The following is a 57671-nucleotide window of genomic DNA, read 5'->3' as shown; positions in this document are numbered from 1 at the left end:
GCAACAGTAAAACCGTCGAAATAAAACAGGTTTTTTCTCGAAAAAAAGAGTCTGTACATCATTTAATTGATTTTGAAAAGATTGTAACTGATTTCTCCGAACTACAATCCGCTGATTTGCATATCATTGCAGTATCAGACAATGTCATTGCTGAAGTTTCAGAACAATTACCGTTTAATAATCAATTGGTAGTTCATACTTCAGGAACATCTTCAATCGAACTTTTAAATGAGAAAAATCGTCGTGGTGTTTTTTATCCTCTTCAGACATTTTCTAAGAATAAAAATATTGATTATTCAATAATTCCTTTTTGTTTAGAAGCAGAAAACACAGCGGATTTCAAACTTTTAGAAACAGTTGCTAAAAGTATTTCTATAGCAGTTTATTCTATTAGTTCAGAACAGCGAAAAGCACTTCATGTTGCTGCTGTTTTTGTGAGTAACTTCACCAATCATTTATATCATTTAGGTCAAGAAATTTGCGAAGAGAATCAACTTCCATTTGCAATTTTAAAACCTTTGATTCAGGAAACTGCAGATAAAATAAATACACTTGATCCTGTTGATTCACAGACAGGACCTGCCATTCGTCACGATTCTAATACAACCGATGCACATTTGGCTTTTTTACAAGATCAAAACAAAAAAAACATCTATAAAATCTTAACACAATCTATACAAGATAATGGCAAAAAGTTATAAAGAAATAATGAATGACATCACAACATTTGTTTTTGATGTAGACGGCGTACTAACAGACAGTTCTGTTTTTGTAACCAACGAAGGCGAAATGTTAAGAACAATGAATATTCGTGACGGTTATGCTCTGAAAGCAGCAATTGAAAGTGGTTACAACGTTTGTATTATTTCTGGCGGAAGTAATGAAGGGGTTCGAATTCGTCTTAATAATTTAGGCGTTAAAGACATTCATTTAGGAACTCCTGACAAAGTAAAAACATTTAAAGAATACACTGAAAAACATAATATAAAACACGAAAATGTGTTATATATGGGAGATGATATTCCAGATTTTCATGTAATGAAATTAGTAGGTCTTCCAACATGCCCACAGGATTCTACTCCTGAAATTAAAAATATCTGCCGCTACATTTCGCATGTAAAAGGTGGTCGTGGCGCTGCAAGAGATGTTATCGAACAAGTGATGAAGGTACAAGGAAAATGGATGGAATATTTTAACGGACAACACGATTAAGTTTTCAGTCTCAGTGGCGGTCACAGTCACAGTTTTCAGTTAGATAAAAACCTTTGTTCCTCTGAACCTTTGTAGCTTTTAAAAATGAAATATCTTAAACTTATTCGATATAAGAATTTATTAATGCTTGCATTTATGCAGCTTCTTTTTCGTTATGCTTTTCTAAAACAGCAAAACATTCCTTTGGCTTTGTCTGATTGGCAATATCTCTTGTTAGTTTTAAGTACAGTTTTACTGGCAGCAGCAGGTTATGTTATTAATAACATTAATGATGTAGCAACCGACAGTATAAACAAACCACAAGATGTTGTTGTTGGTAAAGGAATAACAGAAACGGCAGCTTACAATATTTATATCGCCTTGAATATTTCGGGAGTCGGAATAGGTTTTATTTTATCTAATATTATTTTAAAGCCAAGTTTTGCTTCGGTTTTTATTTTAATTGCTTCTCTCCTCTATTTTTACGCTACTTCCTTAAAACAAATCATGATTTTAGGAAATTTCGTTGTAGCACTACTATTGGCTGTAAGCGTTTTAATTATCGGGGTTTTTGATTTGTTTCCTGTAACTACTGTCGAAAATAAAGCACAAATGGCGAGTCTTTTTTCTATTTTAGTTGACTATGCCTTATTTGCTTTTATGATTAATTTTATTCGTGAAATAGTTAAAGATATCGAAGATGTAAATGGTGATTATAATCAAGGAATGAATACTTTACCAATTGCAATTGGAATTAATAGAGCGGCTAAAATTGCTTTAGGATTTGCCGTAATTCCGTTTATATTATCAGCATTGTATGTCAATACTTATTTCATGGAAAATAAGCTTTACATAGCTGTCTTTTATGCTTCTGCAACTGTTTTGGCACCTCTTTTATATTTTATTGTCAAGATATTCGATGCCAAATCACAAAAAGATTTTCATCATTTGAGCACGATTTTAAAATTAATTTTATTGTTCGGAATTTTATCAATTCTGGTTATCTCCTTAAATATCAAATACAATGCTTAAAGAAAAACTAAAAAAATATAAAATTATCCTCGCTTCTGGTTCACCAAGAAGACAGCAGTTTTTTAAGGATTTAGATCTAGATTTTGAAATTCGTTTAAAAGACGTAGAAGAAATTTATCCGCCAGAATTAAAAGCCGTAGAAATTACTGATTTCCTTGCCGAACTAAAAGCCAATGCATTTGAAGGAGAATTAAAAGAAAACGAAATTCTCGTTACAAGTGACACCATAGTTTGGCATCAGAACAAAGCTTTAGGAAAACCAAAAAGTGCTGAAGAAGCTTTTGCTATGATTAAATCAATGTCTAACACTACTCACGAAGTTATTACCTCAGTTTGCTTTAAAACCACAGAATCTTCTACTCTATTGCATGATATTACGAAAGTAACTTTCAACGATTTATCAGACGAAGCTATTTTATATTACATCGAAAACTACAAACCTTACGATAAAGCTGGTGCTTATGGCATTCAGGAATGGTTTGGTTTTATGGCAGTTGCAAAAGTTGAAGGCTCTTATACCAATGTTATGGGACTTCCAACAGCCAAAGTCTACGATTTTTTGACTACTTTAGTGTAAAAAATTAATTTATGTTTTCTTTTAAAGAGTATAGCCGCGAGATAATCGCTACAATTATCCTTATTGCAATTTTAATCGTTTTACGAATGATAATCGCAAAATTGGTAAAACAATTTGCAGCAACAAGTCAATTATTTGAACACAGAACCAATTTGGTAATAAAGTATATCAATATTCTGATGAATATATTGGTGACGACAACCCTAATTTTGATTTGGGGAGTTAAGACTGATGATATTTTTCTAACGGTCTCTTCTATTGCAACTGTTATTGGGGTGGCCATGTTTGCACAATGGTCTATCTTAAGCAATATTACTGCGGGAATGGTTTTATTCTTCTCCTTTCCTTTTAGAATTGGTGATACTATTAAGATTCACGACAAAGACTTTCCTATTGAAGCCGAAATTGAAGACATCAATACTTTTCATGTAAGCTTGAAAACCAAAGAGGGAGAGAAAATAGTTTTCCCAAACAATTTATTACTGCAAAAAGGAATCTCAATAATTCCTGCCAAATATGAAGAAAGAGAGTTTTTTGACTAAAATCTGAATGGGAATTTTATAACGGGCAGAAAAAAAGCTAGAACAGAAAAAGACAAATAAAGTGTAATATTTGTTTAATAAATCTAGCTAAAACCTCATAAAAAATGACTCGGCCCGTAACTTTACCTTTTTACGCAAAACTCGCATTTATTCTTATTACTTTAATTTGTTTTGCTTTTATCTTTTGTACAGGAAAAGATATTTTCACACCAGTTTTACTAGCATTCTTATTTGCTGTTTTACTGCTTCCAATTTATGTCTTCTTTAATACTCGACTAAAATTCCCCCGACATCTAGCGGCTATCGTTTGTCTCGTAATTTTTCTCTCTGTTATTGTCGGAATTTTGGTTTTTATATCCTATCAAGTCACTTATATGGCGAATGATTTTGATACTATAAAGAAAAATGCCAATTCTTTTATTCTTGAAATTCATAAATTTATACAAGACAATTTCCAGGTAAGTATTGGTGATCAGAAAAAATATCTGGATTCTATGACAAAGGATTCTGTCAAAACAGGTCAGGCAAAATTAGGCTCTTTTATTATATCGATTAGCGATGTTCTTTTAGACAGTATGATTATAATTGTTTACACTTTCTTGTTTTTAATTTATAAAGAACATTTTAAACTGTTTTTAGCAAAATTAGTCAAGAAAGAAAATCATTCGGTATTGATGGATATTTTATCGCAAGTCAAAGTTTCAATCAACAATTACATAGTAAGTTTGATTATCGAAATGGTTGTCGTTTCTGTTTTAACAGGCTTGGGGCTATGGATTATCGGAATCAAATATTTTATTTTGTTGGGATTAATTACAGGAATTTTAAACTTAATACCTTATATCGGAATTACAATTGCTGGAATTATTACTGTTTTGGCATCCTTAACCGGATCTGCAGAAATGTCAATCATTTTAGGAATATTGATTGTAAATATTATTGTTCAGTTTATAGATAATAATTTGCTCGTGCCTTTAATCATCAATTCTAAAGTAGAAATTAATGCTTTTGTTTCTATTATGGGAATTATAGTCGGTGGTGCTGCAGCAGGAATTTCAGGAATGTTTTTAGCAATTCCGCTTTTGGCTATTTTAAAAATCATTTTCGACCGAATTGATTCTCTCTCTCCTTGGGGGTATTTAATGGGCAATCATGTTCCCAGAAAATTTGCTTGGAGAAAAAGAAAAGTTACAACAGAAAATTAAAAAGAGCGTTATTTTCTAAAACCTCGTGTTTAATCCTTATATTCATAAACAATAAAATTATTAGAAGAAAACTACCGAATGTTATTAAACAAAAAAATACTGTTTTTTATTTTACTTTGCTTTTGTTTACAAGGCATAAACGCTCAGGTAGATAACACAAAAAAAGAACCTAAAACAAAAAAAGACAGTACAGAAATCTATAATAGAATTCGTAATTATTCTAAAAAAAATAAGTTTACGCAGACCATGCATAAATTGTTTTTCAGGTCTAAAAAACCAAAGAAGAAACAAGAATTACTGGTGCCCATAGATTCTACTCATTACGATGGGAAAATTATTCGTAACATAAATATTATCACTTTAGATCCTTTTGGGCATTCTGTTGCTGATACTACACAGGTGCCTAAAAATTGGGGAGAAAGAATGGGAAACAGGCTTCATTTAAAAACCAAAAAAATTGCGATAAAGAACTTGTTGCTATTTAAGAAAAACTCGCCTTATGATACGTATAAAGTTCTAGAAACAGAACGTTTAATTCGTGCACAGCGCTATGTTACTGCTGTTAGAATATCTAATCAATCTGTTGGAGCAGCAAGAGATTCTGTAGATATTACCATTCGAGTTTTGGATTCTTGGAGTACAATTCCGAGATTCTCTATTTCCAGTAATCAGGTTTCTCTTGGATTTAAAGAAAAAGATTTTTTTGGTTCAGGACAACAGTTAGAATATCGTTTTACTAATCGTTTTGACGATGGTCGTAATGCTAATGAAGCAACTTATACTATTCCAAACATAAAAAACACTTACATAAGTACGGTTCTTCATTATAAAATGGACTTGGATAATAATTATATAAAAAGTGTGGATATAGAGCGTGATTTCTATTCTCCTTTAACCAAATGGGCCGGTGGTGTTTATGTTGATGAATTTTTCAGAAAAGACACACTTCGCGCACCCGATTTTTCTTATGATTATCAACCTGTTAAATATACTTCTCAAGATGTTTGGGCTGGACGTGCTTTTAAAGTATTTGAAGACGAACATGAAGCTATTACCAATCTGGTCACAACTGCCCGATTTTTAAATGTTAATTACAGCGAATCTCCAACAGCGCTTTATGATCCAGATCATTTTTATTCTGATGAAAAATTAATTCTTAGTGGTATCGGACTCAATACACGAAAATTTATTAAAGACAGTTATATCTTCCGAAATGGTCAGACAGAAGACGTTCCGATTGGTCGCATTTATGGAGTTACATTTGGGTATCAATATAAAAATACATTTTGGAGACCTTATGTTGGGGCACAATTTTCTTTTGGAAATTATTACAGACTTGGTTTTCTAAGTATGAATTTTGAAGCAGGAACTTATTTTCATCAATCTAAAACTTATAGAACTGCATTATTATTTGAGTCTAATTATTTTACAAAATTATACAGTATCGGGAATTGGAAATTAAGACAATTCGTAAATCCTAAACTGGTTATTGGTATCAACCGCGATGATGTCATTGGAGATCAGCTAAATATTAATGGGTTGAACGGTTTGGCTGGAGTTAATTCAGCCTTATACGGAACCAGTAAGGCTGTTCTGTCACTTCAGACACAAACTTATTCTCCACATGCTTTATGGGGTTTTCGTTTAAATCCATTTTTTAATTATTCAATTGCAGTTTTAGGAAGTCCAGATGTTGCTATGACCAAGAGCAAGCCCTACTCTAAAATAACTTTGGGTTTACTTGTAAGCAATGATTATCTTGTTTTTAGCTCCTTTCAGCTTTCTATTTCCTATTACCCTAGTATTCCTTACCAAGGAGACAATGTATTTAAAACAAATACTTTTGAAACTACAGACTATGGATTACAAAGTTTTGAACTTGCGAAACCAAGAGTCGTAAATTATAAATAATTTTTTCTCTTTTTTTAGAAAACCTCATTTCACAACAACACCGCTTATAACCAGCATTTTACAGGTTAAACAAATCTAAAAAAAATTCGACGAAATGCATTTTTTGCTCGACAAAATACATCTTCATTTTTTTTGGCACAGTATATGAATATCCCTAAACAAGAATAACATTAAAAAAATGAAAAAGATGAAAACGATAAAATTAGCAATCGCCGGATTATTTCTACTGGTTGCAAACGCCACGCAAGCCCAAGTATCGATAAACGTTAATATAGGAAATCCGCCAGCATGGGGACCTGCAGGATATAGCGAAATGGAATATTATTATCTTCCAGATATTGAAGCATATTACGATGTACGTGCCGCACAATTTATCTATTATGGAAGAGGTAAATGGGTAAGAACAACATATTTACCAAGACAATATAGAAACTATGATTTGTACGGAGGTTACAAAGTTGTTTTAACAGACTACCACGGTAGAACACCTTATACTTACTTTGATCGTCATAGAGTTAAATACTACAAAGGATACCACGGAGCACCTCAAAGACCATATAAACCAAGACCTGTTTACGGTTATAATGATCGTAGAGATTACAAACGTTATGACAAACATGATAAACACCATGATAAACATGACAGACACGACGATCACCGTCATGACGACCGCGATCACGGACGTGGAAGAAGATAAGCTAAAACTTTAATTTTCAATATATAAAGGGTATCAATAAAATGATACTCTTTTTTTTGCTTTTTTCACTTTGAAATTTTAATTGAAAATTGTAACTTCATCATAAATCACTATTAAACAAGCGTTTAAACTAAGTATTTTTAAATATTAACCTTTGTTTAATGTGATATTGATATATATTTGCACAAATTTTCAAACTCAAATCTAATTTTATGAAAAAGAATGTTTATTTGATTTCATTTTTAGCGATGTCACTATTAATAGCATGTGACAACAATGACGACAACAGAAACAACCAATCGTCAGACGCCATTACCATTACTTCAGATCAAGATGCTTTAAACAAAAGGCTTGATTATACAAATTCTGGAGTAATTTCAGTAGAGAATGCTTCTCAGGCAGGTAAAACTGCAGAAAGCACAGTAACGAACTTTCCACTTGTTCAAATTGCAGAAGTAAAACCTCCAGTTGATGCTAATGGAAGAACATTACAAGCAAGTCATGTTACAGTTAACGGAAACTATGCTTACGTATCTTATATCACTAGAGGTGACGTATATTCTGGAGCTGTTGATGTTATTGATGTTTCAGATCCTTACAAACCAAAATTGGTTACATCGGCTTTAATTCCGAATACAGATATTACTTCTATTACTTATGCAAACGGAAACTTACTTTTAGGAGCAGCAAAAGATGTTGATAAAGATCCTTTATTAAAAAATAATCCTGCTGTAGCTTACATTATGCCTTTAAGTTCTGGTCTTCTTACAGATAAAACAACAGCCAATTATTTAGAAAGCAGAGTTACAACAGATGTTGCAGCTAATACTTCTGACTATTTTGCTGTAACTGGAGATAACGGAAGTTTATTTAAAATTAATGCTTCAACAAAAGCTGTAACAAGTAAAGCAGCAATGGCAGATTTACGTTCGATTGCTTTAACTTCTGATAAAGTTGTGACTTTAAGTGGAACAAAAGGAGTTAATATTTACAATCTTTCTACTCTTGCTTTACAAAAAAGTTTTTCAACATCAGTAGATGTGAGCGGAGCGAAAAGAACAATGGATATCGACGGAACAAAACTTTTAGTTTCTGAAGGTCCAAACGGTCTTGGAGTTTATGATATTAATAGTGGCGTAAAATTACAGACTATTACTATACCAGCTGCTGCAGAAGATAACGTTACCAATGCAGTTTCTGTAAACGATGGTTATGCATTTCTTGCAAATGGTGCTTTAGGATTAAATGTTTACCAATCTGGAACTCAACTTAGTTTATTAGGATCTGTTGGAATTGCAGGTTCTTCAAACTATGTTAAATCAAGTGGAAATTACATTTATGTTGCAAGTGGAACCGGTGGTTTGAAAATTATCAAAATGGAAAAACCAAGCACTACATTTGCAAGTTGTCTAACTTATGGTTTGTATAACCAAGGGAAAGATTTGATCTTGAATTCAAATGATGTTAAATCTTACCAAGGAGCAACGGCAATTAATTCTGCAATTGTGAATTCTGGAGCTGTTTTAACTCATTGTGGTTCTATCGCAGTTTTAAGTAATTTGACTTTAAACAGTGGTGGTACATTTAATATGAGAGGAAGTTTATCTCAAGGTAAATTCCTTCAGACCAATCCAACGGTACTTACAATCAACAGCAATGCAAAATTGGTTGTTGAAGGTTCAGTTGTAATCTGGGGAGATTTATTATTAAACAGCGGTGCTAAAATTGAATTCGTTGGCAGCACGTCTTCAATTACAATCTACGGAAAAGTTACAAAAGGATCTGGCGTAACTATTACTGGAAATTATGTAGATACAGAAAATAAATTGAAATAAGATTTCAAACTCAAAATACGAAAAAGCCGTTAGAACATTTCTAACGGCTTTTTTTTGCGCTCCTTTCTGTTTTAAGGTACAATTATTGTGCGTTAACATTTCATTTAAATAATCTTCCATAAAATAATTAGTATTTTTGAAACAATTCTAAAAACATCTAACTCTTACCATGCGAAAAATACAGGTTCACATCTTTCTTTTGTTTTTTTTAGGTTTTCAGATTTCGTTTGCGCAACAGCCACAAAAACCAAATTCAGTTGAAATTTATAATCAAATTAAAAAATTAAACTTTTTAGGTTCAGTATTATATATTGCTGCTCACCCTGATGATGAAAACACGAGAATGATTTCGTATCTCGCTAATGATATGAATGCCAGAACAGGTTATTTATCTTTAACCCGAGGTGATGGAGGACAAAATTTAATTGGATCGCAATTACGTGAATTGTTAGGAGTTATTAGAACTCAGGAATTAATTGAAGCCAGAAAAATAGATGGCGGAGAACAGTTTTTCTCACGCGCTAATGATTTTGGTTTTTCAAAAAATCCGGATGAGACTCTAGATATTTGGGATAAGAATAAAGTTCTCGCAGATGTAGTTTGGACTATCAGAAAATTTCAACCGGATATTATCATCAATAGATTTGATCATCGTTCTCCAGGAACTACTCATGGACACCATACATCATCAGCAATGTTAAGTGTTGAAAGTTTCAAATTAACTAATGATCCTAAAGTTTATCCTGAACAGTTAAAATATATAACTCCTTGGCAGGTAAAAAGACAGTTTTTTAATCCGTCCTGGTGGTTTTATGGAAGTCAGGAAAAATTTGATGCAGCCAATAAATCTAAATTCACAAAATTAGAAACAGGCGTTTATTATACTGGAATCGGAAAATCTAATCAGGAAATTGCTGCTTTAAGCCGAAGCCGTCATCAATCGCAAGGTTTTGGAAGTACAGGAGTTCGTGGTGATGAAACAGAATATCTGGAACTTATTAATGGTGAAACTCCTAAAGAAAAAGACAATCTATTTGATGGAATTGATACCAGCTGGAACCGTGTTAAAAATGGAAAACCAATTGGAGATTTGATTTCGTCAATTATTTCAAAGTATAATTTCAGTAATCCATCTGCCAGTATCCCAGATTTAGTTAAAGCTTATGCAATGATTGAAGCTTTAGAAGATACGCATTGGAAAACTCTTAAATCTGCGGCAATTAAAAATATCATTGCATCTTGCTCTGGTTTATATTTAGAAGCCGTTTCAAATGAACAGGAAGCAACTCCTGGAAGCACTATAAAACTAACTCTTGAAGCAATCAACAGATGTTCTGTAGATATGGAATTAGTGAGCATTACAACTTTACCAGACAATAAAACTACAACTCAAAATAGTGTTTTAAAGAACAATAGTGATCAAAAAATCAACCTTCAATTACAGCTTCCAGCTGATATAGAATACACGCAACCTTATTGGTTGAAAGAAAAAGCAACTGTTGGAATGTATACCGTTTCTAATCAGGAAAACATTGGTATCCCGGATATTATTAGAAATACTAAAGTCATTTTTAATGTAAAAATAAACGGTGTAGAAATTCCGTTTGAACGAACTGTCGTTTACAAATATAATGATGGCGTAAAAGGCGAAATGTATAATTTCCTTGATATCGTTCCAGAAGTAACAACTTCTGTTTTAGAAAGAGTTTTGATTTTTAGAGATACTAAAAGCAAAATGGTTCCTGTAAAAGTTCGCGCCGGAAAAGACGGTGTAAAAGGAAATTTAGAATTAGAATTACCAAAAAGTTGGAACGTTTCTCCAAAAGAAATTCCTTTTGCATTGGATAAAAAAGGAAACGAACAGATTTTTTATTTTGAAGTAACACCTCCTGTTAATCCAGAAGAAGTGATTGCAAAAAGCGTTGCTATTGTTGATGGTAAACGTTTTGATAAAGATCAGACTATTATTGATTTCAGTCACATTACCAAACAAATGGTTTTGAAATCTGCAGAATCAAAATGTATCCGAATTAATTTAAAAACTTCCGGAGATGCTATTGCTTACATAATGGGTGCAGGTGACGAAGTTCCAGAAAGTTTACAACAAATGGGATATAAAGTTTCTATTTTAAAACCAGAAGAAATTACACCTGAAAGATTAGATTCTTTTAGTACCGTTATTACTGGAATCCGTGCTTACAATACCGTAAGTGCTTTAGCCAACAAACAAAGTATTTTATTCAATTTTGTGAAAAGCGGTAAAAATATGATTGTGCAATACAATACAAATGGTAAACTGGTAACCGATAAAATTGCGCCGTATCCATTAAAATTATCAAACGATCGTGTGACAGAAGAAAATGCTAAAATTACTTTCTTAGCACCCAATCATCCTGTTTTAAACACGCCAAATAAAATCAGCAGCAAAGATTTTGAAGGCTGGACGCAGGAACAAGGCTTGTATTATCCAAACGAATATGATCCTGCCTTCACTCCTATTATTTCTTCACATGATAAAGGAGAATCGGCTAAAGATGGCGCGTTATTAGTCGCTCCATATGGAAAAGGATATTATATTTACACTGGTTTAAGTTTCTTTAGAGAATTACCAGAAGGAGTTTCTGGTGCTTACCGATTGTTATCGAATATAATTTCGTTGAAACAACCACTTGAAGCTCCTAAACAAGATATAAAGCAATAAAACATGGAAGCTAAAAAACAAAAAAAATGGAAAAAAAGCTACACTTACGTATTGGTAGCTAATGCAATTTATATTGCTATTTTTTTCTTAATCATGCAATTATACTCATAACTTATGCAGCTATTTGACTGGATCGTACTTATTGTAACCTTATTATTTATTGTTGGATACGGCTCATGGAAAACCAGAGGAAGCAAGAACGTTGAAGATTTCATTTTAGGAAATAACGAAACACCTTGGTATACTGTTGGTCTTTCTGTGATGGCAACTCAAGCGAGTGCGATTACATTTTTGTCGACTCCAGGACAGGCTTATCATGACGGAATGGGATTTGTACAATTCTATTTTGGACTTCCAATTGCGATGATTGTCATTTGTTTGACTTTTATTCCGCTTTATCATAAAAGTAAAGTTTATACGGCTTACGAATTTTTAGAAAAAAGATTTGACGTTAAAACTCGCTCACTTGCTGCCATTTTGTTCTTAGTCCAAAGAGGTCTTGGAACTGGATTAACGATTTACGCACCAGCCATTATTTTATCAGCTCTTTTGGGATGGAACTTAACTATAATGAACATCATCATTGGAGTTATGGTTATTATCTATACCTTTTCTGGAGGAACAAAAGCGGTAAACGTAACACAGAAACAACAGATGTTCGTGATTATGTCGGGAATGTTTATTACGTTTTTCTTGATTTTACATTATCTTCCAAACGATATGACTTTTAACAGTGCACTTCATATTGCAGGTGCAAATGACAAAATGAATATCGTTGATTTCTCTTTTGATCCAGAGGAAAAATATACCATTTGGAGCGGAATTACAGGAGGTTTCTTTCTGGCACTCGCCTATTTTGGTACAGATCAATCTCAGGTTGGACGTTATTTATCTGGAAAATCGGTTCGTGAAAGTCAGATGGGATTGATTATGAATGGACTTCTAAAAGTTCCGATGCAATTCTTTATACTTTTAACCGGTGTAATGGTTTTTGTATTTTTTCAGTTTAATCCTGTTCCTTTAAATTTCAATCCGAATAATAAAACTACAATTGAAAAATCGGCATATAAAGAAGAATATAAAGTTTTGGAGAATAAATTGGAAAAGCTTTCTGAAGACAAAAAAGTAATCAATTTATTGTATATCGATCAGTTGAATCAGGATTATGACAATCCGATTCTGCGTAAAGAATTGGTTGCATTGTCAAATAAAGAAAAAGATCTTCGTGATAAAGCGAAAGAAATTATTTCAAGAGCAGATAGCAATGCTGAAACGAACGATAAAGATTATGTGTTTTTTCACTTTATTTTAAATTATTTGCCAAAAGGCCTTATCGGATTATTGTTAGCTGTAATTCTATCGGCTGCTATGTCTTCGACCGCTTCAGGTTTAACAGCATTGGCTTCAACTACCGCAATTGATATTTACAAACGAAATCAGAAAGAAGAAAAATCAGAAAAACATTATCTGAATGTAACTAAGTTTTTCACGCTTTTTTGGGGAGTTGTAGCGATTCTTTTTGCTTGCGTCGGAACATTGTTTGAAAACTTAATTCAGCTTGTAAACATTATTGGTTCTATTTTTTATGGAACTGTTTTGGGGATATTTCTTGTCGCTTTTTATTCTAAAAAAGTTCAGGCAAAACCAATGTTTATTAGCGCCATCATTAGCCAGTTAACTATTTTTGTGATCTACTATTTTATGGTTTACAATCAGGAAAAATTAGGTTATTTATGGCTGAATTTCATTGGAGCAATGTTAACTATTGTACTGGCAATCATATTGCAATTTTTATTCTTTAGAGGAGACAAGAATGATAATGAATTAATATTGGATTAGCATGATTTGACTATAATTGAAAGCAATTTCATTAACTAAAAAAAATCTGTAACCAAATAAACCTAATGCCCTAGCCCTGATGGAAGCGGCATCCTTTTGTGCCGGGGTTCGGCACAAAAGATATAGCGGACAGCAGGAATTAGCTCCTGAAAAAAATATTTAAAACTATAATTTCTGAAACCAATACTTCTCTGTTAAAATTGTAAGTAAAAAGTATTATTTTAGTAAACTGTAAAACTTTTTTTTACGATTTACTTCCAAAAACTAAATTAATTTTAAACAGGAGAAATTAATGAAAATTTCAGATGATTTAGAAAAACTACTGCCTTTTGGCTACTTGTTTCTTATTTTGATGGGAATTTTGAAGGATAGTATTTACTATTATCAGTTAGGTATTAACATTTTAAAATATTCTACAATCACAGATGTTTTAATGAGTCCGATTGCTGAGTTTACTTCAAATCCGATAATTCTGTTTACTATTATTTCATTGTTTCTTACGCATATTAAACTTCCAAAATTTTTAGCAAAACATCACGGTAATAAACTTCTACAGAAAATGTTTGAGTTAAAACCGACAACAGAATTAACAGAAAAAGAGACTAAGAGCTACTATAATAGTGTTGCAATAAAATCACTGGCAGTCATTTTGTTATCCTTTTTCCTTGGATATGGTATGGCAGGTGGTTATTATATGAAAAATAAACTTTTTGAAAATGAAATAAAATACGAATCTAAAGTCAATTTTAACGATGATAAATCGGAACAGATTTATTTGATAAGTGCCAATAGCTTGTATTATTTTTATTTTACAAAAGGAAATGATGCCATTCAAATTGCGCCTTTGGGAAGCGTGAAAAACATAGAATTGGCAAGAGTAAAGAAGTTTTTCTAAAATAACTTGTATTTACATTTTTAAAATTATTGAAGATGAAAGATTTAAAAAAATACAGCAATAAAACCAAAGCCGCATTTATACTATTAATTGTAATGCTGCTAATTTTATTGGGGAATTTTAATACGCTTCAGAATTCTAAGAATGTAAATGACAATATTAATGCGATTTACAAAGATCGTTTGGTGGTGGCGCATTATATTTTTCAGTATTCCAAACAACTTCATTTTATAAAAGCAGAGGCAGAAAAACTGGATTTGAATGATAAGATTAAAAAAGATGAAATTATTCACACCTTAGATATCATTCACAATATTGATGACTTATATGCTAAAACGGTTTTAACGAACACAGAAAAACAATATTTTGATATATTTTTAAGTTCGTGCAAAGAAATCAACAATCAGGTTGAAAATAAAAACTGGGATAAAATCGCTTATTCTAGTACACAAGCCTTAAAAACATTAGAATCCTTATCTCAGATTCAGATCAAAGAAGGAAAGTCTAAACTTGCTGCGGCCAATGCGATGTATAATAAAAATAATAGTATCGGACAGTTTCAAATTGCTCTTCTTATTATTCTTGGTGGAATTACTTTTTATCTTTTAATAAAGAAAATCAAGAAAACCATAAAGATTCCAGAACCACCAAGCATGAACTAAATTGATTTAAGATTTAACCGCAAAGACACAAAGAATTACGCAAAGTTCGCAAAATTTATACACAAAGCTTTGCGAACTTTGCGCTTTTACCACGTCATTATAGATTAAAAAAACTTAGCTTTTGGGTAAAAAAAAAATTCCAAAACTCGAAAGCTTTGGAATTTGGAATTTATATTATTGAAATTTTATAATTCGAAGAATTATTATCTGCTCCACTCAGCGATACTGTCTTTATTTAATTTTACGTAATCAGCGTTGTTTGCTGCTTCTGCAGATGCTAAAGAAGCTTTTGCTGTTTCGATTGCTCCTTTTTTATCACCTTGTTTCGCCTGAATTTGCGATTTCAATCTTGTTACATAATAAGGTTTGTCTGAACTCATATCTAACGCTTTGTCTACATAAGTTCTTGCAGTTTCTACATTTCCGTTTGATTGAAATAAATATTGAGATGCAGCAAAATAATCATTCCAAGTCGGACCAGCTAGTGCTTTATCAATACTTGCTATAGCTGTTTTAGCTGTTGGAACTTCAAATTTTAAAGCAACATGAGAGTTTTCCCAAGCCATTTCTAAATATCCGAAATTTGGATCTAAACTATTAATTCCGATTGTAAAAGTTTCAACTGGAGTTGGTAATGCATCTTCTTTTACAGTTGTTTTTAAAGCTACGTAAGCATCGCTCCAATTTTCTGGTAATCCCCAGTTATCTGTAGAAAGGTAAAAAATAACATCCCAGCTTTCAATTCTTGGAACTGTATAAATAGCGTATTTACCTTTTTTTAATGTTTTTCCGTCAATAACAACATCGTCTCCAAAATTGATAATTGTATTTTCGTTAGCTCCTGTTCTCCATAATTTTCCAAATGGAACTAAATTTCCGAAAACAGCCCTTCCTCTTGCTCCTGGGCGTGAGTATGTAACTTCAACATCCGTTAAACCTACAGTTTGTTTAATATATCCTTTTGGACTTGCTTGTGGTGTTTTTACTTGTGCTTCTGACACTAATGGGCTTAAGATCAGGGCTAATGCAATAAGTATTTTTTTCATTATTCAGTTTTTTTATTTTATTCAAATTTACAAATTCAATTTCCGAACAAATGTTAAATTTTATATAATTCAAGCTTTAAGCTGTGATATTTTTTGAGCGTCTAATTCATTAAAATGATCTATAACCAAGTCAGCTTCACTATAATCCTGCATATTTGAATGTTCGCTTCTGTAACCAACGCAGAAAATCCCTGCGCCTTTAGCTGCTTTAATTCCATTGGTACTATCTTCAATTATAATGCATTCTTCTTTTGGCGCAACTGACAAAGAAGCGGCATGAATAAATATTGCCGGATTTGGTTTCGATTGCGGAAAATCCTCTCCACTTACAATGTCAGTAAAATATTGATGTAAATTAAATCGTGTAAAAACGCGGTCAATTGTAACTTTTGATGCTGAAGAAGCGAGAATTAATTGTATTCCATTGTTGTACAAATCTTTAATTAAATCTTCAACTCCATCCAAAAGATATAAATCTTCTTTGGTATCAAAAGCATCATTAAAAATAGTACGTTTTCTTTGAATTAAATCTTCTACTTCCTGCTCAACAGAGGGAAAATAGTTTTTTATAGACTGAAAGGTATTTTTGGTTGAAAAACCTGTAAATGAAGTATACATTTCTTCAGGTACTTCGATATTTAATTCTGAAAATTGTAAATAATAGGCATAACGATGAACTGGCTCTGTATCTACAATTACGCCGTCCATATCAAAAATTACTGTTTTAATCATTTTTTTAGGTGCTAAGGTTCTGAGGAACTAAGGTTCTAAGGTTTTTATTTAACTTCCACTACAGCTGAGACTGAGACTGAAAACTGTGACTTAATTATTCCTCTTTAGAAATTAGATAACGAATAACCGTTTCTGCTGCATGAAGACCGAATAATCCTGGCATATAGCTGTTTGTTCCGTAAAAAGACTTTTTAAAGTTTTTTCCATCTGTAAGTTTTAAACTTTTTTCGTTTTGAATTTCAGATGAAAAAACCACTTTTAGTTTATTGATTTTTACTGCTTTCAAACGCTTGCGAATTGTTTTTGAAAAATAACAGTTGATTGTTTTAGAAATATCTGCAACCTTTACTTTAGAAGCCAACATTTTTCCGCCAGCGCCCATACTGCTTATAATCTTAACTCTTTTTCGTTTTGCTGCAATAATCAAATTTAATTTTGGAGTAATACTGTCAATGCAATCTAAGACATAATCAAATTCTGGAGAAACAATCTCGAAAGCACGTTCTGGAGAAAGGAATTCCTGTACTCTGGTAAGATTTAATTCTGGATTAATATCCATTAAGCGGTCTCCAACAATTTTGATTTTTGGTTCTCCAACTGTTGAATGTAAAGCTGGTAATTGACGATTAATGTTTGTAATATCTACAACATCTCCATCAACAATTGTCATGTTTCCTACTCCTGCTCTTGCTAAAAATTCAGCTGCAAAAGATCCAACTCCTCCTAGCCCAACGACTAAAACATTTGATTTTTGTAAATTTTCTAATCCTTCTTTAGTAAACAAAAGCTCAGCTCTTTCTGTCCATTCTGCCATATATTCTTATTTTGTTATTTTTTGTTTCAGGTTTCAAGTTTTGAAATTATTGACTTAATACTACTTCAAAACTACTTATTAAATACACTTTTACAATTACTTGAAATAATGCTTTCTAATTCTTTTAAATTTAAATCTTTATACTTTGAAGCTAATTCATAAACTTGTTGAATTGTTTCTTCCATTGTATCGGTTTCGAGAAAAAATTGATCATTTGGAACATCTCGAAAAACACTTTCTAAATCTGGATTTTTCAATAAATATTTTCCAAAAGAAAGATAGAATCCTTCTTTAATTAATTGCTCAGCTATTTGCCTGTTTTTTGAAAAACCATGAATAATCATTGGAACTGTGATTTTCTTCTTTTTCTTGATTTCGATAACTTCTTGAAAAGCAGCGACACAATGTATCACAACTGGTTTACTGAATTTTTCAGCTAATTCTAATTGCTTTTCAAAAACTGAAGTTTGTAAATCTAACGGAACTTCAATTCGTTTATCCAAACCACATTCACCAATTGCCAAACAACTCTCCGTTTGCAATTTCTCTTCTATGATTTTCAAATCAGTTTCAAGTCGATTTTCATCGATATACCAAGGATGAATTCCAATAGAATAAAAAGGAATTTTGGCATCAAAATCTTTAGGATATTGATTCACTAATTCCAAAACGTCAGATTGGTTGGTGAAATTATGGGTATGAAGATTAAAATATTCCATTAATGAAAGTTTTTTACTCCTGCTTTAATTTCAATATTCAAATCATTTTCAGAAGGTACAAGCGGGCAAGAATACTTGTAATTATAAGCACAATATGGATTATAAGCCTGATTGAAATCAATTACTATTATATTTCCTTTAGGAATTTCCAAATCGATATAACGACCACCGCCGTAGCTTTGTTTTCCGCTTGTTAAATCTGTAAAAGGTAGAAAAAGATGATTTTTATATTTTTCCTGTACAATAAGTTCCAAACTTTGGTAAACGGCAAGTTTAAAGTCTTTTCCGTTTATTTTAAAGTTTAAAGTTCCATATTTAATGTACTTTGAAGTATAATTTCCTGACGTTTTCATTTCAAAAACTTTTCCTCCTTTTGCCTTTACCAAAGTAGCATTTACAAAATAAGTTTCAGAAATAGGAAAAAAATCTAAGCTTTTAAAAGTTTTTAAATCTTTTGCTAACAGTGGACTTGTCTTAGGATCAGCATATTCTGAGTTGATTTTCTTTTGGAATTTTTGAGCATCGATTTTACTAAACTTTTTTTGTGCAAAACCAAAACTAAAAACCAACAATAAAACCAATGAGCTTATAGTTTTCATTTTAGAAATTTTATGCAAAAATAGTTCAAAAGTAACAAAACAACAACCACTTAACGAGACAAAGTTTCCTAACTTTGTGACGATAATTTATCATACACAATGCTTAAAAACGCTTTTACCAACTACATTAACAATTTTAGAGGGTTTACAAGAGAAATTTGGATTCTGGCCACTATAACATTTATCAATCGCGCCGGAACGATGGTACTTCCTTTCTTATCCAAATATTTAAAAGAAGATCTTCACTTTACTTACAATCAGGTTGGATGGATTATGGTTGCGTTTGGTTTTGGTTCTATGTTAGGTTCTTGGTTGGGCGGTAAACTTTCAGACAAAATTGGGTTTTACAAAATCATGATTTTCAGTTTGTTTACAAGTGGTGTTTCTTTGTTCTTTGTTCAATATATTACTACTTTTTGGGCGCTCTGTGTTGCTATGTTTATTTTAATGACGATCGCGGACATGTTTAGACCCGCCATGTTTGTCTCGTTGGGAGCTTATGCAAAACCAGAAAACAGAACTCGTGCTTTGACTTTAGTTCGTCTTGCAGTTAACTTAGGCTTTGCAGCTGGTCCCGCTCTTGGAGGATTAATTATTATGGGAATGGGATATTCTGGTCTTTTCTGGGTTGACGGGGCTTCTTGTATTGTCTCTATTTCTATTTTTGCCTTACTGGTAAAAGAAAAGAAAAAAGCAGATCACGGTGACAAAACTGAAAGTGCAGCAGATACAAAATCTGTTTTTCATGATAAAATTTTCTGGGTTTTCTTGTTTGTGAGTTTTATTACAGCGATGATTTTCTTTCAGCTTTTTACTACTCTACCTTTATATCATAATGAAAAATTCGGTTTAAGTGAGTTCCAGACAGGATTGTTAATGACACTCAACGGACTTTTGATTTTCTCTCTTGAAATGCCAACTGTTGGATTTCTGGAAAGAAAAGCTTTTCCGAAAATCAGAATTATTATTATAGGTTCTTTTTTAATGGCATCTAGTTTCTTTTTACTTCTAATTAATTTCTGGGCTGGAATATTAGTTGTCAGTATGGTTTGCATTTCTATTGGTGAAGTACTAACCTTTCCTTTTTCTAATGCCTTTGCTTTAAGCAGAGCACCTCGCGGACAAGAAGGGCGCTATATGGCTTTGTATACAATGAGTTTTAGTTTGGCTCATATTATTAGTTCTAAACTTGGATTTGAAATAATTACCCGCCTGGGTTATCAAATTAACTGGCTTTTTATGGCTTGCATTGGTATTATTGCTACTGGTTGCTGTGTCTGGATTAAAAATGCTTTGCTAACAGAGAAAACCTCCTAAGAAAAACTTTAACTTCTTAATTTACTATTATTCAATTTATTACAATTAAATTTGAATGGCTTTTTTGCACTCAAAACTCAATTCAAACTTATTTTTTAGTTAAATAACTACTTTTATAGTTGTGTAACTAAAAAAATAGTTGTAGGTTTGAATTAAAATTAGAGGAGATGCAGAAGTTAACCAACAAAGAAGAAGAAATTATGATGATTTTATGGAAGCTGAAAAAAGCTTTTGTAAAAGAAATCCAGGCAGAAATAACGGAAGATCAACCACATTACAATACGCTATCTACTATTGTTCGTAATTTGGAAGAGAAAGGTTATGTAGGACACAACGCCTTTGGAAATACACATCAATATTTTCCAGTTGTAAAAATTGAAGATTACAGAAAAGGATTTATGAAAACCGCTATTGATAACTACTTTAATAGTTCTTATAAAAGTATGGTTTCATTTTTTGCTAAGGAAGAAAAAATTTCAGCAGATGAATTGCGCGAAATTTTATCAATGATCGAAAATAAAGAAGAAGAAAAATAACTTTCTATGGAAGCAATTTTCATTTATATCGCCAAATCAAGTAGCTTAATGCTTTTGTTTTATTGTACGTATTACTTTTTGCTACGTAAAGAAACTTTTTTTAACAGCAATAGATGGTTTTTACTCTTTGGCTTAATTATTTCGACCATTCTTCCATTAATAAGCTATACTAAAGTAGTGTGGATCAATGCTACTCAATCATTAAATGGTATAGTTCAAAGTCCTTTACCAGAAATAGTAGAAAAAGAAACTTTAGATTTAAATTGGAGTTATATACTCTTTGGACTTTATGCTTTTGGTTTTATTGTTTTCATTGTAAAATTTGCTATTGACTTTTACAGTTTAAACACTATCATTAAAGGAAAAAAAATAAAACAACAAGCCGATTTTAAATTCATCGATATCAACGAAAATATCGCTCCTTTCTCCTATTTCGAATATATTGTTTACAACTCATCACTGTACACGTCTTCTGAATTGGAGAATATTATTGAACATGAAAAAGTACACAGCGATCAAAATCATACTGTTGATGTTTTGGTTTCAAGAGCTTTCAGTATTATTTTTTGGTTCAATCCACTTGTTTGGCTTTATAAAAAAGCAATAACACAAAATCTCGAATTTATTGCTGACAGCGAAGCCGCTAAAAAACTTTTAGATAAAAAAGCGTATCAATACACGCTTTTAAAAATAACAACGCACGAAAATTGTGTTGCAATCACCAATCATTTTTATCAATCATTAATCAAAAAACGAATCGTCATGTTAAACAAAAATCAATCAAAAAAGAGAAATTCTTGGAAGTACTATGTAGTAATTCCAGCACTTGCAGCTTTTGTTTTATTATTTCAAGTTGAAGTAATTGCAAAAGAGAAACCACAAATTATAAAAGAAAATGATTCAAACATTGAATCTATGGATGTTTATAAGATTAGAAAAAATTCTACTGACACAGAATTGAATGAGATCAAAAATAATTTACAGAAATACCACAAAGTAAAATTTGAATTTTCTGAAGTAAAAAGAAATGATTCCAACCAATTAACAGCAATCACAGTTGATGTAAAGAGAGGAAAACAACGTGCAAAATCTGTTCAGAATTCAGATAATAAAGCTATTAATGAATTTGGAGTAATTATTATAACTTATAAGAACGGAGATAAAAAAATCGGAATTCAGACTGTAAATGAATCTCAAAACAAAGAACCAAAAACCGGAATTAGCAATAAACTAAAAACTAAAACAGAAACCAATGTTAACACTGATTTTAATACTAGTACAAAAACTAATAACACTACTAACACCAATGTTAGCACTGTTGTAACGACAAATACAGATAACAATGTTACTACAATAACAACATCTGAAGACGGTCCAAAAATCGTTATTTCTAATTCTAGTAAAATTAAAATTAACGACGAAAAACTAATCATTGTAGATGGAACAGTAATGCCTGCTCATTTTGATCTTAATGATCTTAAGTCAAGCGATATCAAAACAATGTCTGTTTACAAAGGTGTTGACGCAATTGCTAAATATGGAGACGAAGGTAAAAATGGTGTAATAGTAATAGAAACTCGTAAATAAGGTTTTCTAATTTAAATAAGTAAAAATGCAAAAACTAACCAATAAAGAAGAAGAAATCATGCATATTTTATGGAAGCTTAAAAAAGCTTTTGTAAAAGAAATACAAGCAGAGATTTTAGAAGATCAGCCACATTACAATACATTATCTACCATTGTTCGTAATCTGGAAGAGAAAGGTTATGTTGCACATAATGCTTTTGGAAATACACATCAGTATTATCCAGCCGTAAGTATCGAAGATTATCGTAAAGGTTTTATGAGTACAGCGATAGACAACTATTTTAATAGTTCTTATAAAAGCATGGTTTCACTTTTTGCCAAGGAAGAAAAAATTTCTGCCGACGAATTACGTGAAATCTTAGACATGATCGAAAATCCAAAAGAAGGTAAATAATCAAAAAGTATGGAAGCAATTTTCATTTTTATTCTAAAGTCAGGCGGATTATTAACTATGTTCTATTTTGCCTACATTATTTTGTTGCGCAAAGAAACTTTCTTCACTAGTAGCCGATGGTTCTTGTTAGCAGGATTAATTACTTCAGTTGTACTTCCTTTTGTGGTCTATACAAAAGTAATCTGGATCACTCCTGCTCCATTGCAGGTACCAGAAATTGTAAAAACAGAGGTTAAAAATATTCCAACTTACAATCAGTATGTTGTTTCTTATCAGCCTGTAAACACATTGCAATATGAACCTCAAATAAAGGAAGAGGAAAATTTTGAAATTAATTGGAGTTTCGTTTTAATGTCCATTTACGGAATCGGATTCGCTGCTTTCATGATTAAGTTTAGTTTGGATTTTTACAGTTTAAACTCCGTATTGAAAGGAAAAAAAATTGAACAACAAGCTGATTTTAAATTTATTGATGTAAATGAAAACATTGCTCCTTTTTCTTATTTCGGTTATATAGTGTACAACTCATCACTTTACACTTCAGCGGAATTAGAAAATATTCTGGAACACGAAAAAGTACACAGTGACCAGAATCACACTGTAGATGTTTTGATTTCGAGAATTTTTTGTATTCTATTTTGGTTCAATCCAATTGTATGGCTTTATAAAAAAGCTATTTTGCAAAACCTTGAATTTATTGCTGATAGCGAAGCTTCTAAAAAAATCGCTGATAAAAAAGCGTATCAGTACACCCTTTTAAAAATAACAACACATGAGACTTGTGTTGCAATCACCAATCACTTTTATCAATCATTAATCAAAAAACGAATTGTCATGTTAAACAAAAATCAATCAAACAAAAGGAATTACTGGAAATATTGCGCTGTAGTTCCTGCTCTAGGTGCCTTTATTCTTTTATTCCAAATAAAAACAATTGCACAAGAGAAAAAACAAGATCTGGCTATTACACAAAAAGACACTGTTAAAGATGGCAGCGAAGTTATCAAAATCACAAAAAACACTACAGATCAGGAATTAAAAGCAATTAGTACAAAATTGAAGACAGATCATAATGTTGATCTAGAAATTTCAGATGTTAAAAGAAATTCGGATAAAGAATTAACAGCTATTCAAATTCAGACAAAATCGGAATCGGGCAAAAAACAAACCATTAAAATCGATGGAAACAAAGCGATAAAAGATTGTGATTTTGTAGTAGAAAGCGATGTAAATGGAGTAAAAACTATAAATATTGTTAATGTTACAAGACCTGTAATGATTAAAAACGACAGAGTTCTAGTTCGTAATTTTGGTGATTCTGATGTCGCACCTCCAACTCCACCGACACCGCCAGTTTTCCCTTCTGGAGCACTGCCTGCAGCTCCGGCAGTAGACATGTCAAAAATGCCTAAACCTCCAGTTGCTCCAAAAAATCCAATGGATAAAGTCGCTATGAAGAAGTTTGAAAAAGAAATGGCGGAATTTGAAAAGAAAATGGAAAATTTTCAGCCAAACATAGATGCGATGTCTGCTTATGGTGATGCTGTCAGCGAAATTATGTCCAAACGCGAAGCAATTTTCGAAAAAGAAATGGCGAAGTACGAAATTGCTATGGAACAGTTTAATGCAAAAATGGAAAAATTCAACTTTGACTTCAAATTTAAATTTGGAGATGATTCTAAAGAGTATGAAAACGACATGAAGCAATACGAGCAAGATATGAAACAGTATGAGATAGACATGAAACAACATGAAAAAGATATGAAGCAGCACGCAAAAGACATGAAACAGCATGCGAAAGATATGAAACAACATGAAAAAGACATGAAAGCTATGGAAAAAGAAAATAGAAAAGCTTAATATACTTTTGTTATAATTTTAAAACCAGTGCCATAAACACTGGTTTTTCTATTAAAAATAAGTTCTAACTTTCAAATCTTATAAAATGAGAAATATTCTATTACTCTTTTTATTGTGTTACTACCTTCATGGAAATGCACAGCAAAACAAAACCGAAAAAAATGTTTATATAGCAATGGATAAAACAGCTTCGGTTTTAATGCAAAAATCAAAAACAAACTCTATTTCGATAGGAGTTATTAAAAATGGTAAAACCTATACCCGCCATTACGGCGAAATAGATAAAGGAAAAGAAAATATCGCCACCAACAACACCGTTTTTGAAGTAGCTTCTATTACAAAACTTTTTACTGGTTTGCTTACCACTCAGGCAGTTTTGGAAGAAAAATTACATCTGGATGATGATATTAGAAAATACATAACAGGTTCATATCCAAATTTAGAATATAACGGAACACCAATTACAATTAAAGATTTGGTTTCTTTCAGGACAGGATTTGACAGAGATCTTCCAGATACAACCGAATTAAGAAAAAATCGTAATGACAGTAGTTACGTGGCTTTTAAAAAGTTAGATGAGTCATATACAAGAGAAAATTTCTTTCAAGATTTAAAAACGATTAAATTAGACACCTTACCTGGAACTAAATTCAAATACAGTAACGGAAGTCTCAATTTGACAGCACATATTTTAGAAAACGTTTACAATAAAAGCTATGAAGCTCTTTTAAAAGAAAATATATTTTCCAAGCTGGAAATGAAATCAACTGGAATAAATTTAGATCCAAATGTTGTTGCTGCAAATGGTTATAACTTGAAAGGAATTTTAATGCCTAAGATTTCTGATAATCTTTGGGGAGCTGCCGGACGTTTAAAATCTACTTTAGGTGACTTGACCAAATTTATTAATTATGAATTAAATAATAAGAATAAAATTGTTCAGGAATCACAACGAAATCTCTTAAATAGTCCCACAACTTGGAATGGTTATTTTTGGGATTACATTCAAGTAGATGAGAATGGTAAAAATTGCTGGAAACATGGAGGAGCTTTTGGTACTCAAAACATGCTTGTCATTTATCCTGAACGCCAACTCGGACTTTCTATTATTGTAAATATAAGTGATGAGAATACAGGAAATGCTTTAGGTGAAGCAATCATAAAACTTTCTAACGAACTACTTAGTGAAAACAAAAAAGAAACTGGAATATACGGTTATAAAATCAGTAACGATACTATTATTTTCACTTATGTACATGACAAAGCTCTAAATCCTGATTTAATTACAAGTGTATCTATTGCTGGTTCATTTAATAATTGGAATCCAAATGATGGGAATTTTCAAATGAGCAAAAAGAATAAAAATACATTTGAACTAGTAGTTCCGAAATCTCATTTTGAAAAAGGTAAAACGCACCTATTCAAATTTGTGATTAATAAAACAGGATGGATGGAAGCTCCAAAAAATGCTATTAATAGAGAAATAGACGGTGACCAGAATCTAATGCTTAAAATCTAATAATCAGCTTTATACCTTATAACACTTTGTTTTTAACACAAAGTCTTTTTTTATATCTTTGCGCAAACAAATCTACTATGTACAAATTACTGGCTAAACTAAATAAGATACTGTTACCAAGTTTTACCAAACAAGGTTTAGATATTTCTAAAGCTAAAAAATGGCAAATGGCAATTATTGGTTATCGTGCTTATGTAACAAAAAGAGCATTAGGCAATTAATTACTGCGCATATATTTATTACCTGTAGAGAAAATCTTTTTTCTACGCCCTCGTTCATGAAAAATAAAGAAATTACTTTCCCTCCTGTTCCAGCAGTTTTACTGGCAATTATTAGTGTTCAATGTGGAGCTGCAATTGCAAAAACACTTTTTCCGGTAATTGGAGCCGCTGGTACAGCTTCTATGCGTATTGGTGTTTCCGCTTTAATTTTATTATTAGCTTACAGACCAAACTTTAAAAAAATCACATTCGATCAATGGAAAATTGTAATTCCTTACGGTTTGTGTTTAGGTGTGATGAATTTGATATTTTATTTAGCAATTGAGAGAATTCCGATTGGTTTGGCTGTTACTCTTGAATTTGTTGGACCTTTATTACTTGCCATCACTGGTTCTAAGCGTTTTATAGACTATTGCTGGGTTTTACTAGCTGCTACCGGGATAATTTTAATTGCTCCATGGACTAATGATCGTTTAGATTCTTTAGGTATCCTATTCGCACTTTTAGCAGGAGCGTTTTGGGCTGGATATATTGTTTTAGGAGGTAAGGTTTCAAAAATAATGAACGGAGGTGAAGCGGTTTCTACAGGAATGTTATTTGCTGCAATTCTAATTCTGCCGTTCGGATTCTCCGAAAACGGTTTAACAAATCTGACTCCAAAATTTTTCGGAATGGGAGTTGCTCTAGCGCTTTTATCCAGTGCAATTCCTTTTACTTTAGAAATGAAAGCTCTAGGTCAGCTTCCTCCGCGTACTTTTAGTATTTTAATGAGTTTAGAACCTGCTGCAGCATCTGTTTGCGCTTTTATTTTTCTACAAGAGAATTTAAATATATATGAAATTTTAGCTGTTTTCTGCGTTGTTACAGCATCTGTCGGAAGTACATTAACTGCAAAAAAATAAAAAAGCCCAGTAAAAATTTACTGGGCTTTATTGATCGTGGACTTTGTTTAGTAGCTCTAATTATTTCTTTGGTAATAATACAGCATCAATTACATGTATCACACCATTTGACTGATTAACGTCTGCAATTGTTACTTTAGCTTTATTTCCGTTTTCATCAGATATATATAAATCTTTCCCTTTCATCCAAGCTGTTAGCGTACCACCAACAACTGTTTTAATACTTGCTTTTCCTTTACCGTCTTTAATTGCTTTAGCTATATCAGCTGAACTCCATTTACCTGCTGCAACGTGATAAGTCAAAATTCCTTGTAATTTCTTTTTATTTTCTGGTTTTAATAAAGTTTCAACAGTTCCTTTTGGTAATTTGTCAAAAGCTTCATTTGTTGGTGCAAAAACTGTAAACGGGCCTTTTCCTTTTAAAGTTTCAACCAAATCTGCCGCTTTTACTGCAGCCACCAAAGTAGTGTGGTCTTTTGAATTAACGGCATTTTCAATAATATTTTTATTCGGATACATGGCTGCTCCACCAACCATAACTGTTTTTTGTGCATTTGATGTAAAGGCAAATCCTAAAGCTAAAACTGCAAGGGCTAAAAATTTTCTAGTTTTCATAATTTTATTAATTTTTAAGTTATAAGCTCATTTACGCAGATAAATTTGTTTTGGTTTTTAAAGAATATAAATTTTCTTGAAATAAAATCATTTACATAGTGATAACACCAATAAACACAAGACTTATTATGTAGTAATATTTTTGTAAAAATTTTAAGAATAATTAATTATTGATACAAGTTTATTGTTAACTTTAAAATCAAAATCTTATTCTTATGAAAAATCTACCTCAAAAAGTAAGAAGTAAAAAACTAAGTTCAAGAGTTGATTTAACCGCAATGGTCAGCGTTTCTTTTCTACTGATTATATTTTTTATGGTCGTTGGGGAATTGAAAAAGCCTAAAATTATGGATTTAACGCTACCATATTATGACCCAAAATGGGATAATATTGCATTTTGTGGCGCTGGAACTGAACATCGTTTAATAACCGTTTTATTAGATGATAAAGATCAAATAATATCCTACTCAGGATTTTTGTTTGATACGATAGTGAAGCCAAAAAAACTTAGTTATGGAAAAAACGGAATTCAGAAAGAGCTTCTAGATAAAAAGAAAACAATTTCAGAGTATGGAGCTGCAATGGGAAGATCAAAGTACAATCCAATTGTAATTATAAAGCCTAGTAAAAAGAGTAATTTCAAAAATTTGGTAGACATTCTAAATGAAATGACAATAGCAGGAATCGATACGTATGCTATCATCAATGATTTTAGCCCAGAAGAATCTAAATTACTAGCATCTAATAAATAAACTGATATTGATGAAAAAACTGCCTCATAAAATCCGAAGTAAAAAACTTAGTTCACGAGTTGATTTAACCGCTATGGTTAGTGTTTCTTTTTTGTTGATTATATTTTTTATGTTAGTTGGCGAATTGTATAAGCCTAAGTTTTTAGATTTAAGTAATGGTAGCGATTGCTGTGATTGTCCCTACCAACACTACGGAGAAAATAGAACATTTACAATTATTCTAGGACAAGATAACCAATTAATATATTATGCAGGAATATTAGCAATTCCTAAAATAGAACCACAATTAACTGAATATGGAAAAGAAGGCATTCGTAAAAAAATAGCTGCTTACAACAATGCTACATTAAAGTATTCTGAGCAACTAGGTAAACCTGGAAGAGGCATTTCTGTTATTATAAAACCAACGAAAAAATCCAATTACGGAAATCTTGTGGACATCTTGGATGAGTTAGAAATAGCAAATATTGATTCTTATGCTATTGTTCCTGAATTTACTCCAGAGGAAACAAAGTTGCTGACTTTAAATAAAAATTAGCACCGCTCAAACTGGCAAACAAGAAACAAAACAAAGTCCCACAGCAATGTGGGACTTTCTATTTAAATCTTAATAAATTTCATACTAGAATTACCTCTATCAGATTTTACTTTAATAAAATAATTACCTTTTTCAAGTCTGGAAACATCAATGTTTGAAATCGTCTTTGCATCAGGAACCGCAATTATCAATTGTCCCAAAATATCATAAATCTCAAATGATTTTATCTCTATATCCTGAGTTTTGGAAATATTCAAAACTTGGTCAGACGGATTTGGATATAAAATAAAATATTTAGAGAAATCAAAATCAGATATAGATAGTGTCGTTTTAAATATCGAAGTAGCTTCGTTTGTCAGAATAGGGAAATTATAATCAAAATAAATATTTGCATCATTAGTGAATGAATCTCCAACTTTTAATGTTGGTTTTGTCTTTATTTTAAAAGCAATATAACCATCATTATTAGAGTCGTCAAAAGGAAGTTTTATATTTTCAAAAATAAACTCCACTTTGTTTCCTTCTGAAATTTTTGTTACAAAAGAATGGCTCGAACTCGTTGGAATTAAAGTAGAAATATCAAATTTATTCAAATCAATCATATCTTTTACCACTATATTTTGTGCCATATAATTTCCAGTGTTTTCAAATCGAATCATATAATGCACGTACTCGCCTATTAAATCTGGAGTAATAACTGAACCTTCTAAACAAGTTTTATCATTTGGATCATAAGAATTGAGGGCAGTTTGCCTAAATAAAAAACTATTATCATTTGGTTTCTCATCTATTTTATCTGAAAGTATACTAGCTGTAAATTCTAGAAGATCACCTTGTTGTACTGCTGGAGAATGAGTTGGCGAATTTACCTTTAAGGTTACTGTAATTTCACGACTTTCAAATGGTTTTAGATTCTCAAATAACCAAGACAAAGTATTATTATTTTTCTCGCTAAAAGCAACATTTGAAGACTGGTAGTTTAGAACATTACTATAATACTCTAAATTAACTTTTCCTGATTGTATTTGGTTTCCTTTATTTTTAAAAACAATTTTATAAGCTGCGTCAAAGCCAGGTCTAGCAATATTAATAGGCAAAATTGTTATTTCTAAATCTGAATGATTTCCTAGTGGACTGATACAAAAATTCTGTGTGAATGGACTTGTATCCGCTGGAAAATTCACATTTCCTATTGAGGGAAATATTTCAAAAAAATCCGGATTTTCTATATTGGCTTTAATTTGATAAGATCCATTTGCCACAGGAATAGTAAAATTACCAGAGTATTTTGTCGTTGCATTTGTAACATCAGATAAGTTTATAATGGAATAATCTAGATTTGTAAATTTATAATCATCATTATCACATCCGTTATTATCATTATCAAATATTGAATTTCCTTTTATTACATAAGCGTCTTTCGGTGATACAAACGAACAATATGAATTTACTTCAATTTTACTTGAAATTCCGTTTTGATATATTATCATTTGAATTTGTGAGTTTAACCGATCTTCCGCACAAATATATTTTAATTTTTTACAGCCTGTAAATCCTAAATTTATTCCGCTATCACAATAAGTACTACACCAATCATTTCCATTTTTAATAAACAAACTTGTTAGTTCGAGATTACGACCTAATCTCAATTTTTTTAGATTTATTAGATTGGAGACGTCTAAAGAAGTTAAGTTGTTATAAGAGCACTCTAAATCAGTAAGCTTTAACAAATTTGTTATTTTAAAAGTCTCAGTAGTAAGTTCATTATAAGAGCAGTCTATTTTTTTTAGATTAGGAGTTTCCAGGAAATCCAAACCTCTAATTGCATTGTCTGAGCAATATAACTCCTCTAAAGAATCTAAACCATCAAATACAAGTTCAGATAAAGTTGCGTTACCATTACAATATATAGTTTTTAAACTCTTTAATTTTTTAAAAGATATTTTTTTTATTTCATTAGAATAATCTAGCGTAAAAGTTTCTAAATTATTTAACCCTTCAATATCTATTTTGTATAATGAATGACTGTAGCTGCAGCTTAAATTTTTAAGTTTTAAATTCTTTGTGACATCTAAAGTTAATAAGTCATAATTACTATTCAAATTAAGACTTTCAAGATCAGTCAAACTTGTCAAATCTAGGGATACAAAACTATTGTTTTGAGCATATAATACTTTTAATTTATTAAGTCCACTAACATTTAATTTATTCCCGTTGTTACTATAACAATTAAAACTAGTTAAATTTAACAGGGAACTGATATCAATGTTTTTTACCGAATGATATGAAATATTCAAAACCGAAAGATTAGTAAAGCTCTCTATTCCTTCTAAGCTATCAAGGTATGAGAAAGGAGAATTTAAATTACTTAAATTTAACTCTTTAACTTTTAAAGCTTCAGAAATCTGGATTTCACGATCATTATTTGAATCAATTAAAAATGGATTACCATTAAGATCTTTAGCAACATATTGATTTGTTCTGTCGTTTATTCCGGATAATAAAATCCCTTTTAAAGTATTATTACCTTTAAAATCAACAATTTGAGCATACGAAAAATTTAAAAACGAAACGAATAGGATTATAAAGTAGAGTTTCTTCATATTGGGGAGATTTTCGTTAACAAAAATAAATCTTTTAAAGAATAACACAACTTTTTTTGTTAAAATAACTAAGTCAAAAAAATAGGCAAAAAAAAAGTCCCACATTACTGTGGGACTTTCTATTTATAAAAAAGCTAAGAATTATTTTTTCTCAGTTTTTTCCATTTTAGCTTTTAAAGCAGCTAATACATCATTGTTGTCACCTAAAGTCGCAGCTGGTGCGTTAGTAGATGCAGATGTAGTAGTTTCAGCAGCAGCTTTCACGTTTTTCTCTTCTTCTTCTCTGAAGATAGCAGTGTGAGAAGCAACAACTCTTTTGAATTCTTTGTTGAATTCAATTACTTTGAAATCAGCTGTATCACCTTTTTTCAATTTCTTTCCGTCTTCTTTTTCAAGGTGACGAGTAGGAATGAAAGCAACGATATCATCTCCGAATTCTACAGTAGCTCCTTTGTCAACGATTTCAGAAATCTCACCGTTGTGGATAGTTCCTACAGCGAAAGAATCTTCGTATTGATCCCAAGGATTAGCAGTAGTTTGTTTGTGACCTAAAGATAATTTACGTCCTTCAACATCTAATTCTAATACAACAACATCAAGTTTTTCACCAACATTTACAAACTCAGATGGGTGTTTAATTTTCTTAGTCCAAGATAAGTCAGAGATGTAGATTAATCCATCAATTCCTTCTTCTAATTCTACGAAAATACCAAAGTTTGTGAAGTTTCTAACGATACCTGTATGTTTAGAACCTACTGGGTATTTAGAAGTAATGTCAGTCCATGGATCTTGAGTCAATTGTTTGATACCTAATGACATCTTACGATCGTCTCTGTCAAGAGTTAAGATAACTGCTTCAACAACATCTCCAACTTTCACGAAGTCCTGAGCAGAACGTAAGTGAGTTGACCATGACATTTCAGAAACGTGGATTAAACCTTCAACACCTTCAGCAACTTCGATGAAAGCACCGTAATCAGCGATTACAACTACTTTACCTTTCACTTTATCACCAACAGTTAAGTTAGCATCTAAAGCATCCCATGGGTGAGCGTTTAATTGTTTCAATCCTAATTGAATTCTTGTTTTCTCATCATCGAAATCAAGGATTACAACGTTTAATTTTTGGTCTAATTCAAGAACTTCACTTGGGTGGTTGATTCTACTCCAAGAAAGGTCTGTAATGTGAATTAATCCGTCAACACCACCTAAGTCAATGAACACACCATAAGAAGTAATGTTTTTAACAACACCTTCTAATACTTGTCCTTTTTGTAATTGACCGATGATCTCTTTTTTCTGTACTTCAATATCAGCTTCGATAAGAGCTTTATGAGATACAACAACGTTTTTGAATTCGTGGTTGATTTTTACCACTTTGAATTCCATCATTTTGTTTACATATACATCGTAGTCTCTAATTGGCTTAACGTCAATTTGAGATCCAGGTAAGAACGCTTCGATTCCGAATACGTCAACAATCATACCTCCTTTAGTTCTACATTTAACAAAACCGTTAACGATTTCTCCAGTTTCATTAGCTGCAATAACTCTATCCCAAGATTTGATAGTACGTGCTTTTCTGTGAGATAATACTAATTGACCTGTTTTGTCCTCACGGATGTCGATTAATACTTCAACTTTGTCACCTACTTTTAAATTTGGGTTGTAACGAAATTCGTTTAAAGAAATAACACCTTCAGATTTAGCATTGATATCAACGATAACGTCTCTATCTGTAATTCTAACTACAACTCCTTCAACTACTTCTTCTTGATCTGTAGCGATGAAAGTTTTAGATACTAGTTCTTCAAACTCTTGTAAGTTTTTTTCATCTACTGCATCGATTCCTTCTTGGAAGTTATGCCAGTTAAAATTTGCTAAAAACTCTTCTTGTGATTTTAATTGTTCAGACATGCTGATAAAAAAATTTGTATTCTGTTTTTCTCGAGTTTCTCTATGCGATAGAAAATACAGAAGTTGTTTTACATAAATGGTTGATTCCTAATGGAAACTCTTCTCTGCCAAAAGGACTGCAAAATTAATACATTTTTCTGAATTAACAAAACAAAACCGATATGATTATCAGTATATTAATAAGAAGCAGAAGATTTGAGGTTTTTTAAGACGTTTAGTCCCGCTATTCGTTGCAATCTTTTATGGCGAACCCCGCCATAAAAGGATTTTCACTTCTATCGGGGCTATATTAGAAGTTTTTGTTTTTATAAGACATTAGATACGACGGATGTAAAAAATGAAACCAGACAGATTTTTAAAACCTGTCTGGTTTCTTACATGCAACTATCTTTGTCAAAGTTTTAAACTGTGACAAAAAAACTTAAAAATTCTTTATCTGAGTTGAATCTTCACTTATCTTGAAATAAATTTCAGACTTTGAGAATCTCATATTTTCAAAAAACAAGTGCAAAGATGGAAATTCGCCAAACATCTGTTTTACACCTATTTCGAATTCAAGATAACAATACGATGAATCAAAAGCATTACTTTCTCCTGACCAAAGTAAATTTAGTGTCTGGAAACGAATCTCAGGAATTTTATTTAATATCTTTTGAGGAACATCTATACTTTTTTCGTTAAAAGTTATTCGAAGCAAATTCCATTTTTTTCCTTTTGTTACAATTGTTACAACTTCGCCAGTTTCGTAAAACAATTTTGCTCCTAAAATCTTTTGTTTGCCACTAATAACTTCGTCGCAAAACTTTTCAAGCTTTGAATCATTAGAATTAAAACGAATAGCTTTTTTGCTACTTAAAACAAATACAAAACTTTTTGGCCTTTCGATTCTGTCTTTGTGTGCGTGAATAACGCCAAAACTCATAAACAATAAAATTGCAAGAATATTTTTTATTTTTTTAATCATAAGAAGATATTGAAAATTAAAAGTCATTTTAAAAACATGTCGAGTCTACTATAACAATTGCTATCAAAGTAAAACTTTGACAAAGATTTACGAAACCTGCAAACTCTGATTTTCAATTTTTACATTAAAACTTATTTCAGCTTTTAATGCTTTAAAAACTTTTATGATCGTATCTATTGTTGCGCTATTAGCGCTACTTTCTAATTTTGAAATTTGTGATTTCTTTACCCCAACTAATTCACCTAATTGATTTTGGGTCAGATTTCTTTCTTTCCTAGCAGTTTTAATCATTCTACCTAACAACTCCATACTAAGTTCATATTCATACTGATCTCTTTCAGTAGTTCCAATTTTTCCAATAACTTCATCTTTCATTTCAGAAAGCGAATACATCTTTATTTCTTTCTTTGTCATAACTAATCTATTTTATTTTCAAAATATTTCATTCTAATTTTATTAGCTTTTTCAATTTCACTTCCAGCCACTTTATCAACCTTTTTTATGAAGCCATGAGTCGCAATAACCAAAGTCTGCTTGTTATTAGTTTTATCCCAAAAGGCCAAAAGTCTAATTTGAATTTTAGCATATCTAATTCTAAATTCCCAAATATTAGCGCTAAGTTTCTTAAACAATCTCGGATCTTGTTTCTTTTCAGCCAAATCAATATTATACAAAATCTTTTCGCTAATTTTTTTATCTAGCTTTAATATAAATTCTCGCGCTTCTTCTAAAAATCTAGTTTCAAAATATTTCATTCAATTTATACATAACAAAAATACCACAAAAGTTTCTATTTATAGAAACTTTTGTGGTATTTTAAATTTTAGTTTATTTTACTTCTTCAACCTGCTAACATCGAAAAAGATGTAATATTATTTTAATGACTTAAATTCTCAATCTCCTTTGGATCATGTTTGTGCTTAAACAAAACAGCAAAAGCAATTGCAATTATCAAAGCATAAGCCGCAAAAGACAACCAGATCGTATGCCAGTCTTTCATCAAAACTGGATTTGTAAAAATACCTTCAGTAGAAATCGAATTTCCTTGGCTTTTTACAAATTCTACCATTTTTTCATTAGTAGCGTCAGTTTGTAAAAATCCAGCTAATTCAGTTGTATTGGCGAATGATTTTGTAAAGAAACGATCAATAGCCCAACCAGAAGTCAAACTTCCTAAAACCGCTCCTACTCCATTGGTCATCATCATAAACAAACCTTGCGCAGAAGAACGAATTTTAGAATCGGTATTGCTTTCTACAAATAAAGAACCTGAAATATTAAAGAAATCAAATGCCATTCCGTAAACGATACAAGACAAAATAATCATCCATAAACCTCCTATTGGATCTCCAAAAGCAAATAATCCAAAACGAAGAACCCAAGCCAGCATACTAATCAACATCACTTGTTTAATTCCGAAACGTCTTAAGAAAAATGGAATTGCTAAAATAAACAACGTTTCAGAAACCTGAGAAATCGACATGATAATTGTCGAATACTGAATTACAAATGAATCTGCGTATTTTGGAAAATGTTTGAATTCATCCAGAAACACATCCCCATAAGCATTTGTCAATTGAAGCGCTCCTCCTAAAAACATAGAAAAAACAAAAAACAAAGCCATTTTATAATTAGCAAATAACTTAAAAGACTCTAAACCAAAAGTCTCAATCCAAGTTGCATTTTCTTTAATCAAACGCTGTGGTTCACATTTTGGCAACGTAAAAGCGTAAACTCCAAGGATCAATGCACCAATTCCAGCAATATAAAATTGATATTCTGTTGCTTTACTTCCACTTAAATTCGTGATCCACATGGCAACAATAAAACCAATTGTTCCCCACACACGAATTGGAGGAAAATCTTTTACAATATTTTTATTATTTAGTTTTAAAGAAGTATAAGAAATAGAATTACTTAATGCAATTGTTGGCATATAACAGCACATTGCTAACAGCATGACAATAATAAAAGTATCAGGAGTTGTAACTTGCGCTATTGTAAACAAAACTACGGCATACAAAATATGAAGAATTCCGTAAAGCTTTTCAGCATTAACCCATCTGTCAGCTATAATTCCTGTAAGCGTAGGCATAAAAAGAGATGCAATTCCCATGGTTCCGAAAACTAATCCAAATTGAGTTCCTTCCCAGTTTTTAGTACCAAACCAATAATTCCCAATTGTTATAAGCCATGCTCCCCAAACAAAAAATTGAAGAAAGCTCATTAAAATCAATCTGTTTTTAATACCCATATATTAAAATTTGTCTTTTAGTAAAAATGAAGCCGTAAAACTACCATTAAAAATAATATCTGCAAAAAATTAAACTGTTTTAACAACATCATTTACTAATTCTAGAACTGCTGCAAACTGCTCTTCTTTATTTAAGTAAGAATTATCTATTTCTATCGCATCGTCGGCGATAACCAAAGGAGAATCTTCTCTGCTGGTATCGAGATTATCTCTTTCAACTACATTTTGAAGAACTTCTTCATAAGTTACGTCATCACCTTTTTGCTTTAATTCGTCAAAACGTCTTTGTGCGCGAGTTTCAGCACTTGCCGTCATAAATATTTTAAGCTCAGCATTAGGAAAAACAACAGTACCAATATCTCTTCCATCCATTACAATTGCCTTATTTGTCCCCATTTCCTGTTGTTGTTCTACTAATTTAGCACGAACTTCAGAAACAGCAGCCACTTTGCTTACAAAACTAGAAACTTCAAGAGTTCTAATCTGCTTTTCTACGTTTTCACCATTTAAATACATTTCTGCAAAGCCTAAATCAGCATTAAATCTAAATTCAAGCTGAATATTAGATAATGCGTCAACTAAAGCATCTTTATCAAAAGAATCAGCTGTAATAAATTTGTGCTGCATGGCAAAGTAAGCAACCGCACGATACATTGCTCCAGTGTCTACATAAACATAATGAAGCTCTTTTGCTAATTGTTTTGCAAGAGTACTTTTACCAGTTGATGAAAATCCGTCGATTGCAATTGTAATTTTTTTCAATTTGTATTTTTTAAATTTTTATTCCTTTATTAATCGCTCTATAAAAACGTAATAAACTACTGCAAATGTAGCCATCTTTCTTTTTAAATGGAATACTGAAAAATATTAAACTTTTTCTTATAGCTAATATTTAATTCTCAATCAATCCAAAAAAAATCCTTTTACAATCGTTATCCGATTACAAAAGGTTTCTAATAGTTAGTTTTCCACTAATAATAATTCTTCTTAATTATTGAAAATTTAAAATCAGACCAAAAAGGCTGGTATTAGCTGCTAATGTATATCTCGAGTAAGAATAATTAAATTTCAATTTATTCAACTTTAAACCAAAACCTAATGAAACTCCCGAAAAATTACGCTGTTCCTCGACCCTTAATTCTTCTCCTCTTCTAAAATTATACCCTAAACGCAAATTAAATGCTCGTTTTGGAAAAAGTTCAACACCAAAAGCCACGTGTCTTAATGCGTTATTTACAAAAGAAACTTTCTCTTGACTTGTTGAACCATCAATATTGGTTTCTCCACGAACAGGATTTGAAAAAGAAATATTCCATTGCTGTAAATTCTCTAAAGTAAGATGCCAGCGAATGGGTACATGCTCTAATTCCTGAGAAATTCCAGCAACGATTTCAAACGGTAAATTTTCTTTTATTCCTGAGTAAGTAGTAAATTGAGTTCCCATATTTCGGAAAACCAAAGCAAAATTTATATCGTTTTTTTCATCTAAATATAAAAGTCCTAAATCGACAGCACCACCTATAGAATTATAGCTTTCTAAAGAAGATGTAATTAATTTAGCATTTGTACCGATATAAAAATTTGTAAAGGGAACGTTGTACGAATATCCTAATGTAAGTGCACCTTCGCTTCCTGTGAAATTGGAAGTCGCCTGACCATTTTCGTCATAACCTTCAAAAGATCCATAGTTTACATAACTTACACCTGCATAAAATGTCTGCAAATGTCTATCGTAAGTATAAGCGTATGATGCGGTACCGTATGAAGCTTCACCGTAATAACTCCCATAATTCATCGCCAAATGATTATCCATATCTGCATTTATAAGTGCAGGATTAGACATCGCCTGATTAACATCTTCGTCATATATAGTGATAACATCTCCTCCTAAAGCAGCTTGTCTTGGTGAAGTGGTTAGGTTTAAAAATTGATAGGTGTAGCGTCCTCCAACTTGTCCGAACGAAGCCGAACAAATGAGTAGTAAAAAAAATAAAACGATCTGTTTTAACATGTTTATGGAACGCACCTTTGTGGGAATAACGCAAAGGCAAAGATAAAATTATATCACCTTAAAAATAGATTCCAATAAAAAAATTCCAAATTCCAAATCTGAAATTCAGAATGGGATTTGGAATTTAAATATTTAAACTTTAATTGCTGTTTATTTCAACAATTTTGCATTCTTAACACTTTGATCTGTTAATGCTATAGTCAGAACTTCACTCATTTCTTTTACATAATGAAAAGAAAGCCCTTCTAGATATTCAGCTTTAATTTCATCAATATCGCTTTTGTTTTCATGACATAGAATAATCTCTTTAATTCCTGCTCTTTTTGCAGCTAAGATCTTTTCTTTAATTCCGCCAACTGGTAAAACTTTTCCACGAAGCGTAATTTCTCCTGTCATTGCAAGGCTCTTTTTAACCTTCTTTTGAGTTAGAAGAGAAACTAAAGACGTTAACATTGCAATACCGGCACTTGGTCCGTCTTTTGGTGTTGCTCCTTCTGGAACGTGAAGATGAATGTTATATTTCTGGAAAATTTCGGTACTTAAACCTAATTTCTTCGCATTTGCTTTAATGTATTCTAAGGCAATAGTCGCCGATTCCTTCATTACAGTTCCAAGATTTCCTGTAATCGTCAAAGCGCCTTTTCCTTCAGAAATCAAAGATTCAATAAATAAAATATCACCACCAACACTTGTCCAAGCTAAACCTGTTACAACTCCCGCAACATCGTTATTTTCGTATTTATCGCGTTCTAATCTCGGAACTCCTAAAATAGTAACAATATCTTCGTCTGTTACTTTTTTGTTGTACTCCTCCTCCATTGCAACAGATTTTGCCGCATTACGGATCACTTGAGCAATTTTAGTTTCTAAATTACGAACACCAGATTCTCTTGTATAGCCTTCAACAATTTTCTCTAATTGTTTTTTACCAATAGTTAAATCTTTTGCCGTTAAACCGTGAGCCTCTAATTGTTTTGGGAATAAATGTCTTTTGGCAATTTCTACTTTTTCTTCAATCGTATAACCAGACATTTTGATTACTTCCATTCTGTCTCTCAATGCAGGCTGAATAGCAGCCATATTATTTGACGTGGCAATAAACATCACTTTAGATAAATCATATCCCATTTCAAGGAAATTATCATAGAAAGCACTGTTTTGTTCTGGATCTAAAACTTCCAATAAAGCAGAAGATGGATCACCGCTATTTCCACTTGACAATTTGTCAATTTCATCCAAAATAAATACCGGATTTGAAGTACCTGCCTTTTTTAGGCTTTGAATAATTCTTCCTGGCATAGCTCCAATATACGTTTTTCTATGTCCGCGAATCTCTGCTTCATCACGTAAACCACCTAATGAAATACGAACATACTCACGTCCTAAAGCTTCTGCAACAGAACGTCCGATTGAAGTTTTACCAACACCTGGAGGCCCTGTTAAACATATAATTGGTGATTTCATGTCATTTCGCAATTTTAAAACTGCTAAATGCTCAATCATTCTTTTCTTTACTTCTTCTAATCCGAAGTGATCTTTATCTAAAACTTTCTGTGCAAATTTTAAATCGAATTTATCTTTAGAATATTCGCCCCAAGGCAATTCTAAAAACAACTCTAAATAATTACGCTGAATACCGAAATCTGGTGACTGCGGATTCATACGGCGCATTTTAGATAATTCTTTTTCGAAATGTTTCTGCGTTTTTTCGTCCCATTTTTTGGTTTTCGCCTTCAGTCCCATTTCGTCCATTTCCTCTTCTTGCGAAACGCCTCCCAATTCTTCTTGGATGGTTTTCATTTGCTGGTGAAGGAAATATTCTCTTTGCTGTTGATCTAAATCAAAACGAACTTTTGACTGAATATCGTTCTTCAATTCTAGTTTTTGAAGTTCGACATTCATATAACGTAGCGTTTCTAAAGCGCGTTCTTTTAAGCCATTTATCGATAAAAGACCTTGTTTTTCTTTTACAGATAAATTCATATTAGAAGAAACAAAATTGATTAAAAATGATTGGCTTTCAATGTTTTTAATAGCAAATGTTGCCTCAGAAGGAATATTTGGACTTTCTTTAATAATTTGAATTGCTAATTCTTTAACAGAATCTAAAATAGCAGTGAATTCAGAATCATTTTCATCCGGACGTTCTTCTGCAACTTCTTTTATAGTAGCTGTCATGTAAGGCTCTTCAGCAACAACTTCGTCAATTTCGAAACGTTTTTTACCTTGAAGAATAACCGTTACATTTCCGTCAGGCATTTTCAAAACACGCAAAATACGGGCTACTGTTCCTATTTTATGAATATCATCTTTTGACGGATCTTCATCTTCTTCATTAATTTGGGAAACTACACCAATGATTTTTCCTCCAGCATTGGCATCATTAATCAGTTTTATAGATTTATCTCTTCCTGCAGAAATAGGAATAACTACTCCTGGAAACAAAACAGTATTACGTAAAGGTAAAATTGGCAGAGAAACAGGAAGTTCTTCATTATTCATTTCCTCCTCGTCCTCTGGTGTTAACAAAGGAATTAATTCTGCTTCTGAATCGAATTCTTGAAGTGACAGATTGTCAATAGTAAGTATTTTATGATTTGACATGATAATATATAAGTCGTTTTGTCATTATTTTTTTGTGCTGTCTGTAAAACAGGTATTGCTTTGTGAAGTTATACTTGAAAATACACTTTATTTTTCAATTACAAGACAGGCCATAAAATTAGACAATCATTATGCCAAATGCAAAAGAAGTCAGTCCTAAAATTAGATTTGGACTATCATTCTTTAAAATTTGAAAAAAAATAAAATTAATTTTATCAAAAGTGTAACAAACAAAAAAATGTAAAGTCCTTTATAAAAACCAAAAGCCATTACTTGAGCATAGACAACCAAAATATCGAAGAATTAATTGCGCTTTGTAAAAAGAATAATCAAAAAGCGCAGTTTGAAATTTACAATCGCTATTGCAAGGCGATGTATAATGTTGCTTATCGTATTGTAAAAGATGAACATTTTGCACAAGACGTCATGCAGGAAGGATTCTTAAAGGCTTTTACCAAAATCAATGACTATAAACAAGAAGTGGCTTTTGGAGCATGGTTAAAAAAAATAATCATCAATTATAGCATCGATTTTTACAAAAAAAACAACTCTTTCCAGGTAGAAGACATAAGTAAACAGCTTTATAAAATTGAAGAAAATGACGGAATTATTTCTGAGAATATCGATTTAAACAATCTAAAAGTAAAACAAGTTCTTGATACTATTCTACAGTTAAAAGACAGCTACAGAATGGTTCTAACGCTTTTTTACATTGAAGGTTATGATCAAGAGGAAATCTGCGAAATATTAAACATTTCGTATGCCAATTGTAGAACAACTTTGAGCAGAGCAAAAGATAGTTTACGAAGAAAATTGGAAGAAATATAAAATGAATTGGAATTATGAAAAATGAAAAAGACAACTTAGACGAATTATTCAACAGATTTGAAAACCAATGGGATATTCAGGAGTTAAATTCGGATCATCAAATGGAGTTTCTGCAAAAACTAAATAAAAAAGAGCCAAAGAAAAAGTATTGGTTCGTAACGGCTATTGCCGCATCGATTGTACTGATGCTTGGAATATCTGTTTTTTACAAAAATGAAAAACCAAAAGAATTCAAATTTGCTTCTAAAGAAACTAAAAGAACTGATTCTATTTTCAACATTCTAATTGACAACGAACTAGTTAAATTGAAAGAAAAAAGTTCACCAGAAAACGAACAAATAATTAATGATGCATTAAATCAAATGAAAACATTTGATGCTGATTACCAAAAAATCATTAACGAATTGCAGAAAAATGGTGAAAACAAACAGATTATTTACGCAATGATAAGCAATCTGCAGACCCGAATTTCTTTTTTACAAACTGTTCTACAACGAATTGAAGACAACGAAAAATTTAAAAACACATCTGATGAAAAAACATTATAACATACTAATCTTATTGCTTTTGATTCCTTTTATGGGATTTTCAAATGACGATAGTTTTATCACCAAACAAAAAAACATTAAAAAAACCTATATCGTCAATTCTAATGCAGGAATTGATATTAATAATAAATACGGAAACATCTTGGTTACGACCTGGGATGAGGATAAAATAGATCTCGATATTACTATAAAAGTTGACGGACCGAATGAAAATTGGGTAAACGAAAGACTAAACAGTATTGATATCGACATTACAGCTCTTAAGGGAATGGTTTCTGCTATAACCAAACTTGGTACTTCTTCTCTAAAAAGCAAAGGAAGTCACAATAGTTTTGAAATTAACTATGTGATCAAAATCCCTAAAAATGGATCTATCAAACTAATTAATAAATATGGCAACATAAACATCCCCAATTCAGAATCTTCGACTGATATTGATTGTAAATATGGAAAAGTAACTTTAGGAAAACTAAATGGAAGTAATAATCAAATTTCAATTGCTTATTGTCAAAATTCAAGTATCGATTATGTAAAATCTGGAAACATAGATGCTCGTTATTCTGGTATTAAAATTAACGATTCTGGAAATTTAAATTTGAATGCTAATTATACTGATGTAAATCTTGGTGATGGTCAAAACATCAAATCAGATTGTAATTACGGAACTCTTAAATTCCAAAAGATCAATTCTTTGAATGGTTCTGGGAATTATTTAACGCTTATAATTGGTGAAATTTCAAGTAACTTTAGTTATGATACTAATTACAGTAAAATAAATATTGGAACTATGAATGAAAAAGCTGGAAATATAAATATTAACTCAGGCTACACAGATATTTCCATCGGATATCTTCCTAATTATGCTTTTGATTTTGATATTTCAGCCAAATACTCCAATATCAAACATGATAATACTTTAGAAATTTCTACTTCAGAAACCAAAAGCAACAGCAAAAGAATCGCTGGTTTTTATAAGAAAAAAGGTCTCAACAAAATTAATATCAATTCAAACTACGGAAATATTTCGTTGACAAAAAATTAATCATCTAAAAATCAAAACAATGAAAAAATCAATTTTTATTTTAGCATTTAGCGCACTTCTTATGACTGGAAATGCCAACGCACAGTCAAAAATAAACGGAAACGGTAAAGTTACAACAGAAACCAGAACCACTGGAGATTACGACGGTATCAAAATTGCTGGATTCTTTGATGTAGATCTAGTTTCAGGAAAAGAAGGAAAAATTACAATCAAAGGAGAAGAAAATTTATTAGCTGCAATTAAAGTAGAAGTTGACGGAAATGACTTAAAAATCTATGTAGAAAAAGGAACTCAAATTCGTACCAGTTCTGGAAATAAAATTGAAGTAACTATTCCGTTTGAAAAGATTTCAGAATTAAGTTTAGCTGGTTCGGGTTCAATTCATTCTAAAGATAGTATCAAAAACGATACTTTCACCATTAACCTTGCTGGTTCAGGTAATTTCAATTTACCTGTTGATGCCAATAATTTAGCTCTAAACGTAAGTGGTTCAGGAAAAATCAATTTAAAAGGAACGGCGAATAATTTTTCTACAAAACTTTCAGGCTCTGGAAACATTGATGCTACTGACTTAAAGTCTAAAATAGTTGAAGCGCATGTATCTGGATCTGGAAATAGTAAAGTAACGTGCAATGAAAGCATTACAGCAAGAGTTGCGGGCTCAGGAAATATCAAATATTTCGGAAATCCTGAGAAAAAAGACGCAAAAGTAGCGGGATCAGGAACGATTACTAAAGGTTAATTATAAAAATATCACGAATTTCAAAAATCATCATCAATCAAATAATTCCTGTAATTCGTGATATTGTTATTATTTAAGACGTTTCGACTAGTTTGAAACGTCTTTTTTATGAACTCTTCTTAAAAGAAAAATGGCTGTGACGAAAAAGATTCCTAAAATTACAATTGCAGCACGTGGACTTCCAGTAATTTGATCGATGATTCCGTAAACGCACATACCAATTACAATTCCAATTTTTTCAGCAACGTCATAAAAACTGAAAAACGATGCTGTATCTTCTGTTTCAGGTAATAATTTTGAATAGGTCGAACGTGATAATGCCTGAATACCGCCCATTACAAATCCAGCAACCGTTGCCATTACGTAAAAATGCATTGGTAAAGTAATGAAAAATGCAAGAGCACAAAATACTGCCCAAATCGCATTTATAAAAATCAAAGTAGGTACGTTACCAAATTTTTCAGAAGCTCTAGACGTCAAAACCGCACCAACTACAGCTACCAACTGAATTATTAAGATACAAACAATTAAACCAATCGTACTTTCTTCTTTAGAAGACCATTGAATTTCTTGAGCACCAAAATAAGTTGCTACAAGCATTACAGTCTGAACCGCCATACTAGAAACGAAAAATCCACCCAAATAACGCTTTAAAGGGATATTTTCCTTTAATAGCGCCCAAACTTTTTTCAATTCTTTAAAGCCATTGAATACTACAGATTTTGTTAATTTCTGTCCAGACTCTTTACTCCCTTTTGGTAAATAATAATAAGTGTATTGACTAAAAAGAATCCACCAAACTCCTACCATTACAAAAGAATAACGCATTGCTTTCATTGCAGCTTCTCCATCCGTTCCTGAAATACCAAAAAGTTTTGGTTTCATTATCATGGCTAAATTTAGAATCAACAAAATAACGCTTCCAATGTATCCTAAAGAATATCCTTTTGCACTAATTCTGTCTTGCTGCTCTTCAAAAGCAATATCTGGAAGGTAGGAATTGTAAAAAACTAAACTTCCCCAATATCCAAGCAATCCTAAAAAGTAAAATAATAATCCAACATAGATACTATCTAAATCAAACCAATATAATCCCATACAAGACAAAGCACCTAGGTAACAGAAAAACTTCATGAAAGATTTCTTGTTTCCAACGTAATCTGCAATTCCAGATAAAAGTGGAGAAATAAACGAAACCACCATAAAAGCAAAAGCGGTAATAAAACTTATTAAAGCGGAGTTTTTAAGATGCATTCCGAAAACATCAATATAATGATCGCGATCACTAAACAAGGCTTCATAAAAAATTGGAAATACTGCCGAAGCAATGGTTAAAGTATAAACCGAGTTTGCCCAGTCATAAAATGCCCAAGCATTTAAAAGTTTCTTATCGCCTTTTTGTAGGTTTTTCATAGAAATGGTTTTGTTAACAGGCTACGAATTTATCTAATTTTTATCATAATCAAATAGAAATTCTAGAATTCGTACATTATTAAATCATGAATTTGAACTAAAAACAAAAAAAGCTATTCATAAACTGAATAGCCTTTTAGAAATATAATATCTTATCTTTTGTCTTATTTTATTGTTCCTACTTTAAGCGCAATTGCTCTTGCCTCTGGAATTAAAGCTTTAATGTTGGCAATTCTAGTTGCATCTGAAGGGTGCGTACTCATAAATTCTGGTGTTCCAGAACCTCCTGATTTTGCAGACATTCTTGACCAAAATGAAACAGCATCATCTGGATTATATCCTGCGATTGCCATCAAAGTCAATCCAATTTTATCTGCTTCAGTTTCGTTACTTCTACTAAAAGGAAGCATTACTCCTACTTCAGTTCCCATTCCGTAAGCTTGAGAAAAAATTGCTCTCGTTTGAGCAGTTTTATTAGTGGTTGCAGCATCTAAAACGGCTCCTCCAATTGATTGCAATTGTGCTGCACTCATTCTTTGAGCACCGTGATTAGCTAAAGCGTGCGAAACTTCGTGTCCCATAACAGTAGCAAGACCAGATTCGTTTTGTGTAACAGGCAAAATTCCTGAGTAAACGACAATTTTTCCTCCTGGCAAACACCAAGCATTAACTTCTTTATTGTCTACTAATTTATATTCCCAACGATAGTCTTTTAAATACTGTGATTGTCCTAAGTATGTTAAATATTTTTCGGCAGCAAGCTTAATCTTATATCCAACACCTTCAACAAGTTTCGCATCTGACGTTCCTGTTATAACTTTGTTTTCAGACAAAAAAGTACTGTATTGCTGAAATGAAGTTGGAAACAATTCACTGTTTGAAACAAAATTCAAGTTTTGTTTTCCTGTAATTGGGTTTGTTGCACAGGATAAAACAAGACCACTGAAAATTCCTAAAAACAAATATTTTTTCATAATTCGAGCTATTTTCTAACAAAAATACGATTAAAAAAAATAAAATATTTTACACAATAAGCCAAAAAAATATCAAAATTTAACTATTCTCCCACAATGTGAAGTTCATTAAACTCTTTATCAACTATTAAGAAATGATTTTGCTCAAAATTAATTTTATCAAATTCAATTTTTTCGTTGTCGATTTCGATTTCTGTCACTTTAAAAGGAAGTCCAATTAAATTAATTTTATACTTGCTATACGGTGTAACGTATTTTCCTTCCTTGTGCAATTGAATAATTAATTCTTTTTCTTTTCCAATTGTTCTTAACGATAAATAGCTATAACGTCCTTTTTTATAATCGTAACCATCTTGAGCATCTTCATAAACAGCCGATTGTTCTTTACCATTTTTATAATAAACTTCAAGAGTTAATTCATCAAATTCTAATTCTCCTACATATTGTTGTACAGGATATTTTGGAATAATAGCTCCTGCTTTTACAAAAACCGGAATCTCATCAAATTTAGTATCAATCCAGATTTCTCGTCCTCCAATAAATAATTCATTTGTCCAATAGTTATACCATTCACCACGTGGTATATACATACGTCTACCTACAGCATTAGGTTCAAGGATTGGACAAACTAAAATCTGATTTCCGAAGATGAATTCGTCATTGCGATAATGCGTTTGTGTATCATCTTGATCGTAATAAACCAAAGGTTTTAGCATAGGAACTCCTTCTTCAATATACTGCCAAAACATAGTGTATAAATAAGGCAACAATTGATAACGAAGACTAACAAATTTTCGGGTAATATTAATTACTTCTTCATCAAAAGCCCACGGTTCTTGATTTCCGTGATCTCCAGATGAATGCGTCCTACAAAACGGATGAAAAACACCTAACTGAATCCAACGTGCATACAACTCGCCGGTTGGCTGTTCCGCAAATCCTCCAATATCAGAACCTGTAAATCCCATTCCTGAAATTGACAATCTCTGTACCTGAATATTGGCAATCCATAAATGTTCCCAAGTTGCCACATTATCACCTGTCCAAGAAGAAGTATAGCGTTGTGCTCCAGAATAAGCTGATCTCGTAATAACGAAAGGGCGTTTTGGATAAGCAAAACGTTTGACACCATGATAGGTTGCTCTCGCCATTTGCGTTCCATAAATATTATGGGCTTTTCTATGGCTACAAGGATTTCCATCATAAACGTGACGAACATCCATTGGGAAAGTTTTATTTGGAACTTCCATTACAGCAGGTTCGTTCATATCATTCCAAACTCCTTTTACTCCAATATCCGCAATTAATTCTTTAAATAATCCAGCCCACCATTCTCTTACTAATGGATTTGTATAATCTGGAAAATTACATTCACCAGGCCAAACTTTCCCTTTCATGTAAGGTCCATCGGCTCTTTTACAGAAATAATCTTTTTCTAATGCTTCTTGATATACCCAGTAATCTTTGTCAATTTTGATTCCTGGATCTATGATGACGATTGTTTTAAAACCATCTTCTGCTAGTTCAGAAACCATTCTTTTTGGATCAGGAAAATAGCTTTTGTTCCAAGTAAAACATCTAAATCCTTCCATATAATCAATGTCGAGATAAATAGCATCACATGGAATCTGAAGTTCTCTAAATTTTGAAGTGATTTCTTTGACTTTACTTTCAGGATAATAACTCCATTTACATTGATGATAGCCTAAAACCCATAATGGCGGTAATTCAGGCTTTCCAGTTAAATCAGTATAACTCGTAACAACATCTTGCATTTGAGGTCCGTAGAAGAAATAATAATTCATCTCGCCTCCTTCTGCCCAAAAGCTGGTAATATTTCTTCTTTCTTGACAAAAGTCAAAGAAAGTCCTAAACGTATTATCAAAGAAAATACCGTAAGCTTGTTTATTATGGAGTCCAATATAAAAAGGGACAACCTTATATAATGGTTCTTGGTCTTTTTGATAAGCATATTGATCTGTGGCAAAATTTTCAACTCTCTTGCCTTTAAGATTCATTTGAGTTGCTTTATCTCCAAGACCATAATAACATTCTCCATCTTTAGAGAATTTACTCATTTTTACGATATTTCCACCATATTCATAACTTTCTTCCCAATGAAAACCTAGTTCATCTTCAAGAATTAAAAAATCATTTAAATCGAAAATTGTCAGACGAAGATCTGCTTTCTGGATTTTACATTTTACTTTGCTGGTACGTATTTCAAAATGAGTTTCTTCTTCAGTAAGTTCTAAAAAATTGTATCCGTGAAGTTGTGTTTTATCAATAGCATACGAAAAATCATTACTGAAATAGCCTTTTGTTGTATAACGAAATCGTATTAAACTATCACGAAGAATAGTAACTTTTAAAATTACATTATTGACAGTATTGAAAAAAATTGAATCTCCTTCATGTGTATAAGAGATAATTTTCGATGGATATAAATTGCCTTTGTATTCTAATGATGTGTTTGTAATCATATCTCCGTGAATTAATTTATAACTTTTGTCTTTCTTTCAAACATACAAAAAAAGATCATAAAGCCCTATGAATAAAAGGTTTATTAACGAAAACGTTTTTCCTGTTTGAGTTTATAATTAGAAAACAAAAAATAAACAATATGATAATTTTCAGCGGCTAAAATGACAAATTAATAACTTCTAAAAATGTTTCTAAGATTTTTTCTAACTAAAAGAATATACCGTTACGCTTAATGGTGGCAAAATAAGTTCTGCCGAAAATTCTCTACCGTCATAAGAAATTGATTCGATTTTTATTGCTTTTGAATTTCTGATATCACTTCCTCCATAAACGGAAGCATCACTATTGAAAATTTCGTTTAATTTGCCTTTTTTCGGAATTCCAATTCTATAATTTTCTCGTACCACTTGCGTGAAATTACATACCACAATTACATTTTCGTCTGGGTTATTTCCTTTTCGGATATACGATAAAACCGCATTTTGATGATCTGAATAATTAATCCATTCAAAACCTTCTCCTGTAAATTGTTTCTCATACAATGCAGGATACGTTTTATATAATTGATTCAAATCTGTAATTAACCTTTTTATACCCGAATGAAAATCATATTGAAGTAAATGCCAATCTAAACTTTGTTCAAAATTCCATTCATTGGTTTGCCCAAACTCGGCTCCCATAAACAATAATTTTGTTCCAGGATGCGTAAGCATATAACCATATAATAATCTCAGGTTCGCAAAGCGTTGCCATTCATCGCCTGGCATTTTGTAAATAAGAGATTGTTTTCCATAAACTACTTCGTCATGAGAAAACGGAAGCATAAAGTTTTCCGTAAATGCATACGTCATCGAAAAAGTCAAATCATTTTGATGGTATTTTCTGTAAACTGTTTCTTTTTGAAAATACTTTAAAGTATCATGCATCCAGCCCATCATCCATTTCATTCCAAAGCCTAATCCTCCAAAAGAAGTTGGCCTAGAAACCATTGGAAACGAAGTACTTTCTTCTGCAATAGTTTGAACTCCATCGAAATTAGAATAGATTACTTCATTAAATTCTTTAAGAAAACTAATACTGTCTAAATTTTCTCTTCCGCCAAAAATATTAGCTTCCCATTCTCCATCTTTTCTAGAATAATCAAGATACAGCATCGAAGCAACAGCATCAACTCGTAATCCATCTATATGATAATTCTGAAGCCAGAAAACAGCATTACTTATCAAAAAAGCTCTTACTTCATTTCTTCCATAATTAAAAACCAAACTTTTCCAATCTGGATGGTAACCTTTTCTACGATCTGGATGTTCGTATAGATGAGAACCATCAAAGAAACCTAAACCATGTGCATCATCTGGAAAATGTGATGGAACCCAGTCTAAAATGACTCCAATTCCTTCTTGATGCAGTCTATCAACTAAAACCATAAAATCCTGCGGTTTCCCGAAACGAGAAGTTGGTGCAAAATAGCCAGTCAATTGATAACCCCAAGAAGGATCATAAGGATATTCCATTACAGGCATAAATTCAACATGAGTAAAACCAGTTTCTTTTACGTATTTTACCAAATCATCAGCCAATTCAAGATAACTTAAGAAACGGTTATGATCAGCTCGTTTCCAAGAACCTATATGCACTTCGTAAACTGAATACGGTTTATCAAGCGCATTTTTTTCCTTGCGATTCTGCATCCAGTTTTCATCTTTCCATTTATAGTCCAAATCCCAAACAACTGAAGCTGTATGCGGTGGTTTTTCACAATATAAAGCAAAAGGATCTGCTTTTTCTGTTACTACTCCATTAATATTCGATTGAATTTTATATTTATAAAGCGCTCCTTTTGAAATATCTGGAATAAATCCTTCCCAAATTCCTGAAGAATCCCAACGAACATTTAAATTATGCTCGCCTGAAGTCCAATAATTAAAATCACCAACAACCGACACAGAATGAGCCGTAGGAGCCCAAACTGCAAAATAAACGCCTTTTATTCCATCAACTTCAATTAGATGTGCTCCTAGTTTTTCATACAGTTTAAAGTGTTTCCCAGCTTTAAATAAATCTATATCAAAGTCCGTAAATAGTGAATGTGCGATTACTTTAGTCATGTGTCGTTTTTAAGGCAATTGGAATTTGGAATTTGTTTTTTAAATTTTATTCTATTCTAAAGTTATCAGCAAGTGTTACTCCTTTTTTTATAACAACAATTCCATCTTTTATGCTGTATAATTCATTGGTAAAATTATCCAAATGTTTTCCCCCGCTAATATGAACATTGTTTCCAATACGAACATTTTTATCAATTAAAGCATTTTGTATGAAACAATTTTCTCCAATACCAACATGAATTTTGCTTATACTGCTTTCATGATTTAATTCATCCAAATCTTGATAAAAATCGTTCCCCATTACATAACAATTTTCCAAAACAGTTCCTTCACCAATTCTAGAACGAATTCCGATTACAGAACTTTTAATTTCTTTGGCATTAATAATACATCCTTCAGAAATTAAAGACTGATTAATAATAGAGTTTCTAAATTTTGATGGTGGAAGTAATCGAGGTCTTGTGAAAATTTTATTTTCGTTATCAAATAAATTAAACTCTGGGATATCAGCTGTTAAACCAATATTCGCTTCAAAGAATGATTCAATATTTCCAATATCAGTCCAGTATCCTTCGTATTGATAACTTAATATCTTGTGTTTTCCAACGGCTTGCGGAATAATTTCTTTACCAAAATCTTTAGTTTCCTGATTCGCCATTAATTCCTGCAACAATGATTTATTAAAAATATAAATTCCCATTGAAGCCAAGTATTTTTTACCTTTTTCCTGCATTTGTTCGCTCACCTCCGATTCCCATTCAGGCAATAAAGAAGCATGCGGTTTTTCGATAAAAGCATGAATATTATTTTCATGATCTGTTTTAAGAATCCCAAATTCTGGAGCATCTTTAGCATTTACTGGTAAAGTTGCAATAGAAATTTCGGCATCAGCTGCAATATGCGCCTCCAGCATTTCGTTAAAATCCATTTGATACAATTGATCTCCTGAAAGAATTAAGGCATGATCGAAATCATGTTTCAAAAAATGTGACATACATTGTCTAACAGCATCTGCAGTACCCTGAAACCAAGTTGGATTATCAGGAGTTTGTTCTGCCGCCAAAATATCGACAAACGATTGGCTTAAAATACTAAAATTGAAAGTATTTTTGATATGAGCATTTAAAGATGCAGAGTTAAACTGTGTCAAAACAAATATTTTGAATATATCTGAATTGATACAATTAGAAATTGGAATATCAACCAAACGATATTTTCCTCCAATTGGAACAGCCGGTTTTGATCTTGTTTCTGTTAATGGGAATAAACGTGATCCCTGTCCTCCTCCTAAAATAATAGCAACTACATTTTTCTTTTTAAATTTCATTTTTCTCAATTATTAGGTTGTATATTTCGATATATTCTTGGCAAACTCTCTCCCAGGAATGGTCTGCCGTCATTCCTCTTTGAACTACTTTATTGAAATTTATTTTATCCTCATATAATTTAACTGCACGATTTATAGAATAGCAGATATCCCCAACAGATGCTTGATCATGGCATACTCCATTTCCGTCATCTCCAAAATCAATGACGGTATCCCTTAAACCTCCTGTTCTTCTAACAACTGGAATTGTTCCATATCGCATAGCATACATCTGATTGAGACCACAGGGTTCTACTCGTGAGGGCATCAAAATATAATCTGAACCTGCATAAATCAAATGTGCAAGTTCTTCATTATAACCTATAAAAACATTATAGTTGCCCTTGTAGTCGTTTCTTAATTGTACTAATTGCGATTCTATTTCAGCTTTTCCTGAACCTAAAATTAGAATATTGATGTCTTCAAAATGTTCTGACAATGCTAATGCAGAAGCTTGCGGTAACAAATCACCTCCCTTTTCTTCAAACAAACGTCCTATAAAACTAAACAAAGGTTTTGATGGATCAAGATCAAACTGCTCGCACAATTTTTCTTTGTTTTTCTGTTTCCCTACTTCAAAATTTTCTATCGAATAATTTTCTGCAATCGTTGAATCTTTTGAAGGATTCCACACTTCAAAATCAATTCCGTTTAAAATTCCTCTCGATTTATTTCTAACTGAATTAAACAACGATTCTAAACCATTTGCATTGTAATTAATTTCATTTAAATAACTTGGAGAAACGGTCGTTACAGCATTGGCGCATTTTACTCCAACTGCTAAAGAATTTATAGAATTGTTCCATTCCAAAAAACCTACATGTTTTAAATCAAACTCTGGTAGATAATATAATTTATCAAATCCAAACCATCCCTGATACAAACCATTATGAATAGTTATAACTGTTTTTACCTCTTTTAAAGTTTCATACTTGTAAGCAAATTGAAGAAGAAACGGAATTAGCCCCGTATGATGATCATGACAATTAATAATATCTGGAATTTGATTTCTTGCAATTATCCAATCTAATGTAACTATTTGAAAAGACAAAAATCGCTCAATATCATCCTCATAACCATAAACATTTGGACGATTAAACAATTCATTAATCTCAATAAGATACAACTCATAACCAAGTTTATCAGTGCTTTCTTTTAAGACACTAAACGGAAAATCAAAGTTTCCAAGTTTAACTGTTCCCCAATGTACGCACTCAAAACTATTTTCATCTTTAAATTTTGTATCATAACAAGGAACTACAACTCTTACCTCATGTCCTGCATTGGTTTGATATTTGGGTAAAGCACCTACAACGTCAGCTAAACCACCTACTTTAGCCATAGGATAACATTCGGCACTAATATGAAATATCTCCATTTCAAAAATTAATTTGTGATTATTTTTCAAGAAACAATCATTAATATGCTACTTTTATCTTTCTTTAAATTTAGCAAAAAAACGGGCAGAGTACTGCTTACAAATAAGTTTTATTGAAATGGCAAAAAAGGCAATTAATCCTACTAGATCCTTAAAAATTCCACAGTTTATTATAATATCTGCGAAAGTTTGTGCATTTGTGTCCAAAAATCTGGCAACAAAATTTGCTGCAAGAATCTTTACAACACCAATAAAACATAAAGTTCCTAAACGTGAATTTGAGATGAATAGTAAAAGCTCACAAAAAAATATTCACGTTCCTGCTATAAACAAAAACATTGTAATTTATAAATACGGACAAAGTGACAAGAAAATTCTATTGGTTCACGGATGGTCTGGCCGAGGAACGCAACTATTCAAAATAGCAGATGAGTTATTACAAAATGGTTACTCTACAATTAGTTTTGACGCCCCTGCTCATGGAAAATCAGAAGGGAAGACTACTATAATGTCTGAATTCATTGCTTCTATATTAGAAATTGAAAAGCAATTTGGACCATTTGAAATTGCAATCGGACATTCACTTGGCGGAATGTCTGTTTTAAATGCAGTAAAAGATGGTTTAAAAGTTAACAAAGCAATTATCATTGGAAGTGGAGATGTTGTACAAGATATTTTAGATGAATTTGTACTGAAACTAAAATTAAAAAAGGAATTTAGCGACCGTTTAAAAATATATTTTGAAGATCAATATCAAGTCAAAATGGATGATTTTTCCGCTTACAGAGCAGCTCAAAAGATTAATATTCCAGTTTTAGTAATTCACGATAATGATGATCCAGAAGTTTCTGTAAAAGCAGGAATACATATTCATGAAAATCTTAAAAATGGCTCTTTATTTTTAACGGATGGATTGGGACATCGAAAAATACTTGGTAATCAAAATGTTATCAAAAAAATTCTAGAATTCATTAAAATCAAGTAACTTTATAGATAAGCACTTCATTACCAACATTAAAGAATTTTAAAAATGGATTTATTTGGTGAAACAGAAAATTGGGAAATTAAATTAAAACCCATTCTAAAAAAATACAAAGGCAAAAAACATCCTTTAGATTATCAAAACACTTATCAACTTTTGATTATGGTAGTTTTATCTGCTCAGGATTCTGATGCTAATATTAATTCTATTTCTCCTGTTTTATTTGAAAAATATCCAACTCTAAATAGTTTATCTAAAACTGATATAGATACTTTTTTACCTTATATATCTAAAGTTAGAAATTATGGAACTAAAGCTCAATGGCTTCTGGAGATTGCAAGCACGATAAAAGAAGATAAAGATATTCCATTAACTATGTCTGGATTGACAGCATTAAAAGGAATTGGTAGAAAATCTGCAAATGTAATTTTAAGAGAAACAGGAAAACCAGCTGAAGGAATTATTGCTGATCTACATGTAATAAGAGTTGCGCCAAGAATTGGAATAATTAAAGAATCGAAAGACGGAAATAAAGTAGAAAAAGATTTAATGCAAGTTTTGCCCAAAAATATTTGGTCAGAAATAGGAATGGCTATTTCATTTTTAGGACGTGAAATATGCAGACCAAAACCAAAATGTCCTGAATGCCTTTTAACCGATATTTGTCTGTATTACAACAGCGAAATGTTAAAAAACTAACTACTTTCTTCTTGTATCAATTAAATAAATGATCTTCCAAGAATCTTTTTCTTTAAACAATGTAAAGGCATTTACTCCTGTATGGCTTAATTTATCATTTAAATAAAACTCATACGGAGTCCAAACATGAGCCATTGATCCATCAATCTGAATATTGTAACTTAATATTTTTTCTTGAAACTTTAATGTTAAAGGAATAGACACTATAGATTTATAGAATTCTCTTATATTTTCGGTAGATAATTTATTACCTTTTATTTTGCTTTCGCTAATAGATTGCAGAATAATTTGATCTAGACAAACTGATTTCATCTTTACTGAATCCCTTTGATGAAATCCTTCAAAGAATATCTCAATACTCTTTTGAACTTCTTGCTTTTGTGCATTACAAATCAATCCAAAAAATATAAAAAACAATATATAATGAATTTTCATACTACTAACTTTAAAAGTTAAACTCCGAATTGAGTAAAATGATGATCTAAATGTTTAGCAAACATATTATTCCATTCTTTAGAAGTTAATTTTCCGAAAGAAAGAGATTCTTTTCCTTCAAATTCATTTTCTCCTAATTCCTGTGTTTTGCTTATATAAGAGATTAATCTATTTTTTTCCAAATCAAAGTTGCGATCTCCCGTTATAATAAATTGAGGAGCCGTTCTACTATTTTTAGAATAAGAAGATTCATCTACAACTTTATTCTTTACAAATGATTTTAAAATAAATCTCATAAAAGCATTTGGTTTAGTATGAATATTATCATAAACCATTTCATACGTAACATTGCAGTGTGCCAACATCTGATCGACAGACCTCTTACCCCAAAGAGGTTGTCTATTTGAATCAAGTTGCTTAATTCTGTTTATAAATTGATCAGAATCTACCTTAAGAAAAACGTTTTGCATAATTTACAAATATTAAAAATCTAGGAATAGAAGGTAAAAATATAAAATTATAAAGCTGACCACAATTTTATGCAAAAAAAAAAACTTCAATTAACAAAAGCTAATTGAAGTTTTAGTACTCAGAGCGGGACTTGAACCCGCACGAACATTGCTGTTCACTGGATTTTAAGTCCAGCGTGTCTACCAATTTCACCATCCGAGCATGATGTGGTACCTCCAGGGATCGAACCAGGGACACATGGATTTTCAGTCCATTGCTCTACCATCTGAGCTAAGGTACCATATTACTTATATTGCTATAAGTAAAAGTTAGAATAAAAAACCCCGTTTTCAAACAGGGTTTTTCAAAAGAAAGGCGACGACATACTCTCCCACATAATTGCAGTACCATCTGCGCAGGCGGGCTTAACTTCTCTGTTCGGGATGGGAAGAGGTGAGCCCCGCCGCAATAACCACCTTAAGAAGTTATAATTGCTTTGGGCAATCTTTTTAATTAATAATTGATAATTGACAATTGATAATTAAAACAATATCTTAACATACTGAGATAAAGAAAGGTAATTTGTTTTGTTAGAAAGTTTCCTCCCGAGCCTTTCGGCTCGGGAAAAGGG

At 31.7% G+C, this 57671-nt stretch carries 52 protein-coding genes, 2 tRNA genes and 1 rRNA gene (1 of these 55 running past the window's edge); 29 read left to right on the top strand and 26 right to left on the bottom strand.

Features of this window, described 5'->3' with window-relative positions; genetic code table 11:
- The 13 genes from NQQ59_RS00275 to NQQ59_RS00215 all read left to right on the top strand — a co-directional run.
- Window positions 1-701 carry the 3' portion of a Rossmann-like and DUF2520 domain-containing protein gene (locus tag NQQ59_RS00275; protein ID WP_144212561.1) on the top strand. 61 nt of this gene lie to the left of the window's left edge, so only the last 701 of its 762 coding nucleotides appear in the window; its start codon lies beyond the left edge, outside the window; it ends in the stop codon at window positions 699-701.
- Entirely contained in the window at window positions 685-1212 is a 528-nt protein-coding gene (locus NQQ59_RS00270; protein WP_144212559.1) for a KdsC family phosphatase, read from the top strand. Before NQQ59_RS00275 ends, NQQ59_RS00270 begins: the two co-directional genes overlap by 17 nt.
- Before the next feature lie 84 nt (window positions 1213-1296).
- Complete coding sequence (locus NQQ59_RS00265) at window positions 1297-2223, top strand: geranylgeranylglycerol-phosphate geranylgeranyltransferase (protein ID WP_144212557.1); 927 nt, start codon at window positions 1297-1299, stop codon at window positions 2221-2223.
- The gene (locus tag NQQ59_RS00260; protein WP_144212555.1) at window positions 2216-2800 is read left to right on the top strand and encodes a Maf-like protein; all 585 of its coding nucleotides are present in this window, start codon (window positions 2216-2218) and stop codon (window positions 2798-2800) included. The genes NQQ59_RS00265 and NQQ59_RS00260 overlap by 8 nt, the downstream gene beginning before the upstream one ends.
- An 11-nt stretch (window positions 2801-2811) precedes the next feature.
- On the top strand, window positions 2812-3342 hold the full coding sequence (locus tag NQQ59_RS00255; protein ID WP_144212553.1) for a mechanosensitive ion channel domain-containing protein: 531 nt from the start codon (window positions 2812-2814) through the stop codon (window positions 3340-3342).
- A 104-nt stretch (window positions 3343-3446) separates the two neighbouring features.
- On the top strand, window positions 3447-4547 hold the full coding sequence (locus tag NQQ59_RS00250) for an AI-2E family transporter (RefSeq protein ID WP_144212551.1): 1101 nt from the start codon (window positions 3447-3449) through the stop codon (window positions 4545-4547).
- A 78-nt stretch (window positions 4548-4625) separates the two neighbouring features.
- Window positions 4626-6458 carry a hypothetical protein gene (locus NQQ59_RS00245; protein WP_144212549.1) on the top strand — a complete coding sequence of 611 codons (1833 nt, stop codon included), beginning with the start codon at window positions 4626-4628 and terminating at the stop codon, window positions 6456-6458.
- A 187-nt stretch (window positions 6459-6645) separates the two neighbouring features.
- Window positions 6646-7155 (top strand): hypothetical protein, encoded by a 510-nt coding sequence (locus NQQ59_RS00240; protein ID WP_144212547.1) that lies wholly within the window; start codon window positions 6646-6648, stop codon window positions 7153-7155.
- A gap of 212 nt (window positions 7156-7367) precedes the next feature.
- Complete coding sequence (locus NQQ59_RS00235; protein ID WP_144212545.1) at window positions 7368-8990, top strand: LVIVD repeat-containing protein; 1623 nt, start codon at window positions 7368-7370, stop codon at window positions 8988-8990.
- Between the two features lie 169 nt (window positions 8991-9159).
- Complete coding sequence (locus NQQ59_RS00230) at window positions 9160-11691, top strand: PIG-L family deacetylase (RefSeq protein WP_144212543.1); 2532 nt, start codon at window positions 9160-9162, stop codon at window positions 11689-11691.
- A gap of 114 nt (window positions 11692-11805) precedes the next feature.
- Window positions 11806-13530, top strand: a complete 1725-nt coding sequence (locus tag NQQ59_RS00225) for a sodium:solute symporter (RefSeq protein ID WP_144212541.1) — start codon at window positions 11806-11808, stop codon at window positions 13528-13530.
- Between the two features lie 292 nt (window positions 13531-13822).
- Window positions 13823-14425: a hypothetical protein gene (locus NQQ59_RS00220; RefSeq protein ID WP_144212540.1), complete on the top strand. Its 603-nt coding sequence runs from the start codon at window positions 13823-13825 to the stop codon at window positions 14423-14425.
- A gap of 35 nt (window positions 14426-14460) precedes the next feature.
- Complete coding sequence (locus tag NQQ59_RS00215; protein ID WP_144212538.1) at window positions 14461-15087, top strand: MCP four helix bundle domain-containing protein; 627 nt, start codon at window positions 14461-14463, stop codon at window positions 15085-15087.
- A gap of 203 nt (window positions 15088-15290) precedes the next feature.
- Here NQQ59_RS00215 and NQQ59_RS00210 read toward each other — a convergent pair whose 3' ends face one another.
- From NQQ59_RS00210 to NQQ59_RS00190, 5 genes are all read right to left on the bottom strand, one after another.
- On the bottom strand, window positions 15291-16133 hold the full coding sequence (locus tag NQQ59_RS00210) for a DUF2911 domain-containing protein (protein WP_144212536.1): 843 nt from the start codon (window positions 16131-16133) through the stop codon (window positions 15291-15293).
- Window positions 16134-16202: 69 nt separating this feature from the next.
- Window positions 16203-16865: an HAD family hydrolase gene (locus tag NQQ59_RS00205; protein ID WP_144212534.1), complete on the bottom strand. Its 663-nt coding sequence runs from the start codon at window positions 16863-16865 to the stop codon at window positions 16203-16205.
- Window positions 16866-16959: 94 nt separating this feature from the next.
- Complete coding sequence (locus tag NQQ59_RS00200; protein WP_144212532.1) at window positions 16960-17679, bottom strand: tRNA threonylcarbamoyladenosine dehydratase; 720 nt, start codon at window positions 17677-17679, stop codon at window positions 16960-16962.
- A gap of 71 nt (window positions 17680-17750) precedes the next feature.
- The gene (locus NQQ59_RS00195; protein WP_144212530.1) at window positions 17751-18398 is read right to left on the bottom strand and encodes a TatD family hydrolase; all 648 of its coding nucleotides are present in this window, start codon (window positions 18396-18398) and stop codon (window positions 17751-17753) included.
- Window positions 18398-18997, bottom strand: coding sequence for a DUF1684 domain-containing protein (locus NQQ59_RS00190; RefSeq protein WP_144212528.1), 600 nt, complete (start codon window positions 18995-18997; stop codon window positions 18398-18400). The genes NQQ59_RS00195 and NQQ59_RS00190 overlap by 1 nt, the downstream gene beginning before the upstream one ends.
- Before the next feature lie 99 nt (window positions 18998-19096).
- Here NQQ59_RS00190 and NQQ59_RS00185 point away from each other — a divergent pair, with 99 nt between their 5' ends.
- The 8 genes from NQQ59_RS00185 to NQQ59_RS00150 all read left to right on the top strand — a co-directional run bounded on the left by NQQ59_RS00185 (window position 19097) and on the right by NQQ59_RS00150 (window position 27333).
- Complete coding sequence (locus tag NQQ59_RS00185) at window positions 19097-20314, top strand: MDR family MFS transporter (protein ID WP_144212526.1); 1218 nt, start codon at window positions 19097-19099, stop codon at window positions 20312-20314.
- Between the two features lie 167 nt (window positions 20315-20481).
- Window positions 20482-20850 carry a BlaI/MecI/CopY family transcriptional regulator gene (locus NQQ59_RS00180; RefSeq protein WP_144212524.1) on the top strand — a complete coding sequence of 123 codons (369 nt, stop codon included), beginning with the start codon at window positions 20482-20484 and terminating at the stop codon, window positions 20848-20850.
- 6 nt (window positions 20851-20856) lie between these two features.
- Window positions 20857-22437, top strand: coding sequence for a M56 family metallopeptidase (locus NQQ59_RS00175; protein ID WP_144212522.1), 1581 nt, complete (start codon window positions 20857-20859; stop codon window positions 22435-22437).
- Between the two features lie 25 nt (window positions 22438-22462).
- The gene (locus tag NQQ59_RS00170) at window positions 22463-22831 is read left to right on the top strand and encodes a BlaI/MecI/CopY family transcriptional regulator (RefSeq protein ID WP_144212520.1); all 369 of its coding nucleotides are present in this window, start codon (window positions 22463-22465) and stop codon (window positions 22829-22831) included.
- Window positions 22832-22840: 9 nt separating this feature from the next.
- Window positions 22841-24691 carry a M56 family metallopeptidase gene (locus tag NQQ59_RS00165; protein WP_257698007.1) on the top strand — a complete coding sequence of 617 codons (1851 nt, stop codon included), beginning with the start codon at window positions 22841-22843 and terminating at the stop codon, window positions 24689-24691.
- A gap of 85 nt (window positions 24692-24776) precedes the next feature.
- Window positions 24777-26210: a serine hydrolase gene (locus NQQ59_RS00160; protein WP_144212515.1), complete on the top strand. Its 1434-nt coding sequence runs from the start codon at window positions 24777-24779 to the stop codon at window positions 26208-26210.
- 77 nt (window positions 26211-26287) lie between these two features.
- Window positions 26288-26431, top strand: coding sequence for an SsrA-binding protein (locus tag NQQ59_RS00155; RefSeq protein WP_144212513.1), 144 nt, complete (start codon window positions 26288-26290; stop codon window positions 26429-26431).
- Between the two features lie 56 nt (window positions 26432-26487).
- Window positions 26488-27333, top strand: a complete 846-nt coding sequence (locus NQQ59_RS00150) for an EamA family transporter (protein ID WP_144212511.1) — start codon at window positions 26488-26490, stop codon at window positions 27331-27333.
- A gap of 60 nt (window positions 27334-27393) precedes the next feature.
- Here the strand turns inward: NQQ59_RS00150 and NQQ59_RS00145 are convergent, their stop codons facing one another.
- Window positions 27394-27948, bottom strand: a complete 555-nt coding sequence (locus tag NQQ59_RS00145; protein ID WP_144212509.1) for a fasciclin domain-containing protein — start codon at window positions 27946-27948, stop codon at window positions 27394-27396.
- 215 nt (window positions 27949-28163) lie between these two features.
- Here NQQ59_RS00145 and NQQ59_RS00140 point away from each other — a divergent pair, with 215 nt between their 5' ends.
- Both NQQ59_RS00140 and NQQ59_RS00135 read left to right on the top strand, forming a co-directional pair.
- On the top strand, window positions 28164-28700 hold the full coding sequence (locus NQQ59_RS00140; RefSeq protein WP_144212507.1) for an ExbD/TolR family protein: 537 nt from the start codon (window positions 28164-28166) through the stop codon (window positions 28698-28700).
- A 10-nt stretch (window positions 28701-28710) separates the two neighbouring features.
- Window positions 28711-29238 carry an ExbD/TolR family protein gene (locus tag NQQ59_RS00135; RefSeq protein WP_144212505.1) on the top strand — a complete coding sequence of 176 codons (528 nt, stop codon included), beginning with the start codon at window positions 28711-28713 and terminating at the stop codon, window positions 29236-29238.
- Between the two features lie 62 nt (window positions 29239-29300).
- Here the strand turns inward: NQQ59_RS00135 and NQQ59_RS00130 are convergent, their stop codons facing one another.
- The 9 genes from NQQ59_RS00130 to lon form a co-directional block, all read right to left on the bottom strand.
- The gene (locus NQQ59_RS00130) at window positions 29301-31841 is read right to left on the bottom strand and encodes a DUF7619 domain-containing protein (protein WP_144212503.1); all 2541 of its coding nucleotides are present in this window, start codon (window positions 31839-31841) and stop codon (window positions 29301-29303) included.
- A gap of 141 nt (window positions 31842-31982) precedes the next feature.
- On the bottom strand, window positions 31983-33758 hold the full coding sequence (gene rpsA, locus NQQ59_RS00125; RefSeq protein ID WP_144212501.1) for a 30S ribosomal protein S1: 1776 nt from the start codon (window positions 33756-33758) through the stop codon (window positions 31983-31985).
- Window positions 33759-34179: 421 nt separating this feature from the next.
- Entirely contained in the window at window positions 34180-34722 is a 543-nt protein-coding gene (locus tag NQQ59_RS00120) for a hypothetical protein (protein ID WP_144212499.1), read from the bottom strand.
- Window positions 34723-34809: 87 nt separating this feature from the next.
- The gene (locus NQQ59_RS00115; protein WP_144212497.1) at window positions 34810-35136 is read right to left on the bottom strand and encodes a helix-turn-helix domain-containing protein; all 327 of its coding nucleotides are present in this window, start codon (window positions 35134-35136) and stop codon (window positions 34810-34812) included.
- 2 nt (window positions 35137-35138) lie between these two features.
- The gene (locus tag NQQ59_RS00110) at window positions 35139-35477 is read right to left on the bottom strand and encodes a type II toxin-antitoxin system RelE/ParE family toxin (protein ID WP_144212495.1); all 339 of its coding nucleotides are present in this window, start codon (window positions 35475-35477) and stop codon (window positions 35139-35141) included.
- A 122-nt stretch (window positions 35478-35599) separates the two neighbouring features.
- On the bottom strand, window positions 35600-36976 hold the full coding sequence (locus NQQ59_RS00105; protein ID WP_144212493.1) for a nucleoside permease: 1377 nt from the start codon (window positions 36974-36976) through the stop codon (window positions 35600-35602).
- Between the two features lie 69 nt (window positions 36977-37045).
- Complete coding sequence (cmk, locus tag NQQ59_RS00100) at window positions 37046-37738, bottom strand: (d)CMP kinase (protein ID WP_144212491.1); 693 nt, start codon at window positions 37736-37738, stop codon at window positions 37046-37048.
- Between the two features lie 229 nt (window positions 37739-37967).
- A complete protein-coding gene (porQ, locus tag NQQ59_RS00095) occupies window positions 37968-38987 on the bottom strand; it encodes a type IX secretion system protein PorQ (protein ID WP_144212489.1) in 1020 nt (339 codons plus the stop codon).
- A gap of 150 nt (window positions 38988-39137) precedes the next feature.
- The gene (gene lon, locus NQQ59_RS00090; RefSeq protein ID WP_144212487.1) at window positions 39138-41591 is read right to left on the bottom strand and encodes an endopeptidase La; all 2454 of its coding nucleotides are present in this window, start codon (window positions 41589-41591) and stop codon (window positions 39138-39140) included.
- A 273-nt stretch (window positions 41592-41864) separates the two neighbouring features.
- On the opposite strand from lon, the gene NQQ59_RS00085 reads away from it, so the two are divergent.
- The 4 genes from NQQ59_RS00085 (at window position 41865) to NQQ59_RS00070 (ending at window position 44751) form a co-directional block, all read left to right on the top strand.
- Window positions 41865-42419: an RNA polymerase sigma factor gene (locus NQQ59_RS00085; RefSeq protein ID WP_144212485.1), complete on the top strand. Its 555-nt coding sequence runs from the start codon at window positions 41865-41867 to the stop codon at window positions 42417-42419.
- Window positions 42420-42433: 14 nt separating this feature from the next.
- Window positions 42434-42967: an anti-sigma factor gene (locus NQQ59_RS00080; RefSeq protein ID WP_144212483.1), complete on the top strand. Its 534-nt coding sequence runs from the start codon at window positions 42434-42436 to the stop codon at window positions 42965-42967.
- Window positions 42951-44009, top strand: a complete 1059-nt coding sequence (locus tag NQQ59_RS00075) for a hypothetical protein (protein ID WP_144212481.1) — start codon at window positions 42951-42953, stop codon at window positions 44007-44009. Before NQQ59_RS00080 ends, NQQ59_RS00075 begins: the two co-directional genes overlap by 17 nt.
- A gap of 91 nt (window positions 44010-44100) precedes the next feature.
- Complete coding sequence (locus tag NQQ59_RS00070; protein WP_372497202.1) at window positions 44101-44751, top strand: head GIN domain-containing protein; 651 nt, start codon at window positions 44101-44103, stop codon at window positions 44749-44751.
- Between the two features lie 87 nt (window positions 44752-44838).
- Here the strand turns inward: NQQ59_RS00070 and NQQ59_RS00065 are convergent, their stop codons facing one another.
- The 6 genes from NQQ59_RS00065 to NQQ59_RS00040 all read right to left on the bottom strand — a co-directional run bounded on the left by NQQ59_RS00065 (window position 44839) and on the right by NQQ59_RS00040 (window position 54474).
- Window positions 44839-46164 carry an MFS transporter gene (locus NQQ59_RS00065; RefSeq protein ID WP_144212477.1) on the bottom strand — a complete coding sequence of 442 codons (1326 nt, stop codon included), beginning with the start codon at window positions 46162-46164 and terminating at the stop codon, window positions 44839-44841.
- Between the two features lie 164 nt (window positions 46165-46328).
- Window positions 46329-47138, bottom strand: a complete 810-nt coding sequence (locus tag NQQ59_RS00060; RefSeq protein WP_144212475.1) for a M48 family metallopeptidase — start codon at window positions 47136-47138, stop codon at window positions 46329-46331.
- A gap of 83 nt (window positions 47139-47221) precedes the next feature.
- Window positions 47222-49621 (bottom strand): glycoside hydrolase family 31 protein, encoded by a 2400-nt coding sequence (locus NQQ59_RS00055; protein ID WP_144212473.1) that lies wholly within the window; start codon window positions 49619-49621, stop codon window positions 47222-47224.
- A gap of 204 nt (window positions 49622-49825) precedes the next feature.
- Window positions 49826-51730 carry a 1,4-alpha-glucan branching protein GlgB gene (gene glgB / locus NQQ59_RS00050; protein ID WP_144212471.1) on the bottom strand — a complete coding sequence of 635 codons (1905 nt, stop codon included), beginning with the start codon at window positions 51728-51730 and terminating at the stop codon, window positions 49826-49828.
- Window positions 51731-51776: 46 nt separating this feature from the next.
- The gene (locus NQQ59_RS00045) at window positions 51777-53057 is read right to left on the bottom strand and encodes a glucose-1-phosphate adenylyltransferase (RefSeq protein WP_144212469.1); all 1281 of its coding nucleotides are present in this window, start codon (window positions 53055-53057) and stop codon (window positions 51777-51779) included.
- Window positions 53047-54474 carry a glycogen synthase gene (locus tag NQQ59_RS00040; RefSeq protein WP_144212467.1) on the bottom strand — a complete coding sequence of 476 codons (1428 nt, stop codon included), beginning with the start codon at window positions 54472-54474 and terminating at the stop codon, window positions 53047-53049. The genes NQQ59_RS00045 and NQQ59_RS00040 overlap by 11 nt, the downstream gene beginning before the upstream one ends.
- A 118-nt stretch (window positions 54475-54592) precedes the next feature.
- Here NQQ59_RS00040 and NQQ59_RS00035 point away from each other — a divergent pair, with 118 nt between their 5' ends.
- Window positions 54593-55459 carry an alpha/beta hydrolase gene (locus tag NQQ59_RS00035; protein ID WP_144212465.1) on the top strand — a complete coding sequence of 289 codons (867 nt, stop codon included), beginning with the start codon at window positions 54593-54595 and terminating at the stop codon, window positions 55457-55459.
- Window positions 55460-55504: 45 nt separating this feature from the next.
- Window positions 55505-56155, top strand: coding sequence for an endonuclease III domain-containing protein (locus NQQ59_RS00030; RefSeq protein ID WP_144212463.1), 651 nt, complete (start codon window positions 55505-55507; stop codon window positions 56153-56155).
- Here NQQ59_RS00030 and NQQ59_RS00025 read toward each other — a convergent pair whose 3' ends face one another.
- The 5 genes from NQQ59_RS00025 to rrf all read right to left on the bottom strand — a co-directional run bounded on the left by NQQ59_RS00025 (window position 56156) and on the right by rrf (window position 57520).
- Window positions 56156-56590, bottom strand: coding sequence for a nuclear transport factor 2 family protein (locus NQQ59_RS00025; protein ID WP_144212461.1), 435 nt, complete (start codon window positions 56588-56590; stop codon window positions 56156-56158).
- 17 nt (window positions 56591-56607) lie between these two features.
- Entirely contained in the window at window positions 56608-57060 is a 453-nt protein-coding gene (locus tag NQQ59_RS00020) for a DUF1569 domain-containing protein (RefSeq protein WP_144212459.1), read from the bottom strand.
- Between the two features lie 116 nt (window positions 57061-57176).
- A tRNA-Leu gene (locus NQQ59_RS00015) sits at window positions 57177-57262 on the bottom strand.
- A gap of 6 nt (window positions 57263-57268) precedes the next feature.
- Window positions 57269-57341 (bottom strand) — tRNA-Phe (locus NQQ59_RS00010).
- A gap of 69 nt (window positions 57342-57410) precedes the next feature.
- A 5S ribosomal RNA gene (gene rrf / locus NQQ59_RS00005) occupies window positions 57411-57520 on the bottom strand.
- Between the last annotated feature and the right edge of the window lie 151 nt (window positions 57521-57671).

Source organism: Flavobacterium panacis, assembly GCF_024649945.1.
GTDB classification, from domain to species: Bacteria; Bacteroidota; Bacteroidia; order Flavobacteriales; family Flavobacteriaceae; genus Flavobacterium; species Flavobacterium panacis.
Note: the sequence above shows the minus strand (reverse complement) of the source record. Positions and strands in the feature narration are given on the sequence as shown.

Bases quoted from the DNA above. Each gene is read 5' to 3' on its own strand.
- NQQ59_RS00270 (WP_144212559.1), top strand. From the start codon at position 685: ATGGCAAAAAGTTATAAAGAAATAATGAATGACATCACAACATTTGTT.
- NQQ59_RS00265 (WP_144212557.1), top strand. From the start codon at position 1,297: ATGAAATATCTTAAACTTATTCGATATAAGAATTTATTAATGCTTGCA.
- NQQ59_RS00260 (WP_144212555.1), top strand. From the start codon at position 2,216: ATGCTTAAAGAAAAACTAAAAAAATATAAAATTATCCTCGCTTCTGGT.
- NQQ59_RS00255 (WP_144212553.1), top strand. From the start codon at position 2,812: ATGTTTTCTTTTAAAGAGTATAGCCGCGAGATAATCGCTACAATTATC.
- NQQ59_RS00250 (WP_144212551.1), top strand. From the start codon at position 3,447: ATGACTCGGCCCGTAACTTTACCTTTTTACGCAAAACTCGCATTTATT.
- NQQ59_RS00245 (WP_144212549.1), top strand. From the start codon at position 4,626: ATGTTATTAAACAAAAAAATACTGTTTTTTATTTTACTTTGCTTTTGT.
- NQQ59_RS00240 (WP_144212547.1), top strand. From the start codon at position 6,646: ATGAAAACGATAAAATTAGCAATCGCCGGATTATTTCTACTGGTTGCA.
- NQQ59_RS00235 (WP_144212545.1), top strand. From the start codon at position 7,368: ATGAAAAAGAATGTTTATTTGATTTCATTTTTAGCGATGTCACTATTA.
- NQQ59_RS00230 (WP_144212543.1), top strand. From the start codon at position 9,160: ATGCGAAAAATACAGGTTCACATCTTTCTTTTGTTTTTTTTAGGTTTT.
- NQQ59_RS00225 (WP_144212541.1), top strand. From the start codon at position 11,806: ATGCAGCTATTTGACTGGATCGTACTTATTGTAACCTTATTATTTATT.
- NQQ59_RS00220 (WP_144212540.1), top strand. From the start codon at position 13,823: ATGAAAATTTCAGATGATTTAGAAAAACTACTGCCTTTTGGCTACTTG.
- NQQ59_RS00215 (WP_144212538.1), top strand. From the start codon at position 14,461: ATGAAAGATTTAAAAAAATACAGCAATAAAACCAAAGCCGCATTTATA.
- NQQ59_RS00210 (WP_144212536.1), bottom strand. From the start codon at position 16,133: ATGAAAAAAATACTTATTGCATTAGCCCTGATCTTAAGCCCATTAGTG.
- NQQ59_RS00205 (WP_144212534.1), bottom strand. From the start codon at position 16,865: ATGATTAAAACAGTAATTTTTGATATGGACGGCGTAATTGTAGATACA.
- NQQ59_RS00200 (WP_144212532.1), bottom strand. From the start codon at position 17,679: ATGGCAGAATGGACAGAAAGAGCTGAGCTTTTGTTTACTAAAGAAGGA.
- NQQ59_RS00195 (WP_144212530.1), bottom strand. From the start codon at position 18,398: ATGGAATATTTTAATCTTCATACCCATAATTTCACCAACCAATCTGAC.
- NQQ59_RS00190 (WP_144212528.1), bottom strand. From the start codon at position 18,997: ATGAAAACTATAAGCTCATTGGTTTTATTGTTGGTTTTTAGTTTTGGT.
- NQQ59_RS00185 (WP_144212526.1), top strand. From the start codon at position 19,097: ATGCTTAAAAACGCTTTTACCAACTACATTAACAATTTTAGAGGGTTT.
- NQQ59_RS00180 (WP_144212524.1), top strand. From the start codon at position 20,482: ATGCAGAAGTTAACCAACAAAGAAGAAGAAATTATGATGATTTTATGG.
- NQQ59_RS00175 (WP_144212522.1), top strand. From the start codon at position 20,857: ATGGAAGCAATTTTCATTTATATCGCCAAATCAAGTAGCTTAATGCTT.
- NQQ59_RS00170 (WP_144212520.1), top strand. From the start codon at position 22,463: ATGCAAAAACTAACCAATAAAGAAGAAGAAATCATGCATATTTTATGG.
- NQQ59_RS00165 (WP_257698007.1), top strand. From the start codon at position 22,841: ATGGAAGCAATTTTCATTTTTATTCTAAAGTCAGGCGGATTATTAACT.
- NQQ59_RS00160 (WP_144212515.1), top strand. From the start codon at position 24,777: ATGAGAAATATTCTATTACTCTTTTTATTGTGTTACTACCTTCATGGA.
- NQQ59_RS00155 (WP_144212513.1), top strand. From the start codon at position 26,288: ATGTACAAATTACTGGCTAAACTAAATAAGATACTGTTACCAAGTTTT.
- NQQ59_RS00150 (WP_144212511.1), top strand. From the start codon at position 26,488: ATGAAAAATAAAGAAATTACTTTCCCTCCTGTTCCAGCAGTTTTACTG.
- NQQ59_RS00145 (WP_144212509.1), bottom strand. From the start codon at position 27,948: ATGAAAACTAGAAAATTTTTAGCCCTTGCAGTTTTAGCTTTAGGATTT.
- NQQ59_RS00140 (WP_144212507.1), top strand. From the start codon at position 28,164: ATGAAAAATCTACCTCAAAAAGTAAGAAGTAAAAAACTAAGTTCAAGA.
- NQQ59_RS00135 (WP_144212505.1), top strand. From the start codon at position 28,711: ATGAAAAAACTGCCTCATAAAATCCGAAGTAAAAAACTTAGTTCACGA.
- NQQ59_RS00130 (WP_144212503.1), bottom strand. From the start codon at position 31,841: ATGAAGAAACTCTACTTTATAATCCTATTCGTTTCGTTTTTAAATTTT.
- rpsA (WP_144212501.1), bottom strand. From the start codon at position 33,758: ATGTCTGAACAATTAAAATCACAAGAAGAGTTTTTAGCAAATTTTAAC.
- NQQ59_RS00120 (WP_144212499.1), bottom strand. From the start codon at position 34,722: ATGATTAAAAAAATAAAAAATATTCTTGCAATTTTATTGTTTATGAGT.
- NQQ59_RS00115 (WP_144212497.1), bottom strand. From the start codon at position 35,136: ATGACAAAGAAAGAAATAAAGATGTATTCGCTTTCTGAAATGAAAGAT.
- NQQ59_RS00110 (WP_144212495.1), bottom strand. From the start codon at position 35,477: ATGAAATATTTTGAAACTAGATTTTTAGAAGAAGCGCGAGAATTTATA.
- NQQ59_RS00105 (WP_144212493.1), bottom strand. From the start codon at position 36,976: ATGGGTATTAAAAACAGATTGATTTTAATGAGCTTTCTTCAATTTTTT.
- porQ (WP_144212489.1), bottom strand. From the start codon at position 38,987: ATGTTAAAACAGATCGTTTTATTTTTTTTACTACTCATTTGTTCGGCT.
- lon (WP_144212487.1), bottom strand. From the start codon at position 41,591: ATGTCAAATCATAAAATACTTACTATTGACAATCTGTCACTTCAAGAA.
- NQQ59_RS00080 (WP_144212483.1), top strand. From the start codon at position 42,434: ATGAAAAATGAAAAAGACAACTTAGACGAATTATTCAACAGATTTGAA.
- NQQ59_RS00075 (WP_144212481.1), top strand. From the start codon at position 42,951: ATGAAAAAACATTATAACATACTAATCTTATTGCTTTTGATTCCTTTT.
- NQQ59_RS00065 (WP_144212477.1), bottom strand. From the start codon at position 46,164: ATGAAAAACCTACAAAAAGGCGATAAGAAACTTTTAAATGCTTGGGCA.
- NQQ59_RS00060 (WP_144212475.1), bottom strand. From the start codon at position 47,138: ATGAAAAAATATTTGTTTTTAGGAATTTTCAGTGGTCTTGTTTTATCC.
- NQQ59_RS00055 (WP_144212473.1), bottom strand. From the start codon at position 49,621: ATGATTACAAACACATCATTAGAATACAAAGGCAATTTATATCCATCG.
- glgB (WP_144212471.1), bottom strand. From the start codon at position 51,730: ATGACTAAAGTAATCGCACATTCACTATTTACGGACTTTGATATAGAT.
- NQQ59_RS00045 (WP_144212469.1), bottom strand. From the start codon at position 53,057: ATGAAATTTAAAAAGAAAAATGTAGTTGCTATTATTTTAGGAGGAGGA.
- NQQ59_RS00040 (WP_144212467.1), bottom strand. From the start codon at position 54,474: ATGGAGATATTTCATATTAGTGCCGAATGTTATCCTATGGCTAAAGTA.
- NQQ59_RS00035 (WP_144212465.1), top strand. From the start codon at position 54,593: ATGGCAAAAAAGGCAATTAATCCTACTAGATCCTTAAAAATTCCACAG.
- NQQ59_RS00030 (WP_144212463.1), top strand. From the start codon at position 55,505: ATGGATTTATTTGGTGAAACAGAAAATTGGGAAATTAAATTAAAACCC.
- NQQ59_RS00025 (WP_144212461.1), bottom strand. From the start codon at position 56,590: ATGAAAATTCATTATATATTGTTTTTTATATTTTTTGGATTGATTTGT.
- NQQ59_RS00020 (WP_144212459.1), bottom strand. From the start codon at position 57,060: ATGCAAAACGTTTTTCTTAAGGTAGATTCTGATCAATTTATAAACAGA.